This is a genomic window from Streptomyces sp. NPDC048415, from assembly GCF_040651675.1.
Classification (GTDB): domain Bacteria; phylum Actinomycetota; class Actinomycetes; order Streptomycetales; family Streptomycetaceae; genus Streptomyces.
Window position 1 is genome coordinate 1 of record NZ_JBEZKJ010000038.1, and the last position, 56786, is coordinate 56786.

General features: G+C 69.9%; 47 protein-coding genes and 4 pseudogenes (1 of these 51 running past the window's edge). 21 read left to right on the plus strand and 30 right to left on the minus strand.

Going from position 1 to position 56786, the window contains the following annotated elements:
* From AB0D27_RS23915 to AB0D27_RS23930, 4 genes are all read left to right on the plus strand, one after another.
* Positions 1 to 870, plus strand: an 870-nt coding sequence (locus AB0D27_RS23915; RefSeq protein ID WP_362512198.1) for a CoA transferase, incomplete at its 5' end; no start/stop codon positions are given.
* A 4-nt stretch (positions 871 to 874) separates the two neighbouring features.
* Positions 875 to 3019, plus strand: coding sequence for an acetate--CoA ligase family protein (locus AB0D27_RS23920; RefSeq protein WP_362512366.1), 2145 nt, complete (start codon positions 875 to 877; stop codon positions 3017 to 3019).
* Between the two features lie 123 nt (positions 3020 to 3142).
* Positions 3143 to 4531, plus strand: coding sequence for an OFA family MFS transporter (locus AB0D27_RS23925; protein ID WP_362512201.1), 1389 nt, complete (start codon positions 3143 to 3145; stop codon positions 4529 to 4531).
* Positions 4531 to 5928 (plus strand): OFA family MFS transporter, encoded by a 1398-nt coding sequence (locus tag AB0D27_RS23930; protein ID WP_362512203.1) that lies wholly within the window; start codon positions 4531 to 4533, stop codon positions 5926 to 5928. The genes AB0D27_RS23925 and AB0D27_RS23930 overlap by 1 nt, the downstream gene beginning before the upstream one ends.
* A gap of 71 nt (positions 5929 to 5999) precedes the next feature.
* Here the strand turns inward: AB0D27_RS23930 and AB0D27_RS23935 are convergent, their stop codons facing one another.
* The 16 genes from AB0D27_RS23935 to AB0D27_RS24010 all read right to left on the minus strand — a co-directional run bounded on the left by AB0D27_RS23935 (position 6000) and on the right by AB0D27_RS24010 (position 26299).
* On the minus strand, positions 6000 to 7160 hold the full coding sequence (locus AB0D27_RS23935) for a sugar phosphate isomerase/epimerase family protein (RefSeq protein ID WP_362512206.1): 1161 nt from the start codon (positions 7158 to 7160) through the stop codon (positions 6000 to 6002).
* Between the two features lie 156 nt (positions 7161 to 7316).
* Positions 7317 to 8744 carry a nucleotide pyrophosphatase/phosphodiesterase family protein gene (locus AB0D27_RS23940; protein ID WP_362512208.1) on the minus strand — a complete coding sequence of 476 codons (1428 nt, stop codon included), beginning with the start codon at positions 8742 to 8744 and terminating at the stop codon, positions 7317 to 7319.
* Positions 8741 to 9910 carry a metabolite traffic protein EboE gene (gene eboE / locus AB0D27_RS23945; protein WP_362512211.1) on the minus strand — a complete coding sequence of 390 codons (1170 nt, stop codon included), beginning with the start codon at positions 9908 to 9910 and terminating at the stop codon, positions 8741 to 8743. The genes AB0D27_RS23940 and eboE overlap by 4 nt, the downstream gene beginning before the upstream one ends.
* Before the next feature lie 3 nt (positions 9911 to 9913).
* On the minus strand, positions 9914 to 10762 hold the full coding sequence (locus tag AB0D27_RS23950; RefSeq protein ID WP_362512214.1) for a TatD family hydrolase: 849 nt from the start codon (positions 10760 to 10762) through the stop codon (positions 9914 to 9916).
* On the minus strand, positions 10762 to 11541 hold the full coding sequence (locus AB0D27_RS23955) for an EboA domain-containing protein (protein ID WP_362512369.1): 780 nt from the start codon (positions 11539 to 11541) through the stop codon (positions 10762 to 10764). Before AB0D27_RS23955 ends, AB0D27_RS23950 begins: the two co-directional genes overlap by 1 nt.
* Before the next feature lie 71 nt (positions 11542 to 11612).
* Complete coding sequence (locus AB0D27_RS23960; RefSeq protein ID WP_362512217.1) at positions 11613 to 12536, minus strand: sugar phosphate isomerase/epimerase family protein; 924 nt, start codon at positions 12534 to 12536, stop codon at positions 11613 to 11615.
* Positions 12533 to 13840, minus strand: coding sequence for an SCO3242 family prenyltransferase (locus AB0D27_RS23965; RefSeq protein WP_362512220.1), 1308 nt, complete (start codon positions 13838 to 13840; stop codon positions 12533 to 12535). The genes AB0D27_RS23960 and AB0D27_RS23965 overlap by 4 nt, the downstream gene beginning before the upstream one ends.
* 62 nt (positions 13841 to 13902) lie before the next feature.
* On the minus strand, positions 13903 to 15036 hold the full coding sequence (locus AB0D27_RS23970) for an inositol-3-phosphate synthase (RefSeq protein ID WP_362512223.1): 1134 nt from the start codon (positions 15034 to 15036) through the stop codon (positions 13903 to 13905).
* A gap of 85 nt (positions 15037 to 15121) precedes the next feature.
* Positions 15122 to 16489 carry a ThuA domain-containing protein gene (locus AB0D27_RS23975; RefSeq protein ID WP_362512226.1) on the minus strand — a complete coding sequence of 456 codons (1368 nt, stop codon included), beginning with the start codon at positions 16487 to 16489 and terminating at the stop codon, positions 15122 to 15124.
* 17 nt (positions 16490 to 16506) lie between these two features.
* Positions 16507 to 18942 carry a PQQ-dependent sugar dehydrogenase gene (locus AB0D27_RS23980; RefSeq protein WP_362512229.1) on the minus strand — a complete coding sequence of 812 codons (2436 nt, stop codon included), beginning with the start codon at positions 18940 to 18942 and terminating at the stop codon, positions 16507 to 16509.
* Positions 18943 to 19077: 135 nt separating this feature from the next.
* On the minus strand, positions 19078 to 20076 hold the full coding sequence (locus tag AB0D27_RS23985) for a sugar phosphate isomerase/epimerase family protein (protein ID WP_362512232.1): 999 nt from the start codon (positions 20074 to 20076) through the stop codon (positions 19078 to 19080).
* 12 nt (positions 20077 to 20088) lie between these two features.
* Positions 20089 to 21318 carry a Gfo/Idh/MocA family oxidoreductase gene (locus tag AB0D27_RS23990; protein WP_362512235.1) on the minus strand — a complete coding sequence of 410 codons (1230 nt, stop codon included), beginning with the start codon at positions 21316 to 21318 and terminating at the stop codon, positions 20089 to 20091.
* A gap of 79 nt (positions 21319 to 21397) precedes the next feature.
* Positions 21398 to 22447 carry a substrate-binding domain-containing protein gene (locus AB0D27_RS23995; RefSeq protein ID WP_362512238.1) on the minus strand — a complete coding sequence of 350 codons (1050 nt, stop codon included), beginning with the start codon at positions 22445 to 22447 and terminating at the stop codon, positions 21398 to 21400.
* A 29-nt stretch (positions 22448 to 22476) separates the two neighbouring features.
* Positions 22477 to 23496 carry an ABC transporter permease gene (locus tag AB0D27_RS24000; protein ID WP_362512241.1) on the minus strand — a complete coding sequence of 340 codons (1020 nt, stop codon included), beginning with the start codon at positions 23494 to 23496 and terminating at the stop codon, positions 22477 to 22479.
* A complete protein-coding gene (locus AB0D27_RS24005; RefSeq protein ID WP_362512244.1) occupies positions 23493 to 25004 on the minus strand; it encodes a sugar ABC transporter ATP-binding protein in 1512 nt (503 codons plus the stop codon). The genes AB0D27_RS24000 and AB0D27_RS24005 overlap by 4 nt, the downstream gene beginning before the upstream one ends.
* Before the next feature lie 113 nt (positions 25005 to 25117).
* Positions 25118 to 26299 (minus strand): ROK family transcriptional regulator, encoded by a 1182-nt coding sequence (locus AB0D27_RS24010; RefSeq protein WP_362512246.1) that lies wholly within the window; start codon positions 26297 to 26299, stop codon positions 25118 to 25120.
* A 224-nt stretch (positions 26300 to 26523) separates the two neighbouring features.
* On the opposite strand from AB0D27_RS24010, the pseudogene AB0D27_RS24015 reads away from it, so the two are divergent.
* Together AB0D27_RS24015 and AB0D27_RS24020 are read left to right on the plus strand one after the other, a co-directional pair.
* A pseudogene (locus tag AB0D27_RS24015) lies at positions 26524 to 26859 on the plus strand (low temperature requirement protein A); the annotation flags it as partial.
* Between the two features lie 37 nt (positions 26860 to 26896).
* Positions 26897 to 27070, plus strand: a complete 174-nt coding sequence (locus tag AB0D27_RS24020; RefSeq protein WP_362512375.1) for a hypothetical protein — start codon at positions 26897 to 26899, stop codon at positions 27068 to 27070.
* Positions 27071 to 27074: 4 nt separating this feature from the next.
* Here AB0D27_RS24020 and AB0D27_RS24025 read toward each other — a convergent pair whose 3' ends face one another.
* From AB0D27_RS24025 to AB0D27_RS24040, 4 genes are all read right to left on the minus strand, one after another.
* Positions 27075 to 27749 carry a GntR family transcriptional regulator gene (locus AB0D27_RS24025; RefSeq protein ID WP_362512249.1) on the minus strand — a complete coding sequence of 225 codons (675 nt, stop codon included), beginning with the start codon at positions 27747 to 27749 and terminating at the stop codon, positions 27075 to 27077.
* Between the two features lie 146 nt (positions 27750 to 27895).
* Positions 27896 to 28834 carry a beta-ketoacyl-ACP synthase III gene (locus tag AB0D27_RS24030; protein ID WP_362512252.1) on the minus strand — a complete coding sequence of 313 codons (939 nt, stop codon included), beginning with the start codon at positions 28832 to 28834 and terminating at the stop codon, positions 27896 to 27898.
* 141 nt (positions 28835 to 28975) lie between these two features.
* The gene (locus tag AB0D27_RS24035) at positions 28976 to 29104 is read right to left on the minus strand and encodes a hypothetical protein (RefSeq protein WP_362512255.1); all 129 of its coding nucleotides are present in this window, start codon (positions 29102 to 29104) and stop codon (positions 28976 to 28978) included.
* Positions 29076 to 30404, minus strand: a complete 1329-nt coding sequence (locus tag AB0D27_RS24040) for an OFA family MFS transporter (RefSeq protein WP_362512258.1) — start codon at positions 30402 to 30404, stop codon at positions 29076 to 29078. Before AB0D27_RS24040 ends, AB0D27_RS24035 begins: the two co-directional genes overlap by 29 nt.
* 254 nt (positions 30405 to 30658) lie before the next feature.
* Between AB0D27_RS24040 and AB0D27_RS24045 the strand changes: the two genes are divergently transcribed.
* The 5 genes and pseudogenes from AB0D27_RS24045 to fdhD all read left to right on the plus strand — a co-directional run bounded on the left by AB0D27_RS24045 (position 30659) and on the right by fdhD (position 35148).
* Positions 30659 to 31630 (plus strand): 2-dehydropantoate 2-reductase, encoded by a 972-nt coding sequence (locus AB0D27_RS24045; RefSeq protein ID WP_362512260.1) that lies wholly within the window; start codon positions 30659 to 30661, stop codon positions 31628 to 31630.
* Complete coding sequence (locus tag AB0D27_RS24050) at positions 31627 to 33546, plus strand: molybdopterin-dependent oxidoreductase (protein WP_362512263.1); 1920 nt, start codon at positions 31627 to 31629, stop codon at positions 33544 to 33546. Before AB0D27_RS24045 ends, AB0D27_RS24050 begins: the two co-directional genes overlap by 4 nt.
* A gap of 61 nt (positions 33547 to 33607) precedes the next feature.
* Positions 33608 to 33751: pseudogene (locus tag AB0D27_RS24055) on the plus strand (NADH-ubiquinone oxidoreductase-F iron-sulfur binding region domain-containing protein); the annotation flags it as partial.
* 7 nt (positions 33752 to 33758) lie between these two features.
* Positions 33759 to 34292 carry a 2Fe-2S iron-sulfur cluster-binding protein gene (locus AB0D27_RS24060; protein ID WP_362512266.1) on the plus strand — a complete coding sequence of 178 codons (534 nt, stop codon included), beginning with the start codon at positions 33759 to 33761 and terminating at the stop codon, positions 34290 to 34292.
* A 7-nt stretch (positions 34293 to 34299) separates the two neighbouring features.
* A complete protein-coding gene (fdhD, locus tag AB0D27_RS24065; protein ID WP_362512268.1) occupies positions 34300 to 35148 on the plus strand; it encodes a formate dehydrogenase accessory sulfurtransferase FdhD in 849 nt (282 codons plus the stop codon).
* A 128-nt stretch (positions 35149 to 35276) separates the two neighbouring features.
* Here the strand turns inward: fdhD and AB0D27_RS24070 are convergent, their stop codons facing one another.
* Complete coding sequence (locus AB0D27_RS24070) at positions 35277 to 35819, minus strand: isochorismatase family protein (RefSeq protein ID WP_362512271.1); 543 nt, start codon at positions 35817 to 35819, stop codon at positions 35277 to 35279.
* Between the two features lie 19 nt (positions 35820 to 35838).
* Complete coding sequence (locus AB0D27_RS24075) at positions 35839 to 36273, minus strand: MarR family transcriptional regulator (protein ID WP_362512274.1); 435 nt, start codon at positions 36271 to 36273, stop codon at positions 35839 to 35841.
* A gap of 108 nt (positions 36274 to 36381) precedes the next feature.
* On the opposite strand from AB0D27_RS24075, the gene AB0D27_RS24080 reads away from it, so the two are divergent.
* From AB0D27_RS24080 to AB0D27_RS24090, 3 genes are all read left to right on the plus strand, one after another.
* Positions 36382 to 37320, plus strand: coding sequence for a zinc-binding dehydrogenase (locus tag AB0D27_RS24080; RefSeq protein ID WP_362512276.1), 939 nt, complete (start codon positions 36382 to 36384; stop codon positions 37318 to 37320).
* 124 nt (positions 37321 to 37444) lie between these two features.
* A complete protein-coding gene (locus AB0D27_RS24085) occupies positions 37445 to 39364 on the plus strand; it encodes a sialidase family protein (RefSeq protein ID WP_362512279.1) in 1920 nt (639 codons plus the stop codon).
* A gap of 10 nt (positions 39365 to 39374) precedes the next feature.
* Entirely contained in the window at positions 39375 to 40613 is a 1239-nt protein-coding gene (locus AB0D27_RS24090; RefSeq protein ID WP_362512282.1) for a DUF5005 domain-containing protein, read from the plus strand.
* Here AB0D27_RS24090 and AB0D27_RS24095 read toward each other — a convergent pair.
* Entirely contained in the window at positions 40546 to 41595 is a 1050-nt protein-coding gene (locus AB0D27_RS24095) for a bile acid:sodium symporter family protein (RefSeq protein ID WP_362512285.1), read from the minus strand. The genes AB0D27_RS24090 and AB0D27_RS24095 overlap by 68 nt on opposite strands.
* 136 nt (positions 41596 to 41731) lie before the next feature.
* Between AB0D27_RS24095 and AB0D27_RS24100 the strand changes: the two genes are divergently transcribed.
* The gene (locus AB0D27_RS24100) at positions 41732 to 42595 is read left to right on the plus strand and encodes a LysR substrate-binding domain-containing protein (RefSeq protein ID WP_362512288.1); all 864 of its coding nucleotides are present in this window, start codon (positions 41732 to 41734) and stop codon (positions 42593 to 42595) included.
* Here the strand turns inward: AB0D27_RS24100 and AB0D27_RS24105 are convergent.
* A pseudogene (locus AB0D27_RS24105) lies at positions 42596 to 43052 on the minus strand (Lrp/AsnC ligand binding domain-containing protein); the annotation flags it as partial. It abuts the gene before it with no gap.
* On the opposite strand from AB0D27_RS24105, the gene AB0D27_RS24110 reads away from it, so the two are divergent.
* The gene (locus AB0D27_RS24110) at positions 43039 to 43290 is read left to right on the plus strand and encodes a hypothetical protein (RefSeq protein ID WP_362512378.1); all 252 of its coding nucleotides are present in this window, start codon (positions 43039 to 43041) and stop codon (positions 43288 to 43290) included. The pseudogene AB0D27_RS24105 and the gene AB0D27_RS24110 overlap by 14 nt on opposite strands.
* A gap of 331 nt (positions 43291 to 43621) precedes the next feature.
* Positions 43622 to 45448 carry an AMP-binding protein gene (locus AB0D27_RS24115; RefSeq protein ID WP_362512291.1) on the plus strand — a complete coding sequence of 609 codons (1827 nt, stop codon included), beginning with the start codon at positions 43622 to 43624 and terminating at the stop codon, positions 45446 to 45448.
* 77 nt (positions 45449 to 45525) lie between these two features.
* Here the strand turns inward: AB0D27_RS24115 and AB0D27_RS24120 are convergent, their stop codons facing one another.
* Positions 45526 to 45684: a hypothetical protein gene (locus AB0D27_RS24120; RefSeq protein WP_362512294.1), complete on the minus strand. Its 159-nt coding sequence runs from the start codon at positions 45682 to 45684 to the stop codon at positions 45526 to 45528.
* A 322-nt stretch (positions 45685 to 46006) separates the two neighbouring features.
* On the opposite strand from AB0D27_RS24120, the gene AB0D27_RS24125 reads away from it, so the two are divergent.
* The gene (locus AB0D27_RS24125) at positions 46007 to 46798 is read left to right on the plus strand and encodes an aldo/keto reductase (RefSeq protein WP_362512372.1); all 792 of its coding nucleotides are present in this window, start codon (positions 46007 to 46009) and stop codon (positions 46796 to 46798) included.
* On the opposite strand, the gene AB0D27_RS24130 is transcribed toward AB0D27_RS24125, so the two are convergent.
* Positions 46737 to 47753 (minus strand): DMT family transporter, encoded by a 1017-nt coding sequence (locus AB0D27_RS24130; RefSeq protein ID WP_362512296.1) that lies wholly within the window; start codon positions 47751 to 47753, stop codon positions 46737 to 46739. The two genes, AB0D27_RS24125 and AB0D27_RS24130, sit on opposite strands and share 62 nt — an antisense overlap.
* Before the next feature lie 167 nt (positions 47754 to 47920).
* Between AB0D27_RS24130 and AB0D27_RS24135 the strand changes: the two genes are divergently transcribed.
* Positions 47921 to 48616 carry a glycoside hydrolase family 75 protein gene (locus AB0D27_RS24135; protein ID WP_362512299.1) on the plus strand — a complete coding sequence of 232 codons (696 nt, stop codon included), beginning with the start codon at positions 47921 to 47923 and terminating at the stop codon, positions 48614 to 48616.
* Positions 48617 to 48624: 8 nt separating this feature from the next.
* Here AB0D27_RS24135 and AB0D27_RS24140 read toward each other — a convergent pair.
* Both AB0D27_RS24140 and AB0D27_RS24145 read right to left on the minus strand, forming a co-directional pair.
* A pseudogene (locus AB0D27_RS24140) lies at positions 48625 to 49209 on the minus strand (SDR family NAD(P)-dependent oxidoreductase).
* Positions 49210 to 49275: 66 nt separating this feature from the next.
* Positions 49276 to 50145 carry a class I SAM-dependent methyltransferase gene (locus AB0D27_RS24145; protein ID WP_362512302.1) on the minus strand — a complete coding sequence of 290 codons (870 nt, stop codon included), beginning with the start codon at positions 50143 to 50145 and terminating at the stop codon, positions 49276 to 49278.
* Between the two features lie 156 nt (positions 50146 to 50301).
* Here AB0D27_RS24145 and AB0D27_RS24150 point away from each other — a divergent pair, with 156 nt between their 5' ends.
* A complete protein-coding gene (locus AB0D27_RS24150) occupies positions 50302 to 51072 on the plus strand; it encodes a phytanoyl-CoA dioxygenase family protein (protein ID WP_362512305.1) in 771 nt (256 codons plus the stop codon).
* A gap of 27 nt (positions 51073 to 51099) precedes the next feature.
* Here AB0D27_RS24150 and AB0D27_RS24155 read toward each other — a convergent pair whose 3' ends face one another.
* Together AB0D27_RS24155 and AB0D27_RS24160 are read right to left on the minus strand one after the other, a co-directional pair.
* The gene (locus AB0D27_RS24155; RefSeq protein ID WP_362512307.1) at positions 51100 to 52812 is read right to left on the minus strand and encodes a glycoside hydrolase family 6 protein; all 1713 of its coding nucleotides are present in this window, start codon (positions 52810 to 52812) and stop codon (positions 51100 to 51102) included.
* Between the two features lie 11 nt (positions 52813 to 52823).
* Positions 52824 to 54299: a cellulase family glycosylhydrolase gene (locus AB0D27_RS24160; RefSeq protein WP_362512310.1), complete on the minus strand. Its 1476-nt coding sequence runs from the start codon at positions 54297 to 54299 to the stop codon at positions 52824 to 52826.
* 253 nt (positions 54300 to 54552) lie between these two features.
* Between AB0D27_RS24160 and AB0D27_RS24165 the strand changes: the two genes are divergently transcribed.
* Positions 54553 to 56786, plus strand: the 5' portion of a protein-coding gene (locus AB0D27_RS24165) for a glycoside hydrolase family 48 protein (RefSeq protein ID WP_362512313.1). 691 nt of this gene lie beyond the right edge of the window; the window shows 2234 of its 2925 coding nt (coding positions 1-2234); it begins with the start codon at positions 54553 to 54555; its stop codon lies beyond the right edge, outside the window.

The following is a 56786-nucleotide window of genomic DNA, read 5'->3' on the forward strand; positions in this document are numbered from 1 at the left end:
GCCTCCATCAAGGGGTTCGGGGATGGCCCGTACACCAACTTCAAGGCGTACGAGGTCGTCGCGCAGGCCATGGGCGGGTCCATGTCGACCACCGGTTTCCAGGACGGGCCACCGCTGGCCACCGGGGCGCAGATCGGCGACTCGGGCACCGGCATCCACGCCGTGGCGGGGATACTCGCGGCGCTGTTCCAGCGCGAGAACACCGGCCGCGGCCAGCGGGTCAACGTGGCCATGCAGCATGCCGTGCTCAACCTCTGCCGGGTGAAGTTGCGCGATCAGCAGCGACTGGCCCGTGGTCCGCTCGCCGAATATCCCAACGAGGACTTCGGCGACGAGGTTCCCCGCTCCGGCAATGCCTCCGGCGGCGGGCAGCCCGGCTGGGCCGTGCGCTGCGCGCCCGGCGGTCCGAACGACTACGTCTACGTGATCGTGCAGCCCGTCGGCTGGAAACCGATCAGCGAGCTCATCGGCCGGCCCGAGCTCGCCGACGACCCGGACTGGGCCACCCCCGAAGCCCGCCTCCCCAAGCTGACCAAGATGTTCCAGCTCATCGAGGAATGGACGTCCACCCTCCCCAAGTGGCAGGTGCTGGAGAAGCTCAACGCCCACAACATCCCCTGCGGGCCCATCCTCTCCACCAAGGAGATCATCGAGGACACCTCCCTCGCCGCCAACGAGATCGTCGTCGAGGTCGAGCACCCCGAACGCGGCAGGTACGTCACCGTCGGCAACCCCCTCAAACTCTCCGACTCCCCCGCCGACATCACCAGCTCACCCCTCCTCGGCGAACACAACGAGGAGATCTACATCGGCGAACTCGGCCTCGGGGACGAGGAACTGCGCCTGCTCAAGTCGAGCGGGGTGATCTGAGGTGGTGACCGAGGACCGGGCACTGCGGGTGAGGGAGCTCCTCGACGCCGTGCGAGCCGAGGGACGGACCGCGCTGACGGCGCCCGAGGGCAAGGTGATCGCCGACGCGTACGGGATCGCGGTTCCCGGCGAAGAGCTGGCGAGGGACGCGGACGAGGCGGTGGCCTGCGCGGCACGCCTCGGCGGATCTGTGGTGATGAAGATCGTCTCCGCGGACATCCTGCACAAGACCGACGCGGGCGGCGTGATCGTCGGCGTCGAGGGAGCGGCGGACGTACGGGCCGCCTTCCGCGAGATCGTCGAGAACGCGCGGGCGTACGACATACGGGCCCGCATCGAGGGCGTACAGATCCAGGAACTGCTGCCGCGGGGGCAGGAGGTCATCGTCGGGGCGGTGACCGACCCGACGTTCGGGAAGGTCGTGGCCTTCGGGCTCGGCGGTGTGCTCGTCGAGGTCCTCAAGGACGTCACGTTCCGGCTCGCGCCCGTGGACCCCGACGAGGCGCTGTCGATGCTGGACTCGATCCGCGCGGCGGAGATTCTGCGCGGGGTGCGCGGCGCGCCGCCGGTGGACCGGGGGGCGATCGCCGAGCAGATCCGTCGGGTCTCCGAACTCGTCGCGGACTTCCCGGAGATCGCCGAGGTGGACCTCAACCCGGTGATCGCCACCCCGAAGGGCGCGGTCGCGGCGGACATCCGTGTGATCCTCGCCGAGAGCGATCCCACCCAACGCCGCACCTACACCCGCGCGGAGATCCTGACCTCCATGCGCCGGCTGATGGAGCCCTCGTCGGTCGCGGTGATCGGCGCCTCCAACGAGCCCGGCAAGATCGGCAACGCGGTGCTGCGCAACCTCATCGACGGCGGCTTCTCCGGCGAGATCCATCCGGTGAACCCCAAGGCCGACGACATTCTGGGCCGCAAGGCCTACAGGAGTGTCACCGACATTCCCGGTGAGGTGGACGTGGCGGTCTTCGCCGTGCCCGCCCCGGCCGTGGCCGCCGCGCTGGAGGAAGTGGGCCGCAAGCACATACCCAACGCCGTCCTGATCCCCTCCGGGTTCGCGGAGACCGGCGAACACGCGCTCCAGGACGAGCTCGTGGCCATCGGCGAGCGGTACGGCATCCGGCTCCTCGGCCCGAACATCTACGGCTACTACTCGACGTGGCAGGACCTGTGCGCCACGTTCTGCACGCCGTACGACGTGAAGGGCGGCGTCGCTCTCACCTCGCAATCCGGTGGCATAGGGATGGCCATTCTGGGTTTCGCGCGTACTACGAAGACCGGTGTTTCGGCGATCGTCGGGCTCGGCAACAAGTCGGACCTGGACGAGGACGACCTGCTCACCTGGTTCGGCGAGGACCCGCGCACGCAGTGCATCGCGATGCACCTGGAGGACCTGAAGGACGGCCGCGCCTTCGTGGAGGCGGCACGGACCACGGTCCCGAAGAAACCGGTCGTGGTCCTGAAGGCCGGTCGTACGGCCGCCGGGGCGAGGGCCGCCGGTTCGCACACGGGCGCACTCGCGGGCGACGACGCCGTGTACGACGACATCCTGAAGCAGGCCGGTGTCATCAGGGCCCCCGGGCTGAACGACATGCTGGAGTACGCGCGCGCGTTGCCGGTGCTTCCCACCCCCCAGGGCGACAACATCGTGATCATCACCGGCGCGGGCGGCAGCGGCGTACTGCTGTCCGACGCGGTGACCGACAACGGTCTGTCCCTGATGGAGATCCCGCCGGACCTGGACGCGTCCTTCAGGGAGTTCATTCCGCCCTTCGGGGCCGCGGGCAACCCGGTGGACATCACGGGCGGGGAGCCGCCGTCCACGTACGAGGCCACGATCCGGCTGGGCCTTTCGGACCCGCGCATTCACGCGCTCGTCCTCGGCTACTGGCACACCATCGTGACCCCTCCCATGGTCTTCGCCGAGCTCACCGCGCGCGTGGTGGCCGAATTCCGTGAGCGCGGTGTCGCGAAGCCCGTGGTGGCCTCGCTCGCCGGCGACGTCGAGGTCGAAGAGGCCTGCCAGTACCTCTACGAGCGAGGGGTCGTGGCCTACCCGTACACAACCGAGAAGCCGGTCGCCGTGCTCGGCGCGAAGTATCGCTGGGCGCGTGCGGCGGGGCTGTTGGGGGGCGGGTCATGACGTGAGTGTGCGCGGGGGCGGCCGACGGTGCGCGTCGGCCGCCCCCGGGACCCGTGAGCGCACGAAAGGCATTTGGCAGGGGGCGCTGTCCAGATCTTTCGACGCAAGGGGTGTTTGAGTTCGATGGCAACCACCGATTTCTCGACGTCCGTCCCCTATCAAGAGGTGACGGACCGCAATGGCCGCGTATACCGCGTCGGCGAGTCCGACGTCGACATCATGGGCCGTAAACGTAAATGGATGGTCTTCCTGCCCTGGGCGGGCATGCTGGGGATCAGCTCTGCCGAGTACGCGTTCACGTCAGCCGAGGACACGCTCCACGATGCTCATCTGTGGAGCAGCGGACACATCTTCTGGCTGATGGGCGTCTGGGTGTTCTTCCAGGCGGCCGTGGCCTTCCCGGCCGGGCAACTGCGGGAGAGCGGCCGCCTCCCCGCCCGTACGGCGATGCTGCTGGGCGCGCTGGGCACCCTGCTGGGCTATCTGTCACTGGCGTTCGCGCCGCATGTGCTGGTCGCCTATCTCGGCTTCGGCATGTGCAGCGGTATCGGCGCCGGTCTCGTCTACGCGACCTGCGTGAACATGGTCGGCAAGTGGTATCCGGAGCGCAAGGGCGGCAAGACGGGCTTCGTCAACGGCGGTTTCGCCTATGGGTCCGTGCCCTTCGTCTTCCTGTTCACCTCGTACATGGAGCTGGGCAACTACAAGGGCGTCCTGGTGGGCGTCGGTCTGCTCTGCTGCGCGATGGTCGCGGTCGCCGGCTGGTTCTTCAAGGACCCGCCGAAGGGCTGGTGGCCCGCGAACGTGGACCCGCTGAAGGTGTCGGACGACCCGAGGATCAGGCGGGCGCTGGAGAAGAACCCGCCGGCCGTGAAGCAGTACACCCCAAAGGAGGCCGCTCGTACGCCCGTTCTCTGGATGATGTGGTTCTGTCTGCTGTGCACGGCCGGGATCAACATCTTCGGCATCGCCTTCCAGGTGCCGTTCGGCAAGGACATGGGCTTCGCGGGCGGGATCGTTGCCACGGCGATGTCGCTGAAGGCCATCGTCAACGGCACGGGACGCGGCGTCATCGGCTGGATATCCGACCGCGCCGGCCGGCGCCACACACTGATCATCGTGTGTCTGGTGCTGGGCACCGCCCAGTTCGGTGTCCTGATCTCCGGCCAGATGGGCAGCATGCCGTTCTTCCTGTTCTGCTCCATGGTCTCCGGCTTCGGCGGTGGGGCGATCTTCCCGCTGTTCGCGGCCATGACGGCGGACTACTTCGGTGAGAACAACAACGCCTCCAACTACGGAATGGTCTACAGCTCGAAGCTGATCTCGGGCCTGGTGGGCTCCGGCATGGGCGCGATCGTCGTCGACACGTGGGACTACCACGGCGCCTTCGTGCTCGCCGGATCCATCGGCCTGGCGTCCGCCGTGCTGGCGCTGTTCCTGAAATCACCGGGCCGGCCACAGGCCCGGAGCATAGTTCCCAACCCGCACCCGCTCGGCGAGGAGATGGCTTGATGACGGCGGAACCTATCGCCACGAAAAACGCGTCGGAGGACTCCGGCGCCTCGTACCGCGAAGTCACCGATTCCCGGGGCCGTGTCTACCGGATCGGCGAGACGGACCGGGACATCCTGGGCCACTCACGCAAGTTCATGGTGTACCTGCCATGGATAGCCATGATGGCCATCAGTGTCTTCGAGTACGCGTACGGCTCGGCCGAGGACACCTTGTCCCACGCGCACGGCTGGACGCAGAGCAACACCTTCTGGATCCTGAGTGTCTGGGTCTTCTTCCAGGCCGGCATAGCCTTCCCCGCGGGCTGGCTGCGGGAGAAGGGCATCCTGACCGCCCGCAAGGCCATGTACGTCGGCTCGGGCATGTGCCTGATCGGCTTCCTCGCCCTCTCTCACCTGAGCAACGTCCTCCTGGCGATCCTGGGTTTCGGCGTCATCGGTGGCATCGGATCCGGCCTGGTGTACGCGACCTGCATCAACATGGTCGGCAAGTGGTTCCCCGAGCGGCGCGGCGCCAAGACCGGGTTCGTCAACGGCGGATTCGCGTACGGCTCGCTGCCGTTCATCTTCATCTTCAACTACGCCTTCGACACGGCCAACTACCACCGCGTACTGGACCTCATCGGCTGCTACGTGATGATCGTGGTCTTCTCGACCGCCTTCTTCTTCAAGGACCCGCCGAAGGACTGGTGGCCGGCGGACATCGACCCGCTGACGTACGGCGGTACCGAGAAGGGCGCAGCCAGCCTCGCCAAGAACCCTCCCGCGGTGAAGCAGTTCACGCCCAAGGAGGCCATCAGGACCGGCATGCTCCCGCTCATGTGGATCGCCCTCGTCATGACCGCGGGCGTGTCGATCTTCGGGATCTCCTTCCAGGTCGACTTCGCCAAGGAGGTGGGCTTCGGCCCGCTGGTGGCGGCGTCGTCAATGGGCGTCATGGCCGTCATCAACGGCATCGGCCGGGGTGTGGTGGGCTGGCTGTCCGACAGCTGGGGCCGTAAGCAGACCCTGGTATTCGTGATCGTCGTCCTGGGGCTCGCGCAGTTCGGCGTGATCTGGGCCGGCGACATCCACAGCGAAGCCCTGTTCCTGTTCTTCGCCTTCCTCTCCGGGTTCGGCGGCGGGGCCTTCTATCCGATGTTCGCGGCCCTGACGCCGGACTACTTCGGCGAGAACTACAACGCCACCAACTACGGGCTGGTGTACAGCGGCAAGCTGATCAGCGGCCTGTTCGGCGGCGGGCTCGGCTCGATGGTGGTCGCCGCCTGGGGCTACAACGGCGCCTACGCGCTGGCCGGCGGCGTCTCCATGGTGGCGGCGGCGATCGCGCTGCTGCTGAAGCAGCCGGGGCGGACTCGAGCGGACACGTCGGCGCCGCGGCCGCAACCGGTGGGCTGAGCAAGGGAGTCCGGACAACGGGCGGCCCTTCCCGCGACGAGCGTCGCGGGAAGGGCCGCCCGATCCGTTTGCTAGTGGCGCTTCTTGCGCAGGGCCGCGAGATTGTCGTAACCGATCTTCGCGTGCTTCAGCGACTGCCCGAGGTCGGTGGAGCTCGGGGCGTTGTCCTGCTCGACCATCGGGTTGTGGTAGTTCCTGGCGCCGACACGGGAGAAGAAGGTGGTGTAGTCGATGACGCCGGTGCCGAACGGCACCATGTCGTAGCCCATGCCGTTCGTGGTGTTGACGGTGCCGTCCTTGGCGTGGAAGAGCGGGTAGCGCTTGTTGTTGCGGGCGACGAGCCCCGCCGGATCGAAGACGTTCTCCTGTGTGGAGCCGTCGTGGGCCGTGTACGTGTGGAACTTGTACTGGGCCACGTGCGCCCAGAAGATGTCCATCTCCAGCCAGACCACCTTCGGGTCGGTGATCTGCAGGAAGTACTCCAGCTTGCGGATGCCGGAACTGCGGGTCGGGCGGCCCTGGGCGTCGAGCGGGCCCCCGTCGATCACGAAGCCATAGGCCGCGTCGTGGTTGTGGGTGTACAGCTTGATGCCTTCACGGCGGGCGATCTCGCCGAGCGCGTTCCACTTGTCGGCGGCCACGTCCCAGTCGGCGCGGTAGGCGCTGCCAGTGGGATCGCCGCCGGTGCCCATGTGCGCCATGCCCAGGATGTTGGCGATCTCCAGGTGCTTCTTGAAGGTGTCCAGGTCGGACGTGGTGAAGGGCCAGGACGGCGGTATGAAGCCGTGGTTGCCCTGCGCCCGCAGCCCGTACTCGTCGAGCCAGGAACGCAGCAGCTTGGCGCCCTCCACGGACTCCAGGTTCGCACCGCCCGCGGCGTTGGCGTGCTGGCCGTAACCAGCGAACTCCACTTGCTTGTAGCCGAATCGCGAGAGCTGCTGGAAGACCTCGCGGAAACCGGAGGGCAGATCGGTGGCGAGGGGATCGCGGCCCGTCGCATCACGGAGCGTGTAGAGGATGATGCCGCGCCTGGCCGGAGGGACGAGGACGTCGCCGCCGTGGTCCTGGTCTCTGGCCCGGTCCTCGGCCAGGGCGGGCGAGGCGCCGAAGACGGGTGCGGCGATCGCCGCGGTCGCGGCGGCGGTGCAGGTGCTGAGGAAGCGGCGGCGGCTGACGCCGAGGGTGCGACGCAGGGCGTCGCCGGTTCCGGATTCGTCGTTGAACGCGGTCACGGTCTCTCTCTTTCGGATCGGTGTTCAGCGGTGGCGGGTGCCGGACGGTCTGCTGCTCGTGCGCAGGTCGGACGCCTGCCGGACGCTCGCCGAACGCGTTGTCAGTGGCGCGTGTTTCACTTTCTGTAGTCGCTCGTCACGGCTCGTCAGGCCTCGTCATTCGAGGCCGGCCAGGTCGAGCAGCAGGGATTTCACTTCGGTGGCCGCGATGCGGCCGGTGACTGCGCGGGGGGTGGAGCAGATGATGAGCGGACCTTCGTCGTCGCTCAGGGGAAGGCGGCCGTGGCTGCCGCGAATAGGTGAGGGGTCCAGGGGCACGACCGCCATGCGGTAGCGCAGGCCGAGCTTCTTGCGGGCCAGCGCGGTGGCCGCCTTCACCTTGACGTAGGGGTCGAGGGGATCCATGAAGAGTTCGACCGGGTCGTAGCCGGGTTTGCGGTGGATCTCGACGAGCTGCGCGAAGTCGGGCGCGCGGGCGTCGTCGAGCCAGTAGTAGTACGTGAACCAGGCGTCCGGCTCCGCGACGGCAACGAGTTCGCCGGAGCGCGGATGGTCGAGGTGATGGGCCTTCTTGCCCTCGTCGTCGAGGAGTCGCTCGATGCCGGGTAGGTCGGCGAGGGCTGCCTTCGTGGCCTCCAGGTCCTCTGGACGTCGCACGTAGACATGGGCGATCTGGTGGTCGGCGACCGCGAAGGCACGGGACGCCATCGGGTCGAGGTACTCCATGCCGTCCTGCGTGTGCACCTCCAGGAGTCCGGCGCGGCGCAGGGCGCGGTTGATGTCGACGGGGCGGTCCGCGCGGGTGATGCCGTACTCGGAGAGCGCGACGACGGTGCGGCCTTCCGCCTTGGCGTCGTCGAGGAGGGGAGCCATGGCCGCGTCGAGGTCCGCGGCCGCTTGCAGGGAGCGCGGGTCGTCGGGGCCGAAGCGCTGCAGGTCGTAGTCGAGGTGAGGGAGGTAGCAGAGGGTCAGGTCCGGCCGGCGGGTGCGGTTGATGTGGCGGGTCGCGTCGATGATCCAGCGGCTGGAGACGAGGTCGGCGCCGGGACCCCAGAAGTGGAACAGGGGGAACGTGCCGAGTTTCTCGGTGAGTTCGTCGTGCAGGGCCGGGGGCCGGGTGTAGCAGTCGGGTTCCTTGCGGCCGTCGGCGTAGTAGACGGGACGGGGAGTGACGGTGATGTCGGTGTCGGCGCCCATGGCGTACCACCAGCAGATATTGGCGACCGTGTAGCCGGGGTGCGCGCGCCGGGCGGCATCCCACAACTTGTCGCCGGAAACCAGGCCGTTGTGCTGCCGCCACAGGAGTACGTCGCCGAGCTCGCGGAAGTACCAGCCGTTGCCGACGATGCCGTGCTCGCAGGGGTGGGTGCCGGTGAGGAAGGTGGACTGTGCGGCGCAGGTGACGGCGGGCAGGACGGTGCCGAGCGGCGCGCGAGAGCCGGACTGGCCGAGAGCTTTGAGGTGGGGCATGTGGTCGAGGAGACGAGGAGTGAGGCCGACTACGTCCAGGACGAGGAGAGGGGTGGGACGTGGGAGCTCGCTGGGGTGCTCCCGCAGGGGTGTCGGTGCCGGCTGCTGGGTCACGGCAGCTCCTTGAGGCCGAGGTCCGTCAACAGGTCTCGGACCAGGGTGAGTTCTGCGGCGATGCCGTCGGCGAGCTGGGCGCGGGCGCGGGGGCGCAGCTCGGACGGGAGGGCCTGCCAGGTGTAGGTCTCGACCTCCAGATGGCGGGTGAGCGGGTGCGGGCCACCGGCGAGATGGGCCAGCGCGGCCCGCAGTACGGGGAGTGTGGAGGTGAGGGGCGCGGCGGGGGCCGCGTGCAGCGGGACATGGAAGTGGGCGCGCCACGGGGAGGCGTCGGGCAGGGCGTCTCCGGCGAGGGCGTCGCCGAGGTCGTCGGTGCCGCGCAGGCCGGCGGATGTCCGGGTGCGGGTCTGGTGCAGGAAGCGGGGTTCGTCGAAGGCGGCGAGGGCCGTGCGGACTTCGGGGAGATGGGGGTGTTCGGCGTGCAGGGCGGCTGAGAGCTGCGACTTGACGACAGGGACACGGGCTTGTGTGAGCGCGTCCAAGGCGGTGTGCGGGTCTTCGAAGGAGGTGGCGAGGTGGCAGGTGTCGACGCAGATGCCGATGCGGTCGTGGCCGATCGAGGTGAGCGGGGCGATGGCGTCGCGCGTGGTCTCGACGGCGCAGCCGGGTTCCGGTTCCAGGCCGATACGGATGGAGCGGCCGGTGAGTTCGTGGAGGGCGTCGAGGCGTTCGGCGAGCGTGGTCAGCGCTGCGTGGGCCGTTGCCGCCCGCTGGTCGTCGTACGCGGTGCGCCAGGCGAGGGGCAGCGTGGAGATGGTGCCTTCGGTGACGTCGTCCGGCAGGAGCTGGGCGAGGACGCGGGCCAGGGCGGTGGTGTGGGCGAGGCGTTCCGGGTCGGCCCAGTCCGGCTGGTAGACGCGGTACTTGACCTCCTCGGCGCCGAAGCCCTCGTACGGGAAGCCGTTGAGGGTGACGACTTCGAGGCCGCGGCGGTCGAGCTCGGTGCGCAGACCACGCAGGGCGGACGGGTCGGTCACCAGGGTGCGGGCGGCGTCCTTGGCGAGCCACAGACCGATCCCGAGGCGGTCGCGGCCGAGGCGACGGCGCACGGGTTCGCAGTGGTCGCGGAGCTGGGCGAGGACGCCGTCGAGGGTCTCGGCCGGGTGGACGTTGGTGCAGTAGGCGAGGTGGACGGTGGAGCCGTCGGGGTGGCGGAAGCGCATCGCTCACTCCCCGCCGCGGAGAACGGAGTTGCCTTCGTGGGTGACTTCCTTGGTCGTGCTCTGGAGATTCAGCCGCCCGCTGAGTCCGTAGAAGGCGACGGGGTTGCGCCACAGCACCTGGTCGACGTCGTCGTCGGTGAATCCGGCCGCCAGCAGGGCGTCCCCGACTCGGCGGGTCTTGAGAGGGTCGCTTCTCCCCCAGTCGGCGGCCGAGTTGACGAGCACCTTCTCAGACCCGTAATCCCGCAGGATCGCGACCATCCGCTCCTCGTCCATCTTGGTGTCGGGATAGACGGAGAAGCCCAGCCAGCAGCCGCTGTCCTTCGCCTCTTTGACGGTGTTCTCGTTGAGGTGGTCGACCAGGACCCGCTCCGGGGACAGGGCGGATGCGCGGACGGCGTCCAGGGTGCGGCGCAGGCCGGCCAGCTTGTCGCGGTGCGGGGTGTGGACGAGCGCGGGCAGCTCGTGGTCGGCGGCGAGTTGAAGCTGGGCAGCGAGCGCGGCGTCCTCGGCGGGGGTCATCGAGTCGTAGCCGATCTCGCCCACGGCCACCACCTGGTCCTTGACGAGATACCGGGGCAGTTCGTCGAGGACGGGGACGCAGCGGGGGTCGTTCGCCTCCTTGGGGTTGAGGGCGAGCGTGCAGTGGTGGGCGATGCCGTACTGGGCGGCGCGGAAGGGTTCCCAGCCGAGGAGCGAGTCGAAGTAGTCGAGTAAGGAGGCGGGTGAGGTGCGGGGCTGGCCCAACCAGAAGGAGGGCTCGACGACGGCGCGGACGCCCGCGGCGTGCATGGCCTCGTAGTCGTCGGTGGTCCGTGACGTCATATGGATGTGGGGGTCGAAGATGCGCATCAGGACTCCTTGCCGGAGGTGCCGGAGCTTCCGGGCGTGCCGGAGGTGCCGGAGGTGCCGGGCGTGCCGGAGCTTCCGGGCGTGCCGGAGGTGCCGGAGGTGCCGGGCGTGCCGGAGGTGCCGGAGGTGCCGGGCGTGCCGGAGCTTCCGGGCGTGCCGGAGGTGCCGGAGCTTCCGGGCGTGCCGGTGGGGGTGGCCGTGGGCTCGGTCAGGGCCAGGACGCGATACAGGTCCTCGGGTACGGGACGGCCCGCGGCGGCGCGTTCGTCGGCGTAGTCGCCGAGCATGCGGGCGAGTTCGGCGTCGGCGCGGGCGCGCCGGGGCAGCTCGGCCACCTCGTCGACGGGGACGCCGGTGAACAGGCACTTCAGGACGGCGTGGCGCCAGCTGTGGGGGTCCAGGTGCCGGGCGGCGTACGGGCCGACGGCGGCCGCGACGAGCCGGGTGTCGTTGGTGCGCAGGGCGTCCTCGACCAGGGACAGCGCGCCGGGCCCTGGCACGAGGTGGGGCAGGGCGTGCAGGACGGCTCGGCGTTCGGCGGCCGTGCCTTGGCGGTAGACGCGGGCGAGTGCGTCCGGGTCGGCGCGGGCGGCGTGCAGGAGGAGTACGCGGGCTGCGTCGGCGTACTCGGGCCCGCACCGGCGCCCGGCCTCGGCTATCCGCAACTCCCAGACGGAGATGGGGCCGTGGACGCCGGGGTGGGCGGCCGCCTCGTCGAGTGCCTGGTCGAGCCAGGCGCGGGCGGCTCCGCCGAGGTGGGTGTTCAGGCGGGCGTGCAGGGCGGCGAGGGCGGGCCGGCCGGTGTGGCCCGCCTGGCTGCTCCGGCTGCCCTGGGTTCGGTTCGGGTGGTTCACGGGGTTCTCCCTTCGGGGCCCTTGGGGATCGCCCGGGCCGCGCGGTGGAGGAACGGGAGGGACTCTTCGGCGAAGTGGGGACCGGCGTGGGAGTGACGGGGCAGTTCGACGACGGTCAGGGCCTGATAGCCGGTGTCGGCAAGGGCTTCGAGTACGGGCGGGAAGTCGATCTCCCCGTCCCCGAACGGGAGGTGTTCATGGATGCCGCGGCGCATGTCCTCGATCTGGACGTGACGCAGCCACGGGGCGGCGGCGCGTACGCAGTCGGCGGGCGGCAGGGGTTCGAGGCACTGGCAGTGGCCGATGTCGAGGGTGAGCCCGAGGGCGGCCGGGTCGCCGAGTGCGCGGCGGAGGCGGTGGAAGTCCGCGAGGGAGGCGAGCAGGTGGCCCGGTTCGGGTTCGACGGCGAGGGGGACGCCGGCGAGAGTCGCGGCGTCCAGTACGGGGGTGAGCGCCTCGGCCAGGCGTTTCCAGGCGGTGTCCTCGTCCGTGTCCGCCGGGGTGACTCCGCTGAAGCAGTGCACGGCGTGGGCGCCGAGGTCGGCGGCGACCCGCACGGCCCGTATCAGCAGGTCCATCCGGCGCACGCGGTCGTCCGGGTCCCGGTCGAGGAGCGATGGGCCGTGTTTGCGCCGTGGGTCGAGGACATAGCGGGCGCCGGTCTCCACGGTGACGCCCAGTCCCAACGCCGCCAGCCTGTGGCCCACCTTCCGCGTGCGGGCGGCCAGGTCTGGGGCGAGCGGGTCCAGGTGCATGTGGTCGAGGGTCAGGCCCACGCCCTCGTAGCCGAGGTCGGCGAGGAGAGAGAGGACGTCGTCGAGACGGAGGTCGGTGAGGCCGTTGGTGCCGTAGCCGAAGCGGAGGGGATGGGGGTCCGGGGCGGGGCCCGCGTCGGAGGCCGGGCGGGGGCTCGGGGTCATGTGACGCTCACCTTCCTCGCGAACTTCCGGGCCGCTGGGGCGAGTGCGGCCATCAGGAAGGCGGTGACGGGAGAGCCCGCGCGGGCGGCGAGGGTGGCCTGGAGGGGGATCATGGCGCGGATTCCGCCGCCGACGGCTCGTTGGGTGAGCTGGGGTGAGGGGTTCAGGGCGGCGTGGAAGAGCGGGTGGGCGGCGGTCGCCGCGTAGGCCAGGGTGAGGGCTCCGCGCAGGGTGTCTGCCATGGGGTTCGGGGAAGAGCCGGGAGATGGAGCCGCACCGGAGGCTCGGCCGGGTCTCGCCCTCGGGGCGCCGACGCGTGCTGAGTGCGGAGCTGTCGGGGCATCGTCGGCAGGCCGTCCCGCGCCTGGCCGACCGTACGAGAGTCTCCAGGCAAGCGCACCGGTCGTGGCCAGCGCGGCCAGCGGTGCCACCGGCGAACCGCCCTGCGTCTCGCCCCGCGACACCGTGGTCACCGCGAGGGTGTGGGCGGCCAGGGTGAGGGCAGCGGGGAGGGCGTGGCGGGCGGTGCGACAGGCGGCGGTCACACCGTGGAGCACGTCCTGGCCGCGCGCCGCACGTCCGGTGCTCGCCGTGCCGAAGAGCCGATCCGGGCTGCGAGCCGTGCCGGCGGTGGCCGCGGCGCCGAGGAGTACGTCCAGGCCGCGCGCGGTTGCCATCGCCGCGGCTCCGGCGGGGGTTCGTTTGAGCGTGAGGTCGTACGCCCAGACGGTGGCCGCCAGCGGTGCGGCGACCGCGAGAGAGGGGCGTCCCGCGCGGGCTGCCAGGGCGAGGCCCGCCACCGTCAGGGCTCCGGCCGCCGCGAGTGCCGCGGCCGGGTGTACGCGGCCGGAGGGCAGCGGGCGGTGCGGGCGGTCCACGGCGTCCTCGGCTCGGTCGGCCCAGTCGTTCAGGGCCATGCCCGCCTCGTACAGGCAGAGGGAGGAACCGATGGCGAGCAGAGTGCGGGAGTTCGGGCGAGTGCCGACGGCGGCGGCCCCCGCGACGGCGTCTCCTGGCACGGTGAACAGGGCGGGCAGGCGCAGCAGTTCGACCCAGGCCCAGGCTTTCTCCCGCACCCCCGGGCCCAACCCGACCGACACCCGCGCCCCCAGGCCCAACCCGACCGACGCCCGCGCCCCCGGGCCCAACCCGACCGAGGCGCTCGCACCGGCCAACCCGGCCGACTCGCTCGCCTCAGCCAACCCGACCGACACTCGCGCCCCCGGGCCCGACTCAACCGAGGCGCTCGCACTGGCCAGTCCGACCGACTCGCTCGCCTCAGCCAACCCGGCCGACTCGCTCATGCCAGTCGGCTTCCCCTTTCCAAGAAACGCGCCCGACCCGAGCGCCCCAACCCCGCGCGACTTCACCGGCCCTCCCCCGTAAGCCCCCGCAGCCGCCCCGAGAACCCCGCCAGTGCCGCGTACTGCTCACCCAGTGCCGAGAGCCCCTCCCCCATCGGATCCTTGAAGTAGAAGCCGAGTTCGCTCAGGGGGCCGGTGACGCCTGCCTCGTGGGCGCGTGCTGTCAGCCGGGCGAGGTCGAGGACCAGGGGAGCGGCGAGCGCCGAGTCGCAGCCCTGCCAGGTGGTCTGGAGGATCATGCGGGTGCCGAGGAAGCCGTCGAAGGCGATGTGGTCCCAGGCGGTCTTCCAGTCGCCGAGGGCGGGAACGTCGTCGATATGGGTCTCGCCCTCCGGAGCCGCACCCAGGGTGTCCGCCAGCACGCGCTCCTTGCCGGCGTTCTTGGCCGCGGCGGCGGCCGGGTCGGCGAGGGCGGCTCCGTCCCCGCCGCCCAGGAGGTTGGTGCCGGACCAGGCGCGGACCGTCAGCGCGCGCTGGGCGAACATCGGGCCGAGTACGGACCGGAGCAGTGTCTGGCCGGTCTTGCCGTCGCGGCCCGCGTAGGGCAGCCCGCTGGACTCGGCCAAGGACGCGAGCGCCGGGTGGTGCAGGCCCGTCGAGGGCGTGAAGTTCACGTAGGGACAGCCGGCCCGCAACGCTGCCGCCGCGTACAGCGAGCTCGGGGGCAGCGCGGTCCCGGCGTGAGCGGGTTCCGTGGACGCCACGTTCACCACCACCGCCCGCACCAGGCCGCACCGGCGTACGAAGTCCCGTATGTCCGCGGCGAACGTGTCCACCAGCTCGGACGGATCACGGGTGTCGCCGGGGACGGGGCCGCCCGGGCGGATCTCACGGTCGGCGGCCTCCAGTTCGGCCGCGATTGCCGAGGGCAGACCCTGCGGGAGTACGCCACCCGCGGCCAGGGCCTCCGCCCGCTTCGGCAGAGGGCAGTCGACGGTGTCGTGACCGCCGAAGACGAGGGACGGCAGGGTGGGCAGGCCGCAGTCGGCGAAGAGGTCGGTTTCGGTGACCATGCCCGTCGGGGCGTGCAGCCCGGCGGTGACGGCCGCGCAACCCGCGATGACGGTGGTGGCGACGGAGCCGCGTGCTCCGATCAGCCACACCCCCACCCGGGGATCAGCAGGGGACACGGACATGGGCAGCCTCCTTGTCGTAAGTCAGCCAGGAGAAGCGGGGGGCGAGACGGCGGGCGGGAGTACGGCGTCTCCCGCCCGCCGCCGCTCAGTCGCCCGGCGAAGCCTCGAAAGCCCCGCGCGCCGAGGGCTTCGTGGGCAGTTCCTTGATCCGGATGTCACGGAAGGACACCTGGTCGTCGGCTCCGTGGTTCTGGATGCCGACGTGTCCGTCGCGCAGGCTCCGTGCCGGATCGGTGTTCGTGAAATCGTTGATCTTCACGCCGTTGAGCCAGACGCGGAGCCGTTCGCCCTCCACGCGGATCTCGTACGTGTTCCACTCCCCCGGCGGGTTCAGCGCGCGGTCGCGCTTGTCGATGTCGGCGGACTGGAAGCTGTACACGGCCCCGGTGGTGCGGTCGGGGGCGTCGGTCGCGTCGATCTGGATCTCATAGCCGTTGTTCACGGCCGACCAGGGGTCGTCGGAGGCCGGGAAGCCCACGAAGACACCGGAGTTGTCGTCCCCGGCCGCCTTCCAGTCCAGCTTCAGCGAGTACGCCCCGAAGGCGGCGCCCGCGTACCAGAGCATCCCCAGCCCGCCGTTCGACGTCAGGGTGCCGTCGTCCGAGCGGGAGAAGGAGCCCGGCCCGGCCTGTTTCCACGCCGAGAGCGACTCGGCCGTGCCGTCGAAGAGCGGGCGGTAGCCGTTCTCCGGGCGGCAGTCGGCCCGCGCGTCGCCGATGGCGTACCGGATACCGCCCAACAGGTGCTGCCGGAAGGCGGGTTCGGCGAACGACTCCTTGGTGTGACCGCCCCCGGTGTAGAAGGCGCGGCCGCCCCGGTACTCCTGACACCAGGCGATCGGATGGTCGCCGGTCATCGTGCCGCCGGTGTACGACGACTCGTCGAGGGAGGCCAGGACGTGGGCCCGGTCACGCGGATTGGAGCGGTAGTTGTACCACTCGTCCGTGCGCTCCCACGCCTTCGGGAGTTGCGAGGTCGCCGGGTGTGCCCGGTCCTCGACGTCGACTGTCGCGGGCTGGATCGCGGGGTGCGACTGGAAGTAGGCGCCCGCGAGGCCGCCGTAGAAGGCCCAGTCGTACTCGGTGTCGGCGGCCGCGTGGATGCCCACATAGCCGCCGCCCCGATTGATGTACCGCTCGAAGGCGGTCTGTTGGGTGTCGTCGAGGACGTCACCCGTGGTGGACAGGAAGACCACGGCGTCGTAGCGGGCTAGGTTCTTCGAGGTGAAGGCGCCCGCGTCCTCCGTGGCATCGACCGCGAAGCCGTTCGCAGCACCGAGTTCCCGCACGGCTGCGATCCCGTCGGGAATCGAGTCGTGCCGGAAGCCGGCGGTCTTGGAGAAGACCAGGACCCGGCCGCCGTCGGCGTCCTTCGACGCGGCCGGTCCCGACACACAGCCGATGAGCAGGGCTGCGGCAGCACTCACGGTCAGTATTCGTGTCGATGCGCGCATGAGCGTCATCCCTCCCATCAGCTCGTCGTGAAGGTGAAGTCGTCCACGTCGTAGAGCGCGCCCGTCCCGCTCCCCTTGAAGACGAGGTAGAGCGTGGTGGTGCCGCGCGGCGCTCGCGAGAGATCCGCGCTCACGTCCTGGAAGGTGTCCCAGCCGCCGGTCACCGGCACACTCGCGGTGCCCAGAAGCCGGCCGGCCGGGGAGCCCGCGCGGACCTCGAGCGTGCCGCCCGATCCCGCGGACGAGATACGCGCCGTGATCTTCGTGGCGTTGCTCAGCACGTACGGCGTGAACGAGATCCAGTCGCCGTTGTCGATGTCGCCCACCGTCTTGCCGCCGTGTGCGGTGGCCTTCGACTGGACGGTGATCCCCGAGGCTTTGCCGAAGTGCTCGGCCTGGCGGTGCCTGGGCTGGGTGACATTCTGGTCGTGGCTGGTCAGCGGGGCCTGTCCGCCGCCCCCGCCGTCGGTGTACTGGGCGTCGAAGACCCCGAAGATGTTCGCGTCGTCGTCATGGCCGTTGCCCGCGCCGGTCTCGATGGTGCCCGTGCAGCCGTTGGCGGAGGTCAGCAGGTGGCCGTGACTGTCGTGGCCGAGGATGAAGTTGACCTTCACCTTGGAGCAGTCGATGGTGGTGTCCTCCGGGTCGGTCACCTTCACCCTGAAGGGCACGGCGTCGCCGAAGCTGAACAGCTGTCCGTCCTTGGGCAATTCGAGCGTCACCTTGGGCGCGGTGTTGCCGACGACGACCTGCACACTCGCGCTTCCGGTGCGGCCCGAGGCGTCCTTGGCGGTCACCGTCGCCGTGTACGTGCCGTTCTTCTTGTACGTGTACGTCGGGTCGGCCGCTGTCGACTTGCCGCCGTCGCCGAAGTCCCAGCTGTAGGTGAGGGCGTCGCCGTCGGCGTCGGACGAACCGGCGGAGGAGAAGTGGACCTTGAGCGGGGCGTGTCCCGAGGTGCGGTCGGCCGCGGCCTGGGCGACGGGCGAGTGGCCGTCGGTGGCGTTCTCGATCCGGTACAGGCCCGAGTTCTCGTCGCCGCCGAACCAGGCGGTGCCGTAGTCGAGCACGTACAGCGCGCCGTCGGGTCCGAAGGCCATGTCCATCACCTGGGTGCCCGTCCACGGGAAGGCGTTGATGGACTGCACGGCGCCGCTGCCGTCGGAGACGATCCGCTTGATCCAGCGGCGGCCGAACTCTCCGGCGAAGAAGTTCCCGTCGTACGCCTGGGGGAACTTCACCGGCGAGTCGAGCGAGGCGTCGTAGTGGTAGACCGGGCCGCCCATCGGGGATTCGGAGCCGCTGCCGAACTCCGGGACGGACGCGCCGTCGTACGGGATCCAGGCGGGCTGGGCAGGGGGCAGGTCGGTCAACCCGGTGTTGTGGGGCGAGTTGTTCTTCGGCGCGTCGCAGTCGAAGGCCGCGCCGGACGTCTTCGTCGCGAAGTCGTAGTCCACGTAGGCGTCGTTCTTGCCCGTGCAGTACGGCCAGCCGAAGTTGCCGGGGCCGGTCACTCGCGCGAACTCGACCTGGCCTCCGGGGCCACGCGCGGGGTCGGCGGCGCCCGCGTCAGGGCCGTAGTCACCGACGTACACGATGCCCGTCGCCTTGTCGACGCTGAAGCGGAACGGGTTGCGGAAGCCCATGGCGTAGATCTCGGGGCGCGTCTTGTCCGTGCCGGGCGGGAAGAGGTTGCCGTCGGGGATGGAGTACGAGCCGTCGGCGTTCACCTTGATGCGCAGGATCTTGCCGCGCAGGTCGTTGGTGTTGCCGGCCGAACGCTGCGCGTCGAATGCCGGGTTGCGGTCGGCGCGCTCGTCGATGGGGGTGAAGCCGTCGGACTGGAAGGGGTTCGAGTCGTCGCCGGTGGAGAGGTAGAGGTTCCCGGCCGCGTCGAAGTCGATGTCGCCGCCGACGTGGCAGCAGATGCCCCGGGATGTCTGGATGTCGAGGATCTTCTTCTCGCTCGCCGTGTCGAGCGTCCCGTCGCTCTTCAGGACGAAGCGGGAGAGGCGGTTGACGCCGTCGAAGGGCGCGAAGTCGGCGGCGCTGCCCGTTTCCGGGGCGTCACCGGCCGGGGTGTTCAGGGGCGGCGCGTAGTACAGGTAGATGAAGCGGTTGGCCGTGAAATCGGGGTCGATGCCGACGCCCTGCAGGCCTTCCTCGTCGTGCGAGTAGACGTCGAGCTTGCCCGCGAGCCTCGTGTTGCCCGCGCTGTCGGTGAGGCGGAGTTCGCCGTCGCGCGAGGTGTGCAGCACCGAGCGGTCCGGGAGCACGGCGAGCGACATGGGCTCGCCGACCTCGGGTTCGCCCTTGGCCAGGGTGACCTGCTGGAAGTCCTCGGCCGCCGAGGCCTTGGGGCCGGCGACGGCTGCGCCGGCCTGGGGTGGGGTGAGGGTGAGGGAAGCGGCCGCGAGCAGCGCGCCGCTCAGCAGGGCGAGTGCCCCGCGCATTCTGGGACGTCTCGAGTGGCTTTTGTTCTTCCTGTTTGGGGCGTACGGGTGCACGAAATGCCTCCATGAAGGGGCTGGTCGTACGGGCGGATGCGTGACGCCGGGGTGCGCCGTCACCCCGGAGAGCGGAAGAGGTCAGTGACCGAACGCCGCGTCGAAGGAGGCCGACGGCGGCTCGAAGTCGTAGGCCTTGAGGCGGGTCAGGGCCTCGGGTGCGCCCTGCAGCCGGTCCATGCCGGCGTCCTCCCACTCGACGGAGATGGGGCCCGCGTAGTCGATGGAACGCAGCATGCGGAAGACGTCCTCCCAGGGGACGTCGCCGTGGCCGGCGGAGACGAAGTCCCAGCCGCGGCGCGGGTCGCCCCAGGGCAGGTGCGAGCCGAGGCGGCCGTTGCGCCCGTCGAGCCGTTTGCGGGCTTCCTTGCAGTCGACGTGGTAGATCCGGTCGCGGAAATCGTGGAGGAAACCGACAGGGTCGAGGTCCTGCCACACGAAGTGCGAGGGGTCGAAGTTGAGGCCGAAGGCAGGACGGTGGTCAACTGCGTCCAGCGCCCTGTGCGTTGTCCAGTAGTCGTATGCGATCTCGCTCGGGTGGACCTCGTGGGCGAACCGCACGCCCTGCGCGTCGAAGACGTCCAGGATGGGGTTCCAGCGCTCGGCGAAGTCCTCGTAACCGCGTTCGATCATCGACTCGGGCGCGGGCGGGAACATCGCGACCAGGTGCCAGATCGCCGACCCGGTGAAGCCGATCACGGTGTCCACGCCGAAGGCGGCCGCCGCGCGTGCGGTGTCGGCGATCTCGGCGGCCGCCCGCTGCCGTACGCCCTCGGGTTGGCCGTCGCCCCAGATGCGGGCGGGCAGGATCGCCTGGTGACGTTCGTCGATGATGGCGTCGCAGACGGCCTGGCCGACCAGGTGGTTGGAGATCGCCCAGCACTTCAGGCCGTACTTGTCGAGGAGTGCGTGCCGGGAGTCGACGTACGCCGGGTCGGCGAGCGCCTCGTCGACCTCGAAGTGGTCGCCCCAGCAGGCGAGTTCGAGTCCGTCGTAGCCGAAGTCGCGGGCCAGGCGGCAGACCTCTTCGAGCGGCAGGTCGGCCCACTGGCCGGTGAAGAGCGTGAAGTTGCGCGGCATTTCCAGGCCTCCTCAGACCGCTATGGGTGTGTAGACGGAGTTCTTCTCGGCGCTCTCCTCCACCGCCGCGAGTACGCGCTGCACTTGCAGCCCGTCGGCGAAGGACGGCACGGGTGGCCGGCCGTCCGCGATGGCCCGCACCAGGTCACGGGCCTGGTGCACGAAGGTGTGCTCGTATCCGAGGCCGTGGCCCGGTGGCCACCAGGCGTCCAGATAGGGGTGGTCGGGCTCGGTGACGAGGATGCGGCGGAAGCCCGCGTGCGCGCCGGGCTCGGTGTGGTCGTGGTAGGAGAGTTCGTTGAGCCGTTCCAGGTCGAAGGCCAACGAGCCGCGCTCGCCGTTGAGTTCGATGCGCAGGGAGTTCTTGCGGCCGCTCGCGAAGCGGGAGGCCTCGAAGGAGGCGAGGGCGCCGGAGGCGAAGCGGGCGGTGAACAGGGCGGCGTCGTCGACGGTGACCGTGCCGAGACCGCCTGTCCCCGGGCCCGCGGACAGCCCGCCGTCCGAAACGGCGGACAGCCCGCTCGACGCCCCGCCGGGCAGCGGCCGTTCCCGTACGAACGTCTCGGTGAGCGCGGAGACTCCGACGAGCGGCTCCCCCGCCAGATACTGCGCGAGGTCGACGATGTGCGCTCCCAGGTCCCCGAGCGCTCCCGATCCGGCCGCCTCCTTGCGCAACCGCCAGGTGAGCGGGAACCTCCTGTCCACCAGCCAGTCCTGAAGGTACGTCACCCGAAGGTGACGCAGGGTGCCGAGGCGGCCCTCGGCGATCATGTTCCGGGCCAGGGAAGTGGCCGGTAGTCGGCGGTAGTTGAAGCCGACCATGGACATCTGCCCCCGGGCGAGAGCCGCTTCGGCGGCTGCCGCCATCACCTCGGCCTCCTCGACCGTGTTCGCGAGGGGCTTCTCGCACAGCACGTGCTTGCCCGCGGCCAGGGCGGCAACGGCGATTTCGGCATGGCTGTCGCCGGGGGTGCAGATGTCGACGAGGTCGACGTCGTCCCGGGCGATCAGGGAGCGCCAGTCGGTCTCGGCCGCCGCCCAGCCGTGCCGCTCGGCCATCGCCCGTACGGCCTGTCCGTCACGGCCGCAGACGGCGGCGAGGACCGGGCGGCGCGGCAGGTCGAAGACACGGCCGACGGTGCGCCAGCCCTGGGAGTGGGCGGCGCCCATGAAGGCGTAGCCGACCATGCCCACGCCCAGTGCGGGCTTCTCGACCTCGTCGCCCCGGTGCGGCTGTCCCATGCGGATGTCCTCCTCGTCGTCGTGGCACGGTGGGGGGTGGGGCCCTGGTCCGCCGGACAGGCCCGGAAGGCAGGGCATCTCATTTGAAGCCGGTGGCCATGTACTGCTGGACGTTGTCCTTGTCGACGACGGCCGAGTAGAGCGTGAGCGACGCGGGGATCTCGAACTCGGCGAGCCCGCCGATGCCCTTGCCCTGGCCGAGCGCGCGGGCCAGGTCGATCGCGGACGCGGCCATGGTCGGCGGATACAGGACGGTGGCCTTCAGGACGCTGTTGTCGGCGTCGATGGCCTGGAAGGCGGAGAGGGCGCCCGCCCCGCCGACCATCAGGAAGTTGTCACGGCCGGCCTGCTTGACGGCGCGCAGCGCGCCGACGCCCTGGTCGTCGTCGTGGTTCCACAGTGCGTCGAACTTCGGCTGCGCCTGAAGGAGTTGGGCCATTTTGGCCTGGCCGGACTCGACGGTGAACTCGGCGGCCTGCCGGGCGACCTTCTTGATGTTCGGGTAGTTTCTCAGGGCCGCGTCGAAGCCCTGCGTGCGCTGCTTGGTGAGCTCGAGGTTGTCGAGCCCGGCGAGTTCGATGACGCGAGCGTCCTTCTTGTCCTTGAGCTTCTCGCCGATGTACTGGCCGGCGCTCAGGCCCATGCCGTAGTTGTCGCCGCCGATCCAACAGCGGTATGCCTGCGGAGAGTTGAAGATCCGGTCGAGGTTGACGACGGGGATGCCCGCGCGCATGGCCTTGAGGCCGACCTGGGTGAGCGCCTTGCCGTCGGCGGGCAGCACGACCAGGACGTCGACCTTCTTGTTGATCAGTGTCTCGATCTGGCCGATCTGCGCGGCCGTGTCGTTGGAGCCCTCGGTGATCTCCAGCGTCACGTCCTGGTACTTCTTCGCGCGGCTCTTGGCGTTGTCGTTGATGGCGTTGAGCCAGCCGTGGTCGGCCTGCGGGCCCGCGAAACCGATCGTGACGTGCTTGCCTGGCTTGTCGTCGGCGGCCGGCTGGTCGTTCGCGGTCGGCTTCTCGTCCTTGGTGTCGTTGCTGGTGCAGCCGACGAGGAGGGCACCGGCCGAGACGGCGGCGGTCCCGAAGAGCAGTCCTCTGCGGCTCGTGGGGCTCGTGGGTTGTGGCATGGCGGTGGACCCTTCCCGTATGGGGCGGCTCAAGAGGTGCTGGCGGTACGGCGCTGGACGAGCACGGCGGCCACGATGATCGCGCCCTTGGCGATCTGCTGGACGTCGCTCTGGAGGTTGTTGAGCGCGAAGATGTTCGTGATCGTCGTGAAGATCAGGACGCCGAGGACGGAGCCGGTGATGGTGCCGCGGCCTCCGCTGAGCAGCGTGCCGCCGATGATCGCGGCCGCGATGGCGTCGAGTTCGTACAGGTTGCCGTTGGTGTTCTGACCCGAGCCGGACAGGATGATCAGCAGGAAGGCGGCGATGCCGCAGCACAGCCCGGAGAGCAGGTACAGATACAGCCGCTGCCGTCGTACGTCGATGCCGGCGAGGCGTGCCGCCTCCGCGTTGCCGCCGACGGCGACCGTGCGCCGCCCGAAGGTGGTGCGGTTGAGGATCAGCCAGCCGATGACCGTGACGACGGCGAAGACGAGGACCAGCGGAGGAATGCCGAGCACGTACGCGTCGCGCTCGCCGAGCTTCAGAAGGCCGTCCACGGTGACGATCTGGGTCTTGCCGTCGGTGATCTGGAGGGCGAGGCCCCGGGCGGAGGCGAGCATGGCGAGCGTCGCGATGAACGGGACCATCCCGCCGTACGCGATGAGCAGGCCGTTGACCAGACCGCAGCCCACGCCGACGAGCACCGCGGTGAAGAGGATGCCCGCGAAGCCGTACTCCTGGGTGGCGACCGTCGTCGCCCATACCGAGGAGAGGGCGACGATCGCGCCGACCGACAGGTCGATGCCGCCGGAGGTGATGACGAAGGTCATGCCGACGGTGACCACACCGATCACGGAGGCCTGGGTGAGGACGAGTTGGAGGTTGCGGGTGTCGAGGAACTCGTCGGGCTTGGTGATGCCGCCGATGACGATCAGGGCGGTGAGGACACCGAGGAGCGAGAGGGTGCGGACGTCGGCGCGGGTCGCGAGCGTCCGCCACGGGGCGTGTTCCTTGACCGGCGACACCTTGGGGGTGTCGTCCCTGGGCGGGGAGACGGGCTGCGTCATGATGTCCCTTCCATGACCAGGTCGAGTACGCGGTGTTCGTCGAGCTCCCGGGCGGGCGCCGTGTGGACGACATGTCCCTCGCGGAGCACCAGGACGCGGTCGGCCAGTCCCAGCACCTCGGGCACTTCGCTGGAGACCAGAAGCACGGCGAGGCCCTCGTCGGCCAGTCGGCGGATGACCGCGTACAGCTCGGCGCGGGCACCGACGTCGACCCCGCGGGTGGGTTCGTCGAGGAGCAGTACGCGGCAGCCGCGCAGCAGCCAGCGCGCGAGGACGGCCTTTTGCTGGTTGCCGCCGGACAGCGTCCGGATGGGGACCGAGGGGTTGTCGGGGCGCAGCGACAGCTCGCGTGTCGCCGCCCTCGCGGCCCCGCGCTCGGCACGCCGGTCGATCCAACCCCCGTGTGAGAAGCGGGACATGGAGGACACTGACACATTGCGGGTGACCGACTCCAGCATCAGCAGGGCCTGAGCCTTGCGCTCCTCGGGGGCGAGACCGAGTCCGGCGCGGACGGCGGCGCGTACGCTTCCCGGGCGCAGGGGCCGCCCGTCCACACTGACCTGACCGGCCGTCGGTTTCCTGGCCCCGTAGATGGTCTCCAGGATCTCGGAGCGCCCCGAGCCGACCAGCCCGGCCAGTCCGACGATCTCGCCGGGCCGCAGATCCAGGTCGAGCGGTGCGAACTCTCCGGTTCGGGCGAGGCCTTGGACCGTGAGGACGGGTTCGGCCGGCGGCCGTGAGTGGGGCCGGTCCGGGAACAGGTACTCGACATTGCGCCCCGTCATCAGTGCCACGACCTCACGCGTCGGCGTGGACTTGGCGGGCAGTCCGCCCGCCACCGCGCGCCCGTCCTTCAGCACGGTCACCCGGTCGCCGATGCGGCGGATCTCCTCCAGACGGTGCGAGATGTAGACGACGGCGACGCCGGCCCCGGTGAGATCGCCGACGATGCGGAAGAGGTTGTCGACCTCGTCGGGGTCGAGGGCGGCGGAGGGCTCGTCCATGACGATGAGGCGTACGTCGTGGGAGAGCGCCCGTGCCATGGAGACGATCTGCTGCTGGGCCGCCGACAGCTCGCCCACGTGCCGCGCCGGATCGATCTCCGGATGCCCAAGTCGCTTTAGCAAAGCGATCGTTGATGCCCGCGCCGCCTTTCCTCGTACGACGAATCCGGCGGCCGTGGGTTCATGTCCGAGGTGGACGTTCTCGGCCACCGACAGGCCCTCCACCAGGTCGAGTTCCTGGTAGATGGTGGCGATGCCGAGGCGCATGGCGGCGATCGGCGACTTGAGGGTGACGTGCGTGCCACGCCAGCCGATGGTGCCCTCGTCAGGCTGGTGGGCGCCGGCCAGGACCTTGATGAGCGTGGACTTTCCGGCGCCGTTCTGGCCGAGCAGGCAGTGCACTTCGCCGGCCTGCACGTCGAGGTCGACGCCGTCGAGGGCCCGGACTCCGGGGAACGACTTGGTGATGCCGGACATGGTGAGCAGCGGTGGTTCTGGTGCCATGACGGTTCCCCTTGGCGGGCGTGCGGGCCGGTTTCAGGGCAGGGCGCTTACGGGGCAAGCGGTTTCAGGGCGTGGCAGAGCAGGGCGCTGTACTGGGTGATCTACGGGGGTGCTTACGCGGGTGAGAACAGGTGGTCGCTGATGAGGCGAGCCGCGCCGATGACTCCGGCGCTGGGGCCCAGCTCGCCCAGCACAATGGGAAGGTTGCCGGTCGCGAGCGGCAGTGACTGTCGGTAGACCTGGGTGCGGATCGCGGCGAGCAGCGTATGACCGAGGCCCGTGACGCCGCCGCCGATCACCACCAGGCCAGGGTTGAAGAAGGAGACCAGACCGGCGATGACCTGACCCGTGCGGTTGCCGCCCTCCCGGATCAGGTCGAGCGCGGTGGCGTCGCCCGCGGCGGCCGCGGCGGCGACATCGACCGCGGTGAGCGCGCCTGCCGCCTCAAGCCGGGAAGCGAGCTCCTCGGAAAGCCCTTGCTGGGCGGCGTCCGTCGCGTCTCGCGCGAGCGCCGCGCCGCTGAAGTGGGCCTCCAGGCACCCCCGGTTGCCGCAGGCGCACGGACGTCCGTCGGGCACGGCCTGGATGTGCCCGATGTCGCCCGCACTGCCCGTCGTTCCGCGGTAGACCTCACCGCCGACGACGATGCCGCAGCCGATGCCCGTACCGATCTTGACGCAGAGGAAGTCGCCCACGGAGCGTGCGACGCCCGCGTGCTGCTCCCCCATGGCCATCAGGTTCACGTCGTTGTCGACCATGACCGGGCAGCCGAGGTCCTGGCTGAGCGCCTCACGCACCGGGAAGCCGTCCCAGCCGGGCATGATCGGCGGGGCGACCGGGACGCCCTCGGGGAAACGGACGGGTCCCGGCACGCCGATCCCGGCGCCGTCGAACCCTTCCGCGAGCCCCGATGCCCTCAACTTTGCCGCCATGGACAGGACCTGCTCGAAGACCGCGACCGGGCCCTCGCGGACGTCCATGGGCTGGTTGATGTGCCCCAGGACTTCCAGCTCCGCGTTGGTGACGGCCACGTCGATCGAGGTGGCGCCGATGTCCACGCCCAGGAAGCGCAGCGCGGGCGCGAGCCGGATGTTGTGGGAGCGGCGCCCGCCGCGTGAGGCGGCGAGTCCGTCGGCCACCACGAGCCCGGTCTCCAGCAGCCGGTCCACCTCGACGGCCAGCTTCGACCGGGAGAGGTCGATCTGATCGCCGAGCTGAGCACGGGAGTTGGGGCCGCCGTCACGCAACAGCCGCAGCAGCCGAGCCTGGTGCGCGTTCGCGGGTCGTGCCGTCATACGTCTCACGAGCCCCTCCCCGCCTCAATCGGCCTGCGTCGCCGTCGGGTTCCGGCCAGGTCGCCGGTCTTGCTTTCGAGGGGAACGTAGCAGCGGCTGCCGGGGGTGGGAAGAAGTCGCGCAGGAATTGCCCCCAACTTTCTCCACTCACAGGACAAAGAGAGGCCGGCCGACGGGACGCGAGGCCGCATACGATCTGCGCATCGATCGGTTCCGGGGAACGCATGAACACGGCAACGGACCAGCCGGGGCGCAGAGTCAGCACCCTGGAGCTCTTCTTCGACCTGGTCTTCGTCTTCACACTCACCCAGCTCACCGTGCTGCTCTCCGCCGACCTGTCGTTCGCTACGGCGGCCCGTGTCGCGCTCATCTTCGTGGTGCTGTTCTGGATGTACGGCGCCTACGCGTATCTCACCAACCAGGTGCCCCCCGACCGGCCTTCGCGGCGGATCCTCCTGATGCTGGGCATGGGCGCGTTCCTGGTCTGCGCCCTCGCCATCCCGCGCGCCTTCGACGGCGGCGGAGTCGTCTTCGGCCTCGGCTTCCTGGCCGTCGTCCTCGTCGCGGCTGTTCCCGGTCACCTTCCGCGCGGCCGCGGTGCCCGTCACCCTGGCCACCGCGCTGCTCGGCATCCGCCTGTCGGCAGTCACCGAACTCCTGGCGCTGGTAGGCGTGTTGGTGGTGATGCTGGGGGCGGAGGCGCGGTGGTCACCGTGCCGGGCCGGCGCGGAGGCTCCGAAGAGCCCCGGTTCCCCGGCGGCCGTGGCCTGATCCGCTATTTCTCGCGCTCGTGGTACATCTTGCGGGTGTGTTCCGTGTGGGCGCGCATGACCGCCGTGGCACGTTGCTCGTCGCGGTCCGTGATCGCCGCGATCAGCTCACGGTGCTCGATCCAGGACTGGTGGCCGCGCTGCCGGGCGACCGGCGTGTAGTACCAGCGGACGCGCCGGTCGACCTGCGCGGCCAACTCGGCGAGGACCGTGTTGCCCGCGAGTTCCATGACCTTCGCGTGCAGCCGGGCGTTCATCGCGACCGCGCCGTCCACGTCGTCGTCGGCGACCGCACGCTCGCCCTGGGCGCACAGCTCCTCCAGCGCGCTGATGGCCTCGGTACCCGCGTTGGCCGCGGCGAGCCGGGCGGCCTCGGCCTCCAGGAGCGTACGGACCGTGAGGAGCTGGTCCGCCTCCTCCTCGGTCGGTTCGTGCACGAACGCGCCCTGGGCGGGCCGCAGGTCGACCCAGCCCTCGGTGCTGAGGCGCTGCAGCGCCTCGCGCACGGGCTGCCGGGACACCCCGAGGTGCCCGGCGAGTTCGCTCTCGACCAAGTGCTGGCCCGGCTGGAGGGCGCGGGTGGTGATGAGTTCGAGCAGCGCCTCGTAGACGCGGTCGCGCAGCGGGCCGGGCCGTTCGAGCTTGGGCACCGCTCCCTGCGGCAGTCCTGTCGACAACATCACGGTCCCTCCTGGGCAGCGTCGTCGCTGCGTGGTGAAAGCCAATTATGAATTGCCTTTCGCCTACAGTCTACGGCGCACAAACGCCAGAAAATACGGGACTTGGGCTCGTCACACCGAGGCAGAGAAGAGTACTTACGAGCAGCTCACGGACAGCGGACGACCTGTCCCGCGTACGACAGATTCCCGCCGAAACCGAAGAGCAGGACGGGGTCGCCCGTGGAGATCTCCCCGCGCTCCACGAGCTTGGAGAGGGCGAGCGGAATGCTCGCGGCGGACGTGTTCCCGGAGTCCGTGACGTCCCGCGCGACGACGGCGTTGACCGCGCCGATCTTCACGGCGAGGGGCTCGATGATGCGCAGGTTCGCCTGGTGCAGGACGACCGCGGCGAGGTCCTCGGGAGCGAGTCCCGCGCGCTCGCAGGCCTTGCGGGCGATGGGCGGAAGCCGGGTGGTGGCCCAGCGGTAGACGCTCTGCCCCTCCTGGGCGAACCGTGCGGGCGTGCCCTCGATCCGGACGGCGTGCCCCATCTCGGGCACCGAGCCCCACAACACCGGCCCGATCCCCGGATCGTCGGACGCTTCGACCACGGCGGCCCCCGCCCCGTCGCCGACGAGCACACAGGTCGTACGGTCGCTCCAGTCGGTCACGTCGGACATCTTGTCGGCGCCGATGACCAGCGCCCGGGTCGCGGCACCGGCGCGCACAGCGTGGTCCGCGGTGGCCAGGGCGTGGGTGAAGCCCGCGCAGACGACATTGACGTCCATGGCGGCCGGTGAGGGGATGCCGAGGCGGGCGGCGACCCGGGCGGCCATGTTCGGGGAGCGGTCGACGGCCGTGGAGGTGGCGACCAGGACCAGGTCGATGTCGCTCGGGGCGAGGCCGGCCGCCGCGAGCGCCTTGGCGGCGGCGTGCGCCGCCAGCTCGTCGACCGGCTCGTCGGGCCCGGCGATGTGGCGCGTACGGATACCCACCCGGCTCCTGATCCACTCGTCGCTGGTGTCGACCAGGCCCGCCAGGTCCTCATTGGTGAGTACCTTGGCGGGCTGGTAATGGCCGACGGCGGCGATCCGTGAGCCGTTCATGAGTGGTCCCCCTTGGTGCCTTGCTTGGGTAGCGGGACACACCAGTCTGATCAGTGACTCACGGGTACGGCGGCAGGTGATGCCACAGGAATGGGGCGCCAGGCTTGTCGGCTTCTGTCAGACCCTCGGACGCCCGAACATCTACCCCGTGAACAGCTGTGTCGCCTTCTGCACGAGTTCGTAGAGCCCGTAACACAGGGGTGCGCCCACCCACAGCCAGGCGAAGGCGATCAGTACCCGCCTACTGGGCGGACTGCTCTCGCTGGACATCGACGGCCTCCCTCGGTGCGGGAATGTGGTGGCGGACGTGGACGGGTCGTACCAGCTCGTTGGCGACGAAGCCGACGGCGAGCAGGCCGATCATGATCAGGAACGAGAGGCCGTAGAGGGACGAGCCGTGCTTGCCCGCCGCCTCCTGGTGGTCCGCGATCCAGTTGACGATCAGCGGGCCGAGGACGCCCGCCGTGGACCAGGCGGTGAGCAGCCGGCCGTGGATCGCACCGACCTGATAGCTGCCGAAGAGGTCCTTCAGGTATGCGGGGATCGTCGCGAAGCCGCCGCCGTAGAACGACAGGATCACCAGCGCGCAGATGATGAAGAGCGGCTTCGACGAGTCCCCGAACCAGGCGATGAGCGCGTACATCAGCGCGCCCACCCCCAGATAGACCCGGTAGATGTTCTTGCGGCCGATCAGGTCGGACGTCGACGACCAGCCGATACGGCCCGCCATGTTGGCGGCCGACAGCAGCGCGACGAATCCGGCGGCCGCGGAGACGGACACCGGCGTGGACGTGTCCGCGAAGAAGTCCGTGATCATCGGGGCGGCCTTCTCCAGGATGCCGATGCCCGCGGTCACATTCATGCACAGCACGACCCACAGGCACCAGAACTGCGGGGTGCGCACGGCGTTCCGGGCGGAGACCTGTACGCCGTCGAGCGAGCTCGGCGCGGACGCGACCGGCTTCTCGCTGCGCGGCACCCGCACCAGCAGTACGCCGAGCGACATGAAGACGGCGTAGGTCAGCCCGTGCACGAGGAAGGCGAGCGCGATTCCGGAGGAGTCGGAGCCGAACGACTTCAGCATCTGCGTGGACCACGGGGAGGCAATCAGCGCGCCGCCGCCGAAGCCCATGATCGCGATGCCGGTGGCCATGCCGGGCCTGTCCGGGAACCACTTGATCAGGGTCGATACGGGTGAGATGTAGCCGATGCCGAGGCCGATGCCGCCGACGAAGCCGTAGCCGAGGACGATCAGCCAGTACTGCTCGGTGGCGGCGCCGAGCGACGCGATCAGAAGGCCGGAGGAGAAGCAGACCAGGGCGACGGTCATCGCCCAGCGCGGCCCGTTGCGCTCGACGAGCGTGCCGCCGAAGGCGGCCGACAGACCGAGCATGACGATGCCGAGCTGGAAGGGCAGCGCGCTCTGGGTTCCGCTGAGGCCGAGCGCGGATTCGAGCGGCGGTTTGAAGACGCTCCAGGCGTAGGCCTGGCCGATGGAGAGGTGGACCGACAGAGCGGCCGGCGGGACGAGCCAGCGGCTCCAGCCGGGCGGTGCGACAGGGGGACTCATGATCCCGAACGATAGGAAGCGGTTGTCCGATGGGGAACCCGCACGACGGAAACCGGTCGACCGTATGCGATGAGCGGTACCGCTGACGCGACGAACGGTCGGCGGGACCGGGCGAACGGCCCCCGAACGTCGCACGAAAGTCCGTTCGAGTGTCGCCCCAGCTCTTGCTGACGCCAGTTCCATCCTGTAGACAATATTTCGTCGACACAGTTCGGCAGTTCCTCGGTACCCTCGACCGAACGGAGCGCCACACAGTGAAAGTCGCAGTTCTCGGCGCCGGTGCGATCGGCGCCTACGTCGGCGCCGCGCTGCACCGCGCAGGCGCCGATGTGCACCTCGTCGCCCGTGGACCGCATCTGGCGGCCATGAGGCAGCACGGAGTCAGAGTCCTGAGCCCGCGCGGCGATTTCACCGCGCGCGCCCACGCCACCGACGACCCGGCCGAGATCGGTCCGGTCGACTATGTCTTCCTGGGCCTGAAGGCCAACTCGTACGCGGCGTGCGGGCCGCTGATCGAGCCATTGCTGCACGACACGACGGCGGTGATCGCCGCCCAGAACGGCATCCCCTGGTGGTACTTCCACGAGCACGGCGGCCCGCACGACGGCCACCGCATCGAGAGCGTGGATCCGGGCGGCACGGTCAGTGCGGTGCTCGCGCCCGAACGGGCCATCGGATGTGTGGTCTATGCCGCGACCGAGCTGGAAGGACCGGGAGTCGTACGCCATCTCGAAGGCACCCGGTTCTCCATCGGCGAGCCCGACCGCTCCCTCTCCGCGCGCTGTCAGGCGTTCCGCGAGGCCATGCAGGCGGGCGGACTCAAGTGTCCGGTCGAGCAGGACCTGCGCAACGACATCTGGCTCAAGCTGCTCGGCAACATCTCGTTCAACCCCATCAGCGCACTGGCCCGCGCGACGATGCGGCAGATGTGCCTGCACGGCGGCACCCGCAAGGTCATCGAGATCATGATGACCGAGACGCTCGCCGTCGCGGAGGCCCTCGGCTGCAAGGTGGGCGTCTCCATCGAGCGACGCCTTGCCGGTGCCGAGCGTGTCGGCGACCACCGCACCTCCACGCTCCAGGACCTGGAACGCGGCAAACCGCTCGAACTCGACGTGCTGCTCGCGGCCGTCGTGGAGCTGGCGGAGATCACCGACGTTCCGGTGCCGACGCTCCGTACCGTCCACGCCATCTCGGATCTGCTCGCGCTGCGGACCGCGGCATGAGGAAACGCAACCCGAAGACCTACGCCCGGCTCACGCACCCACTGATCCGGGACTCGCGCGACGAGCCCTTCCGACCGGCCGACTGGGACGAGGCGCTGACCCGCGTCGCCGAGGGGCTGAGCCGGGCCCGCGGCGCCTTCGGGATGTTCTCCGGTGCCCGCGCGACCAATGAAATGCACTATGTGGCGCAGAAGTTCGCGCGTGTCGTCATGGGCACGAACAATGTGGACTCCTGCAACCGCACCTGTCACGCACCGAGCGTCGCCGGCCTGTCGGCGGCGTTCGGCTCGGGCGGCGGAACCTCGTCGTACGAGGAGGCCGAGCAGACCGATCTCATCGTGATGTGGGGCTCCAACGCCCGCTTCGCGCATCCGGTCTTCTTCCAGCACGTGCTGAAGGGGATCAGGAACGGCGCCCGGATGTACGCCGTCGACCCGCGCCGCACGTCGACGGCCGAGTGGGCGGAGGGCTGGCTCGGGCTGAACGTCGGCACCGACATACCGATGGCCCACGCGATCGGCCGGGAGATCATCCGGGCGGGCCTCGCCCACCACACCTTCATCGAACGGGCGACGACCGGATTCGAGGAGTACAGACAGCTCGTCGAGCCCTGGACCCTGTCGCTCGCCGAGAAGGTGACGGGCGTACCGGCCGCCGCCATAAGGGGGTTGGCGCACGCGTACGCCCGCGCCGAGCGCGCCCAGCTGTGCTGGACGCTGGGCATCACGGAGCACCCCAACGACACGGACCACGTACGCGCGCTGATCAATCTGTCCCTGCTGACCGGGCACGTGGGCCGCTACGGCTCCGGGCTCCAGCCCCTGCTCGGGCAGAACAACGTGCAGGGCGGCAAAGACATGGGCGCCGTCCCGAACCGCCTCCCCGGCTTCCAGGACATCCTCGACCCCCAGGCGCGGCTGAAGTTCGAGTCCGCCTGGGACACCGTCATCGAACCGCACTACGGGCTGAACCTGACCGAGATGTTCCAGGCGATGGAGGAGGGCACGCTCAAGGCCGTCTACTGCGTCGGGGAGAACCCGGCGCAGTCGGAGGCCGAAAGCGAGCAGGCGATGCGGCGGCTGCGCGCGCTCGACTTCCTCGTCGTGCAGGACATCTTCCTGACGAAGACGGCGGAACTGGCGCACGTCGTGCTGCCCCCGACCGCCGGGTGGACCGAGACCGACGGCACAACCACCAACGGTGAGCGGCGAGTTCAGCGGATGTGCACGGCGGTCACCCCGCCGGGCGAGGCCCGCGACGACATCGACATCCTCTGCGACCTCGCCACGCGCCTCGGTCACGACTGGAAGTACGCGGACGCCGAGGCGGTCTGGAACGAGCTGCGGTCGGTGTCGCCGGACCACTACGGGATGACGTACGAGCGGCTGGAGGCACACCAGGGCATCCAGTGGCCGTGCCCGGACATGAACCGGCTCGAACCGTCGTACCTCCACGGCCGGTTGTGGGAGACGGACCCGGCCGAGCGGGGCCTGCGCGCGCCCTTCGGGCTCGTCCAGCACGACCCGCCGGTCGACCTGACGGACGAGCGCTACCCGATCCGGCTCACCACGGGGCGCCGCCTCGACTCGTACAACTCCGTTGTGCAGCACGGCAGTTTCGCGTCGCCGCTGCGGCGCGGCGAGTGCATCGAGCTGTGCCCGGAGGACGCGGAGCACTACGGCGTGGTGGTCGGTGAGGAGGTCCAGGTCTCCTCACGGCGTGGCGCAGTCGTGGCGCCGGTGTGGGTGGACCCGGCGCTGCGGCCCGGGCTGGCGTTCATGACCATGCATTTTCCGGACGAGGTGGACACCAACCAGCTGACGGTCCAGGCCACTTGTCCGATCGCGGGGACGGCGGAGTTCAAGGCGTCGGCGATCCGGATCGAAAAGCTGCCGGTCGCGGCCGTGAGGGGTTGAGCCCGGACATGGACCTGTACTTCGGTGACAGCGAGCCGACGGACGAGGAGCGGGCGGCGGTCACCGGATCGCCGAACGCACGGCGGCGGCCGCCGATGACATCGCGCTGCTCAGGGAGGTCAGCCGCGCCATGCGGGACGCCTCGATCTGCGGTCTCGGGCAGAGCGCGTGGAACGCCGTGGAATCCGCCATCGACCGCTTGGGGTGTACACATGACCGTGACATCGCCGGCGATCCCTCGCCGTCTGCTGGAATTCACGCTCGACGGCGAACCGGTGCGCGTTCCAGAGGGCTCGACGATCCTCGATGCCGGCCGGGCCGCCGACAAGGACGTCCCCACCGTCTGCCAGGGCGACACGCTCACCCTCAAGGTCGACAACGACCTGTATGTCCGCGACTACGACAAGTGCATCCTCTGGTACAAGTGCGTGGACGCCTGTGGCGCCCCGGTGACCGACTCGGTGCGCGTGTACTGCGGCAACTGCATCGAGGTGTGCCCGACGGGCACGCTGTCGTTCAAGTCGGAGTTCGACGTGCGCGCCGCGGGTACGTGGGACGAGCCGGCGCAGACCCAGACCGAGACGACCACGGTGTGCGCCTACTGCGGAGTGGGCTGCAAGCTCACCCTGCACGTGCAGGACAATGAGATCGTGGAGGTCACCTCTCCGCACGACAATCCGGTGGCCCACGGCAATCTCTGCATCAAGGGCCGCTTCGGCTACCAGCACGTACAGAACCGGGACTGATCAGGACATGGGACGAGTCACGGAACGACGCAAGGTGATCCGCATCCGGGACGGGGCCGTGAGCACCCGCCCGGACACGCTCGTCGCCGAGGAACCACTGGAGATCCGCCTCAACGGCAAACCACTCGCGATCACCATGCGCACCCCGGGCGACGACTTCGCGCTGGCGGCGGGCTTCCTGGTCAGCGAGGGGGTGCTGGGCAAGGCGGACGAGCTGCAGAACATCGTGTACTGCGCCGGCGCGACGGTGGACGGCTCGAACACGTACAACATCGTCGACGTGCGGACCGCGCCCGGCGTCGTCATCCCCGACATCACCCTCGAACGCAATGTGTACACGACGTCGTCCTGCGGTCTGTGCGGCAAGGCCAGCCTGGACGCGGTCCGTACGACGGCCCGCTGGACGATCCACGACACTCCCCCGGTGCGGCTGGAACCCGAGCTGCTCGCCCGCCTCCCCGACCGGCTGCGGGCGGCCCAGCGGGTCTTCGACCGGACCGGGGGCCTGCACGCGGCGGCGCTCTTCACGGAGGAGGGCGAGCTGGTCGACGTACGGGAGGACGTGGGCCGGCACAACGCGGTCGACAAGCTGGTCGGCCGCGCCCTGCAGAACGGCACCCTCCCGCTGTCGCGTACAGTCCTGCTGGTCTCCGGACGGGCCTCCTTCGAGCTGGCGCAGAAGGCGGTGATGGCGGGCATCCCGGTGCTCGCGGCGGTCTCCGCCCCGTCGTCCCTGGCGGTCGACCTGGCCGCGGAGACGGGCCTGACCCTGGTCGGCTTCCTGCGCGGCGCCTCCATGAACGTGTACGCGGGCGAGCACCGCATCGCCCTGCGGGCCGCGGCCACCCAGGGCTGACCGGCTCCCCGCGACACGGCGGCGGGGCCCCGAACGGCGGGGAGCGCCCCCTGCGCCGAAGGGGCCCCGTCTCAGCCCGCCCTCCTCAGCCGGTCCTTCCTCAGCCCGTCCTCCTCAGCCCATGCCCCTCAGTTCCCGCTGAAGCGCACCTCGGCCGCGGTCACGACGGTCCCGAGCCGTGGGAAGTCGAGGCGGACCGAAGCGTCGTGCTCGGCGGCGGTGAACGCGGCCATGGCGTCCTCGGCGAAGACGAGGTCGTAGCCGAGGTCACCGGCGGCGCGGGCGGTCGACTCGACGCCGAGGTTGGTGGCGATACCACCGAACACGAGGGTGGAGACGCCGTGCGCGCGCAGCCGCTCATCCAGTCCGGTGCCCTGGAACCCGCCGATGGTCCGCTTCACGATCTCGATGTCGCCCTCCACCGCGAGCCCGGCGACCAGGCCGCTGCCGGGCGGCTGCTCGGGAACCCCCGGCCGCTCGACCCGGATGAGCACGACGAGCGCGCCTGCCTTCCGGAAGGAGGCCGCCAACTCCTCGGCAGCGGCGAGGACTTCGGTGCCCTTACGGGGCTCCAGGGGCAGCGCCACGATACGGTCCATCAGATCGACGAGCACAAGGGCACTGCGCGTCGGGTCGAGGGCCAGGCGGGGTTCGGCTTCGGGTGCGGTCATGACGGAACGTTAGCCCGCGTCACGCATCCGTACCGGAAATCCGGGCCAACAGGCTCATGAACTGATCCCGTTCGGCCGCCGAGAGCGGCTCCAGAAGGGTGTCGTTCGCCTCGCGAGCCGCCGTTTCGCAGCGCTCCAGCAGACGGCCGCCTTCCTCGGTGAGGGACACGGCGTTCTTACGGCGGTCCTTCGGATCCGGTTCGCGGACGACCAGTGCGGCGGACTGGAGATCGTTGAGGACGCCGACCAGGTCCTTCGGGTCGAGCTGGATCGAGCGGCCGAGTTCGGCCTGGGCGACGGGCCCGAGGTCGCGGACGGCGGAGAGCACGACGTGGTGCCACATCTTGACGCCCTCGGCGGCCAGCGCCTCGGCGACGAGGGCGCGGCCACGGGCGGCGGCCCGGCCGAGAAGCCAGCTGGGGAGGGCGCGGATCGTGGGCAGAGGGGCGGACATGCCGCAAGAGTAGCGAAGAACCGTTGGACAGCCCAACGAATCTCCGGATACCGTTGGAGCTCCCAACGACTTGGGCCGAGCGTGTCGGCCCGGATCCCTGGAGGTGCGATGCGTCGCGTCCGCTACGAGCACACCGGTGGCCCGTTGTTCCTGGAGGACGTTCCCGTGCCCGCCACCGGGACCGGCGAGCTGCTCGTCCGCACCGAGGCGATCGGCGTGACCCTTCCCGTCGTACGCAAGGTGACGGAGGCGGCGGAGCCCGTGCCGCTCGGCGGAGAGATCGCCGGGGAAGTGGTCGCCGTCGGCCGGGGCGTCACCCGCTTCACTGCCGGCGACCGCGTCACCGGGCTCTGCTTCGGCCACGGGTACGCCGACTACGCACTCCTGCACGAGACCATGGCCACACCCATACCCGGGGGCGCGAGCGCCGTCGACGCCGTGGCCCTCGTCCGCAGCGGCCTGGTCGCGCTCGGCGCCCTGGAGGCGGCGCGCCCCGTACCCGGCGAGTCGGCACTCGTCACCGCGGCGGCCAGTGGCGTCGGTCATCTCGCCGTCCAGCTCGCCCGGCTGCGGGGAGCGTCGCGTGTCGTCGCCGGCGTGTCCGATCCCGGTAAGGCGGTGTTCCTGCTCGGGCTCGGCGCCGACGCGGTGATCACGTACGACGCCGACGACTGGGGCGCCCCCGTCGACTACGTCCTCGACGCGGTCGGCGGCGAACTGCTCACCCCCGCCATCGCCGCGCTCGCCCCGGGCGGGCGGCTCGTCGCGTACAGCTCGGGCGGCGGGACCGTCCAGGCGTACGACCTGCTGGTGGGCGCCAAGTCGGTGATCGGCTTCCAGATGGCGCGGATCGCCCGCGGGCAGCCGGAGGTGTACGAGCGGTGGCGGAAGGAGCTGTGGGGGCTGTTCACGGACGGCGCGCTGAAGCCGGTGGTGCACGGCACGTTCGCGCTCGAGGACGCCGCGAAGGCGCACGAGGTGATCGAGTCGCGGGGCAACCTCGGCAAGGTGGTGCTTCTCCCCCGGCCGGCGCGAGATCTGGCGTGAACACGACCGGTGCACGCTCCTTGTGGGGTGCCTGAGGGCCCAAGTAGCGTCTGTGGCCCGAACGTTGGACGTGGGATGTCCAACGTATCCGGATTGCCCAGACACATGAAGGGCAGGTCGCACCATGCCGTCAAGTCTCCGCGCCCGTCCGAGATCCCCTCTCCGCGCACGTCCGAGACCCACTCTCCTCGCGCGTCTGAGACCCGTCCTGACAGCGGTTCTCACCGCCGCCGCGCTGCTCGTCCTGCCGAGCACCGCCGGTGCCGAACAGTCCGCGCCACAGGGAGAGTTCGGGCAGCAGGTGCTCTTCAAGGCCTCCCAGGACCCTGGCTATGCCTGCTTCCGCATTCCGGCCGTCGTGAAGACCACCGAGGGCACGCTGCTGGCGTTCGCCGAGGGCCGCGTCCTCAACTGCGGTGACGCGGCCGACATCGACATCGTGGTCAAGCGCTCCACCGACGGCGGGCGCACCTGGGGGCCTCTCCAGGTCGTCAACGACGGCGGCGGGGACACCCACGGCAACCCGGCGCCCGTCGTGGACCGCGAGACCGGCCGCATCCTCCTGGCCGAGACCTACAACACGGGGCGTACCGACAGCGCGAGTTGCTCCATCCCCTGCGACCGCACCCCGCACCTGCAGTACAGCGACGACGACGGCCTCACCTGGTCCCAGCCGCGTGACCTGAGCGACGAGATCCTCCCGCCGAACTGGAACTCCTGGTACGCCACCGGGCCGGTGCACGGCATCCAGCTGACCCGGGGCAAGCACGCGGGGCGGCTCGTGTTCGGCGTCAACACCGAGACGTGGAACGGGACTCGGGTCACCGCCAACAACGCCGCCCTCATCACCAGTGACGACGGCGGGGAGCACTGGGACATCGGCGCCACCGACTCGTGGCCCATCGCGGACGACGGCACCTTCCGTCAGAAGCCGTCCGAGATGACGCTCGCCGAACGCACGGACGGGTCGGTCCTCGTCAGCGGGCGCGAGCAGGACGGCACCGACCTCGGCCACCGCACCCAGGCCGTCAGCCGCGACGGCGGCGACAGCTTCGTGGCCCCCTTCCAGGACCTCCCGGACCTCTACGCACCCCAGGTCCAGGGCTCCACCCTGCGCCTGGGCGACCGGATCCTGCTGTCCTGCCCCGGCGACCCGGACCGCCGCCGGACCATGATGATCCGCTCCTCGTACGACGGCGGACGCACCTGGGACAGCCTGGACCGCGGCACGGTGGTCACCACCGACTGGTCCGGCTACTCGGACATGGTGCGTGTCGACGGCTACACCGTGGGCCTGATGTACGAGGGCGGCGCGGTCGACGCGCGTGACGAGATCCGCTTCGCCCGCTTCACCGAGGACTGGCTGAAGCCACGCCGGGGCCCGGACCCGACGACGGCCGACCTCGCTGCGCACACCAAGCGGGCGGCGGTCCTCGGCGGTGCCCAGGAGACGGACGGCGTGCTCGGCGGCGCGCTCTCGTTCGACGGCGCCGACGACGCCGTACGACTGCCGTATCAGGACCAACTCCCGCTCGGGGCGAGGGACTTCACGGCGTCCCTGTGGTTCCGCTACACCGCGACGAGCGGAGAGCAGCCGCTGCTGTGGATGGGCGGGACAGGGACGACACAGCCACAGGTGTGGCTGCGCGGCGAGCCCGCGTCCCACCGGATCACGGGACTGATCACCACCAGGAACGGCGCGGCTGCTGCGACTTCGGCGTCCGTGCGCACCACGGGCGCGTACAACGACGGGCAGTGGCACAATCTGGCGCTGCGCCGGGGCGGGGGCCGGCTGACGCTGTTCATCGACGGTACGACGGTCAGTACGGCGGACGTGTCCGGATCGGTCAGCCGTAACTCGCCGTTCGGGGTGCACATCGGCCAACGGATGGACAGCAGGGCGTACTTCACCGGCTCGATCGACGATGTCCGGGTGTACGAACGGGCGTTGAGCGACGAGGAGCTGTCCGCGGCGCCGTCGCGGAATGTGACCCGGGACACCGTCCTGTGGCTCCCCATGGACCATGTGAGCGGGGACCACTAACGTCCCGTCCGTGCCTGACGACGCACGAGCGCGATGGCAGAACGGTACCGGGCTCGGCATCCTGCTGGCCCTGGTCTGCACGGCCGTGCTGCTCACCGCCCTCCCGGACCACCACCGGGAGGGCGGCGGCGGGTGCGCGGCCCGTACGCTCAGGTCCTGGAGCGCCGACGCCGGCCTGACGGGCGAGTTCGCCCGGTACGGGGACGATGCCACGCGCACCGACGACTGGACGGGCGGCGACGGCACCCACTCGGTGCGGCTGCCCGACGGGCGCGTGCTGTGGCTGTTCTCGGATACCTACTTCGGCCAGGTGCACGGGCCGCCGAACCCGGTCGGCGAGTCGTACGCGTGGCGTGACGCCGGCGCGCCCCTCGTGCGCAACTCGGCCGTCGTGATGTCCCGTGACGGCCAACTGCGGACCACACTGCCCGCGCCCCTGTTCCCGGACCCGGGGCCGCAGCAGTGGCGCTGGCCGGTCGCCGCCCGCGTCGAGCCCCGCTCCCCCGGCTCCGCGCAGCAGGTCGTACGCGTCCTGCTGTGGACCCGGACGACAGGCCAGGCCCCCTGGATCTACGGCGTGCCCACCTCCACCGAGGTCGCCACGCTCTCTCTCCCGGATCTGCGCCTCGAAGGCATCACCACGGTCCTGGACCAGCGTGCGGTCCCCGACGCCTCCCGGCGCGTGCTGTTCGGCACCTCGGCGGTCGACGTGGGCGAGTGGACGTACGTCTTCGGCGGCGACGACGGCCAGGCCGCCTCGCGCCCCGCCTCGAAGGCGTATGTCGCGCGGGTGCCGCGCGGCAGGCTCGGCGAGCCGGGGGCCTGGGAGTACTGGGACGGTTCGGGGTGGGCGGTGCGGGCGCGTCCGGCGGCGGTGCTCGGGGACGGGGAGCACACGGGCGTGGGCAGCGCGTTCACGGTGGTGCGCGACGGCGGCACGTACGTCCTGTTCACGATGGCCGCCGGCACCGCGGGCCTGACGACGATCACCTCGTACTGGGCGTGCTCGCCCACCGGTCCCTGGCACGGGCCCACCCGGAGCTTCAGCCCCTCGCTCCCGCAGGGCGAGGTGGCGGCGTACAACCCGCAGGCGCATCCGGAGCTGAGCGACGGCGACCGGATCGTGCTCAGCTACGACGTCAACTGGCTGGACGCGACGGGCGCCGCCGCGCAGTCGAACATCAGCCGGAACGTGTCCCTGTACCGACCGCGATTCGTGACTCTGCGACTGGCGGGACCGGGCTCGTAGGCGCGCCGGCCGCCTCGGGGTCGCGGGCGCGGCGCTTGGCGATCACCGCGCACACCATGAGCTGCATCTGGTGGAACAGCATCAGCGGCAGCACGGCCAGCGAGGCGTGCGCGCCGAACAGCACACTGGCCATGGGGAGCCCGGCGGCGAGGGACTTCTTCGACCCGGCGAACTGGATCGCGATCCGGTCCTCCCGGTCGAAGCGCAGGGCCTTCGCGCCGTACCAGGTGAGCGCGAGCATCACGGCGAGCAGCACGGCCTCGACGACCAGGAGTCCTGCCAGCCGGACGGGGCTCACCTGGTGCCATATGCCCTGCACCATGCCCTCGCTGAACGCGGTGTAGACGACGAGCAGGATCGCGCCGCGGTCGACGTATCCGAGGATCTTCTTGTGCCGCCCGATGAATTCTCCTGTCCAGCGGCGCAGCAGTTGCCCCGCCGCGAACGGCACCAGCAGTTGCAGCACGATCTTGACGAGCGAGTCCGCCGAGAACCCGCCGCCGCTGTTGCCGAGCAGCGCCGCCGCGAGCAGGGGGGTGATGACGATGCCCGCCAGCGAGGAGAAGGAGCCCGCGCAGATCGCGGCGGGCACATTGCCGCGCGCTATGGAGGTGAACGCGATCGAGGACTGGATGGTCGACGGGACGAGGGTGAGGAAGAGCAGGCCGGTGTAGAGGTTGTGCGTCAGGAAGACCGGTTCCAGGCCGCGCGCGGCGAGGCCGAGCAGCGGGAAGACCACGAAGGTGCAGGCCAGCACCGTGACGTGGAGCCGCCAGTGCTTGAGGCCCTCCACCGCTTCACGGGTGGACAGGCGCGCCCCGTAGAGGAAGAACAGGAAGGCGATCGCGGCCGTGGACGCGCCCGAGGCGACGTCGGCGCCCGTGCCCCGCGCCGGGAGGAGGGCCGCGAGGCCCACCGTCCCGAGCAACAGCAGGATGTACGGGTCGATCGGCATCCAACTCGGCCACTGCAGGCGTTTCACGGTGCTCCACTGCTCGGTTCTGGTCCGTCGTCGTGCTGGGGAAAATCGTGCCCTCTCCATCGTCCTCTTCCGGAGGGCAATCGGGAATCCGTCATACCGCTCTGACTGTCATCACGTTTCGCGATAACGTGGCGCTGTGTACGACCCTTCGCAGCTGCGTACGTTTCTGGCGGTGGCCCAGACCCTCAGCTTCACGCAGGCCGCCCGGCGCCTCGGGCTGCGACAATCCACGGTCAGCCAGCACGTGCGGCGCCTCGAGGACGCCACCGGACGGCAGCTGTTCTCACGCGACACGCACTCCGTGGAGCTCACGGAGGACGGTGAGGCGATGCTCGGCTTCGCGCGCCGGATCCTGGCGGTGCACGAGCAGGCGACCTCGTTCTTCACCGGGACGCGACTGCGCGGCCGGCTGCGCTTCGGCGCGTCCGAGGACTTCGTCCTCACCCGGCTCGCGGAGATCCTGGAGGCCTTCCGGTACGACCATCCCGAGGTGGACCTGGAGCTGACGGTCGAGCTGTCCGGCACGCTCCATGAACAGCTCGCCGCGGGAAAGCTCGACCTGGTGCTGGCGAAGCGGCGGCCGGAGGACCCGCGCGGCGAGCTCGTCCGGCACGACAGCCTGGTGTGGATCGGCGCGGAACGGCTCCGGCTGGATCCCGACCGTCCGGTGCCGCTCATCGTGTATCCCCCGCCGGGCATCACGCGGGCCCTCGCCCTGGAGGCACTGGAGCGGCAGGGGCGAGCCTGGCGCATCGCGTGCACCAGCGGCAGCCTCAACGGGCTGATCGCGGCGGCCCGGGCCGGGCTCGGCGTGATGGCGCACTCGCGCGGGCTCATCCCGCCGGGCCTGGTCCGGGTACCCGAGCGGTCCGGGCTGCCCGAGTTGGGCCAGGTCGACTTCGTCCTCGTGAACGGGCGGCGCCGGACCTCCGCACAGGGGGCGGCGGACGCGCTGGCGGCGGCGATCCTCGGGGGCGGGGACCGGCTGCACCGCCGCTAGTCAGCGCGACGGCCGCCGGTATGTGAGCTGTTTGACCCGGCGCAGGTATGGTGCCGCCTCCACGTGCTGTACGCCGTCCAGGCGGCCGAGGGGTCCGCTCAGCAGGCGTACAGGCCCGCGGTGTTCCTGACGACCACGGTCGCCATGATGGTGGAGGGGCCCGCGATCGCGGTGACGTGGGCGATCTCGTCGTGGGGGGCGAGCGTCTCGCCGACGGAGTGCAGGGCGGCAGGAGGAGTGCTGATCCACCGGGCGGCGGAGACGGGACAGCCGAGGATCTCCGGGTTGTATTCGACGTCGATGTAGATCGCCCCGGACGCCACCAGGGCGGCCAGACGCGCTTGACCGAGGACTCGGATCGGCCGGTGGCGCGCTGGAGTTCGGGGTAGCCGTCACGTCCGTCGCGTTCAAGGGCGGCGACCAGGAGATCGTCCTCCTGGTCGATGCGGGCCGGACCGCAGGTCGACGTCGCCGGTCTTCTCGCGGATCTCGCGCGCGAGGGCCGCGAACCGGTCGCGGACCCCGTCGAAGGTGCTGCCGCCTTCGGGTCGGGGCTCAACGCGGCCTCGGTGACGGCGGGTGTGACGGGAATGATCGCCGGTGCGCTGGTTCTGGTGTTGGTGCGGGCACCGCGTCCGGCGGCCGGCGGGGCCGAGGCTCCGGCCGAGACGGTGGTGGCGGCGCCTCGCGGATGACCGGTGGGAGCCGGTCCCGGCCACCGGGACCGGCTCGGTGCCTTCACCAGAGAGTCGCACAAAGGGCGCACCCAGAGCCCGGAAGCGGATACTCCATGTCCGGTATCCGGCCGCCCGCGTACCGTAATCGGGTCGTACAGATTCCGTGGAGATTACGGGCTTCAAACTTACGGAACCGTAAGGAATTCTGTCCGACCCTTCCCCTTGTGCGGGCATTTCCGCGGCTGACCAGTGCAGACGCCGGGGCCCTGGCCGCTTCGAGCCCCCTCCCGTCCGGCCGCGCGGTGGGGTAGCTTTCACGGCGCTGTGCGGAGCGCCACAAGGAGCGGGATTGCGCGAGTTCACCAACCCTCCGTTGGCGTCGGCGCCACCGGTGGGCGGCCTGGCCGACGTCGTCTTCGAGCATGCCCTGGAAGACCCGCTCCGAGTCGCTCTCGGCCGTAAGGACGAGCAGGGGCAGTGGCGCGATGTGACCGCCGCCGAGTTCCGCGACGAGGTCCTCGCGCTGGCGAAGGGTCTGCTCGCCCAGGGGGTCCGGTTCGGGGACCGGGTCGCGATCATGTGCCGTACCCGATACGAGTGGACCCTCTTCGACTTCGCGCTGTGGACGATCGGTGCCCAGGTCGTGCCCGTCTACCCCACCTCCTCCGCCGAGCAGGTCTTCTGGATGCTGCACGACGCGCAGGTGTCGGCCGTCATGGTGGAGCACGAGGACCACTCGATGACGATCGCCACGGTGGTCGACCGGCTGCCGCAGCTGCACAAGCTGTGGCAGCTCGACGTGGGCGCCGTGCAGGAGCTGTACGAGGCGGGCGCGCACATCGACGACGAGGTGGTTCACCGGCACCGGCGCGCGGTCACGCCCGAGTCGACGGCGACGATCATCTACACCTCCGGCACCACCGGGCGCCCCAAGGGCTGTGTCATCTCGCACGCGAACTTCATGTTCGAGGCGGACACGGTCATCGAGCGCTGGGAGCCCGTCTTCCACTCCAAGCGCGGCGACGAGGCGGCCACACTGCTGTTCCTGCCGCTCGCGCATGTCTTCGGGCGGATGGTGCAGGTCGCCGCGATCCGCGGGAAGGTCAAGTTCGGGCACCAGCCGCAGCTGAACGCGGCGGCCCTGCTGCCGGACCTGGCCGCCTTCCGGCCCACGTTCTTCCTGGCCGTGCCGTACATCTTCGAGAAGGTCTTCAACGCCGCCCGCCGCAAGGCCGAGAAGGAAGGCAAGGCGGGCCCCTTCGAGAAGGCCGTCGAAGTCGCCGTGCGCTACGCGGACGCCGTGGAGTCGAAGGCCTGGGGCATCGGACCCGGCCCCTCGGCGAGCCTGCGGATGCAGCACCAGCTCTTCGACAAGCTCGTCTACTCCAAGGTGCGCGCGGCGATGGGCGGCCGGGTCAAACACGCGATGTCGGGCGGCTCGGCGATGGACCGGCGGCTCGGACTCTTCTTCGCGGGCGCGGGCGTGTTCATCTACGAGGGGTACGGGCTCACCGAGTCCACGGCGGCCGCGACCGCCAACCCGCCCGAGCGCACCCGCTTCGGCACCGTCGGCCAGGCGATCCCCGGCACCACCGTGCACATCGCGGACGACGGCGAGATCTGGCTGCGCGGTGACAATGTGTTCCAGGGCTACCTGAACAACGACAAGGCCACCGACGCGACGCTGCACGACGGCTGGCTCGCCACCGGCGACCTGGGTTCCCTGGACGAGGACGGCTATCTCACCATCACCGGGCGCAAGAAGGAGATCCTGGTGACCTCCGGTGGCAAGAGCGTCTCGCCGGGGGTCCTGGAGGAGCGGGTGCGCGACCATCCGCTGGTGGCCCAGTGCATCGTGGTCGGCAACGACCGGCCGTACATCGCCGCCCTCGTCACCCTGGACTCCGAGGCGGTCGAGCACTGGCTCCAGATGCGCAGCAAATCAAAGATGTCCGCGGCGGAGCTGGTACGCGACCCCGATCTGGAGACCGAGGTGCGCCGCGCGGTGGTCGCCGCGAACACCCTGGTCTCCCAGGCCGAGTCGATCCGTACGTTCCGGATACTGGCCCACCAGTTCACCGAGGAGCACGGGCTGCTGACGCCGTCGCTGAAGCTGAAGCGCAAGGCGATCGAGAAGGCGTACGCGACGGAGGTCGAGGCGCTGTATCGGGGCTGAGCTCGTTCTGACGGGTCATCAGCTGTCCTGACGTCCCGCCACTTACTGACGCATCAGATATCGACGGCCCATCAGGTTCAAACGACCGGCCCATCAGGTTCAAAGACTCTTTCGGTCACCCAGCGGAGGGGGGCCGTGTCGACGACGAGATAGCCCGGCGTCTCCCAGACCCTTTCCTCCGACGTTTCGCGAATGGTCGGTTCCGGGTGGCGGGCGTCGTGAGTCATGTCGTTCATGTGCGTACCTGCCTTCCTGAGGGGTGGGGGGTGTGAAGCCCAGACAGGCGCGGGTGTTCATATGCGTACACAAGGTGCATCAGCACGTTCGGCGACGCGATACAGAGTTGCGGGATGACATGGTCCGGTCGATGGTCCGGACCGAGAAGGTCGGATCCGTTTCCGGCCAATCTCCGGCCCTCACCGACAATCCAGCGAGAATCCACCGGTCAGGAATGCATCACGGCCGGTGATCGTTGACGATGGGAGTACCACCCGACGACTGAAGGATCGAGAGCTCGTGAGCAAGGTCCCCCCGATCATCCTGAACAACGGCGTCGAGATGCCGCAGCTGGGCTTCGGCGTCTGGCAGGTGCCGGACGACGAGGCGGAGCGAGCGGTCGCCACCGCGCTGGAGGCCGGGTACCGCAGCATCGACACAGCGGCGATCTACGGCAACGAAGAGGGCACCGGCAAGGCCATCGCCGCCTCCGGCATCGCCCGCGAGGACGTCTTCGTCACCACCAAGCTCTGGAACAGCGACCAGGGTTACGACTCCACGCTGCGCGCCTTCGACACGTCCCTGGAGAAGCTCGGCCTGGAGTACATCGACCTGTATCTGATCCACTGGCCGCTGCCGTCCCGGGGCAAGTACATCGACACGTACAAGGCCTTCGAGAAGATCTACGCGGACGGCCGCGCCAAGGCCATCGGTGTCTCCAACTTCCTCCCGGAGCACCTGGAGAAGCTGATCGACGCGACGTCCGTCATCCCGGCCGTCAACCAGATCGAGCTGCACCCCCACCTCCAGCAGCGTGCGGCGCGTGAGTACCACGCGGAGCAGGGCATCGCGACCGAGGCATGGTCGCCGCTCGGCTCGGGCAAGGGCCTCCTGGAGGTCCCGGCGATCGTCGCCATCGCCCAGAAGCACGGCCGCACTCCGGCGCAGATCGTGCTCCGCTGGCACCTCCAGCTGGGCAACATCGTGATCCCGAAGTCCGTGACGCCGTCCCGGATCAAGGAGAACATCGAGGTGTTCGACTTCTCCCTGGACGCCGAGGACATCGCGGCGATCAGCGCCCTGAACGAGGACCGCCGGCTGGGCCCGGACCCCGCGACGTTCTCGATGGGCTGACCAAACCCGCCCGGCGCCCCGGCTCATGCCGGGGCGCCGACTCCTCGCCGTGCGGTCTGCCCACCGTGAAGTAGCCGCTGACCAGGATCAGCAGGCAGCCGATCGACTGCCCCGCCGTGGGCCGCTCTCCCAGGAACAGGGCCGCGAGCCCGATGGCGCCCACGGGGGTGAGCAGCAGCAGGACCGCGCCGACGTGGCTGGGCAGGCGCGGCGAGTACACCGCCACCAGCAGCCACCCGATCACCCCGCTGGTCAGGGCCGCCAAGGCGAGCCAGCCCAGGGCAGGCCAGGGCGGTGCGAGATCCAGGCCGCCCCAGAACGCGCCGATCAGCGCGGAGCAGAGGGCCGAGGAGAAGATCACCACGGTGTACGTCGTCCGCACGTGCCCGTGGAAGCCGCCGCGGCGCAGCAGGAAGAGGAAGCCCGAATAGCACAGGGCCGCGAGGATCGCGTGGACCGTGCCCGCGGTGGGATCGCGGCCGCCCACGCCGCTCTCCAGCAGCCCGCCGGTGAGGACGACGCCCACGACGGTCACGGGCAGCCAGACCAGAAAGCGGCGGGTCACCCGCTCCCGGTCGACGGCCCAGGCGAGCAGCGGCACCAGGACCACCTGCACATTGACCAGCACCGTGGACAGGCCCGCGCCGACCTCGGTGATCGCCTTCGTCCACAGCACCATGTCCCCGGCGAAGAGCGCTCCGGCGGCCAGGCCGTAGCCCACCTGCCGACGCGGCGGGAGTCCCTCGCGGCGCCACTCGGGGACGGTGAGGACGAGCAGGAGGGGCAGCGCCAGCAGGCAGCGGTACGCCGAGGCCGTGCCCGCCCCCGTACCGGACAGTTCGAGGCAGATCGGCGACACGGAGAGCGACAGTGCACCGGCCGCCTGCCCCCACCGCGAGCCGGTCGGCCGTCGCAGGCTGACGCGGCCGGCGGGCGCGGTGTCCGGGCGTGTCACGGCGCGGCCTCCTCACCAAGGCTCGGGCGGAGATCCCCGTGAGTACCCGTGCACCGGCCACCCATGCGCGGCAACACGGCTGAGGGGCTTGACGCGGTCATGCAAGCGGGTCCACCTTGTACGGCAACCTGGTAAGGAAAGTTTCCTAACAGAAGGGTTCCCCCACAGTGCGCACTCGAACACTGACCCTCGCCGCCGCCGCGGGCGCCGCACTCCTCGCCACCGCCGCACTCCCCGCCAACGCCTCCGGCACCGCCGTCCCTCGTTCGACGCAGGAGGGTTCGGTCAGCGCGGCCGACCTGCTCGCCAAGGTGACATCCTGTTCGCAGATTTCGAACGGCAAGTACAGGACCGATGAGGAGACCTCGGCCACCGTCCCCGTCTGCGGCAAGAACGGCGCGGTGTTCTGGAAGGCCGACATGGACGTCGACTGCGACGGCCAGGTCACCAGCAAGTGCAACGGCGACACCGACCCCTGGTTCCAGGACGACACCGCCTTCCACCAGTCCGACGGCAAGCCGCTGCGCGCTGACTCCCTGCCGTACGTCGTCGTGCCCAGCACCAGCAGCATCTGGAAGTACACGAGTTACGGGATCAAGGGCGGCGGCGTGGTCGCGGTCATCTACAACGGCAAGGTCGAGTACGCGGTCGTCGGTGACACCGGACCCACGGAGATCATCGGCGAGGCGTCGTACGCCACCGCCCAGGCCCTCGGCATCGACCCGAACCCCGAGACCGGCGGCGCGGACTCCGGTGTCACCTACATCCTGTTCAAGAACTCGCAGGTGTCGCCCATCCAGAGCCACAGCGCGGCCGTGTCGCTCGGCGACTCGCTGGCGAAGCAGTTCCTGCAGAACAACTGAGGACCGGGTCAGACGGGCTGGCCGATCGGGCGTACGACCCGGTGTTAACATCGACGCCGCTCGGCTGCCCGATCGCCCAGACGATTGCCTCGGCGAGCTGGTCCGCGCTCAGCGGATGGCCCGGCGGGGCTGCCGTAGCTGTCCCGGAACGGGGTCTCCACGCGGCCGGGCGAGATCAGGGTCACGCCGACGCCGTACTCGGTCCCGCCGGGTCGCCCTCCGTCACGGTGTCATGGGTGGACCCGGCGTTGGGTCGCCCCCCGCGACGGTGTCGTGGGGGGCGGACCCGGCGTTGGCGACGACGGTGTCGAGCAGCCCGAACTCCTGGAGCGTCGCCTCGACCGCCGCCTGGACGTGGTCGTACTCTGCCGCGTTGCCCGCAACCGTCAACAGCCCTTCGGGGCAACCGAGTTGTTCGGCGAATCCGCGCAGTCGCTGCTCGCCCTGCCGGTGACGGTCACCCGGTGCCCGGCGTCGAGCAGCCGCCGGGCGACCGAGGCGCCGAAACCGCTTCCGCCTCCGGTGATGAGTGCGGCTGGAGAGTCGGTCGTTCTGCCCCCGTAAGTGTGCGGTGAACATGGGGAGTTCGGCACTTGGAGCGCTGTCGAAGTCAAGGGCGGCGTAGGGGGGCGTGCGGCATGCACGCCAGACCCCCGCCCCTACGCGCCCGCGGGCTTGGTCGCCGTGAAGACCGTCTGCGCCGACAGCAGGAAGACATCCGGGCGGTGGTGCAGGCCCGCCTTGTCGTCCGGGTCGAGGAGTCGGTCGAGGGTCGAGAGGTCGGTCGCGTCGAGGACGTCCGCGACGGACTCGCGGCGGCGCTGGAACAGGGCGATGACGTAGGCGCGGGCCTCGTCCGACAGCGGCGCGGGGAGGTCGAGCAGGAAGGTGCGGGTGCCGGTGTGCCGCAGGCCCGCCGCGGCGAGCAGACCGGGCCAGTCCTCGGTCTCCGCGACGGAACCGGGCAGCGCGGCCCGCATCTCGGTGAACCATTCCTCATGGGCCGCGTCCAGTCGGGACTGCAGGCCGGGGCGGCCGATGCCGAGGTCGCGCGGGAGGTACCTGGTGGGAAGGCCGCCCTCCAGGAGGGCGAGGGTGCCGCCGGGTGCCAGGCCCCGCGCGAAGCCGTCGAGCGCGGCGCGCTGATCGCCGACGTGGTGCAGCGACTTGCTGGCCCACAGCAGGTCGGCGGGGAACTCCAAGTCGCCAAGGCCGTCGGCGAGTTCGGCCTCCAGCGTGCTGAAGCGATCACCGAAGCCGAGCCGGCCGGCGCGGGCGCGCGCCTCCTGGAGGAGAGGTTCCGCGCCGTCCACGGCGACCACCCGCGCCGCCGGGAACGTATCGGCGAGGAGGCAGGAGATGACGCCGGGGCCGCTGCCCGCGTCCACGATCAGCCCGGGTTCCGGCTGTCCCTTGTGCAGCCAGGCCGCCGCCTGGCGGTACATCGGGGTGAACAGCTCGGCCTCCTGCTCCAGCAGAGGGAGCATCTCGGTGAAGTCGATCTGTGTGTGATCGTGGCGGTGTGCCATGGTGACAAGCCTCTCCTTCGGGATGAGGACAGCGTGCGCCGTCACTCCCGGAAACGGCCAGTCAAGTTGCGCAAACAGCAAACCGGGCGCGTCCTACGGCTCGGTAGGAGGAAAAACCGGATGCGCCCGCGCGGACGCCTCCCCGAGCATGGCCCCATGGACGACGTCATGGTGGAGCGCTTCCTCGAGGACGGTTTCGTGAGGATCGAGGGCGCCTTCCCGCCGCGGGTCGGCCAGGACTGCGCCCGGCTGCTCTGGCAGGAGACGGGGTACGACCCGGCCGACCCCGGCACCTGGGCGGAGCCCGTGGTGCGGATTCCCGGGATGGCTCAGGGCCCGTTCGCCGCGGCGGCCAACTCCCCCGTTCTGCATGAGGCGTTCGACCTGCTGGTCGGCGAGGGCCGCTGGGAGCCCCGCTACTCGCTGGGCACCCTTCCGCTGCGCTTCCCGCACGAGGAGGAGCCGGACGACGCGGGCTGGCACATCGAGGGGAGCTATCTGCCGGACGGCGCCACCTGGTACTACACGAATCTGCGGTCGAAGGGCCGCGCGCTGCTGATGCTCTTCCTCTTCAGCGAGGTCGGCGAACAGGACGCCCCGACCCGCATCCGGGTGGGCTCCCACCTGGACGTGCCGCCGATCCTGGAGCCGTACGGCGAGGAGGGCGTGTCGGGCCTGGACATCGCCCCGCGGCTGGTCGAGGCGTCCGCGCACCGCCCCGGCGCGTATGCCACCGGCCGCCCCGGCGACGTATACCTGTGTCATCCCTTCCTGGTGCACGCGGCACAGCCGCACCACGGGAGCAGACCGCGCTTCATGGCGCAGCCGCCGCTGTACGGGACGGTGCCCTACGAACTGGAGCGGGCCGACGGGAACTACTCGGCGGTGGAGTTCGCGATCCGCCGGGGCCTGGCGCAAGGTGCCTGACCCCGGCGGATCATCCGGTCGCCCGGTTTACAGCGCCGGGTACGCGTTCTTCATGAGCTCCTGGAACTGCGCCGAGAACCAGTGCCCCGACAGTGGGGCGTTGGGCAGGGCACCCGACAGGTTGTTCCCATTGCGGGCGTTGCCGGTGTACGTCGGGTCGCACATCCGGTCGAAGCCCTTGCCCTCGTCGTTGGCGATCGCCGAGCTGGAGCCGTCGGACTCACCCGGAGGCTTCATCCACACATAGGCGTCGATGCCGGTCGCCGGTGCGGCCTGCGGGCGCTCGCCGAGACCGGCGCCGGACTGGTTGCACCAGTTGCCGACGTGGATACGGCGGTCGTAGCGGCCGCCGTCGACATAGGTGTCGACGTTGGTCGTCGCGCCGGGGCCGGTGGGCCGTGCGGCGCCGCCCCAGCCGTTCCTGGAGGTGTCGATCAGCATGCCGATACCGGAGTTGAAGCCGACCGAGACGAGCTGGGTACGGAAGGCCTGGGCGAAGGACAACTCGTCGACGTAACGGTTCCAGTCGACCCACTTGGACTGGCGCACGGAGGTGCCGTTCACGGTGTCGTTGATGGTGAAGTTGTTCTCCTTGAGCGCACTGTAGTTCGCCGTGTTGGTGATGAAGCCCTGCACGTCGTCGACCGTCGCGCCCTCGGCCGTGGCCGCCTGCTTGAACACATTGGCGGCGGGGGCGAAGTTGTCGTCCCAGCCGAGCCAGCCGTGGTGGCCGGCGTCGAGGTAGTTGTAGACGTTCGGGATCGCGCCGAGCTTGGCCAGGGCGTAGCCGACGCCCTTCACGTAGTTGCCGTTGGCGAGCATCGTGTCGCACGCGGGCGTGGCGGTGGCGCGGCTGCCGGTGTTGGTGACGAGGTTCGGCAGCGAGTCGATCTCGATGGTCGTGACGATCCGCAGCGCGGCGTACTTGGAGTCGGCGAGGATCGCGGCGATCGGATCGATGAACTGAGTCTTGTACTTGTCGATCTCGGTCGCGCCCAGTTCACCGTTGGACGCCAGGGCCGCGCAGTCACGTCCGGGCAGGTCGTATACGACGAGCTGGACGACCTCTTCGCCGCTGCCCTTCTGGGCGAGCGCCGCGTCGAGGTGGGCGCGCAGACCCATGCTGCCACTCGCGCCGCTGATCGCGGCGATCCGGTCGAGCCAGACACCGGTGGGCTGGCTGGAGATCCGGCTGCCCCCGGTCTCAGCGGCGGCCTTCGCGGACCACTCGGGGTTCACGTACACCTTGGCGCCGGCGTACGGGTTGTCGACCTTGCCGGACGGATCGGTGCCGCCGCCTCCCCCGCCTCCGCCACTGCTTCCGTCGTCGACGTTGCAGGTCACGCCGTCGAGCGTGAACGTGGTCGGAAGAGCGTTGGTGCCGCTGTAGGAGGCGTTGAAGCCGAAGCTGACGGAACCTCCGGTCGCGAGCGTGCCGTTGTAGCTCTCATTGGCGGCGGTGACGGCCGCGCCGCTCTGGCTGATCTTGGCGTTCCAACCGCTGGTCACCTTCTGGTTTCCTGCGTACGACCACTTCACCGCCCAGGAGGACTTGGCGGCACTGTTGTTGGTGACCGTGACAGCGGCGGTGAAGCCGGTGTCCCACTGGTTTTGCACCTTGTAGTCGACGGTGCAGGGGATGGCGGCGAGTCCGACGTCGGCGGGGACGGCCGCGGCGGTGCCCGAACCGGCGGCGATCAGGGCGAGCGCCGCGAGCAGTGCTGTTCTGATACGGCTCATGTGCGGGTGTCCTATCCGTTGAGGGCGCGCAGGTGGTCGCGCAGCCCGATGCCGTACGACGTGGGAGTTCCGTCGTAGTCGGAGATCAGGGACGGGCCTGAGGAACAGTCCCAGGTGTTCCAGGTCCATCCGAGGTAGGAGAGCCCCCGGTCGTCGAACCACTTCATGACGGTGTCGACGAAGGAGTGGGAGCAGGTGTTCTCGCCGATCTCCCCCGCCACGAGCGGGACTTGGGCGGCCACCGGGGCGAGCGTCGAGTTCCAGCAGCTCTCACTGGCGCAGGTGTTGAAGTTGTAGACGTGGTACGCGGCGACGAGATTGCCCGTGGGGTCACTGGGCTTGTACGTCAGCCACTGGCTGAGGTCGTTGGAGTACGCGAGCCCGCCGGCCAGGATCAGGTTCTTGGCGCCGGTGCCGCGTACCGCGTCGACCAGGTCCTGCATTCCGGCGACCTCGTAGGAGATGCCGGGGCAGGTGCCGCCGTCCCGCCAGCACTGCCACGCCTGGGTGGTCGTGGAGGTGGCGCGGTCCGGATAGGGCTCGTTGAACAGGTCGAACGCCACGGCCGGGTCGTCCTTGAAGGTGCTGGCGACCGAGGACCAGAAGGACGGGGTGTACTGGGCGTCCGGCATCGGCTTCTGGCAGGTGGCGTGCACATCGGAGCAGCCCGCGGAGTTGCCGGTGTACTGGCCGTACGTCCAGTGCAGTTCGACCAGCGGCGTCATGCCGTGCGCCTCGACCTTGGCGACCAAGTCCTTGACCGCCGCGATGTAGTGGGCGCCGGCGTACTCGGGCTTGATGTTGGACAGGCCCAGCCAGCACTCCTCGTTCAGCGGAATGCGGACCGTGTTGGCCTTCCAGTCGGCGATCGCCTTGACGGCGGCGTCGTCGACCGGACCGTCGAAGACGCCGTAGCCCTGGACGCACATGAACTCGCCGCCGGAGCGGTTGACTCCGAGCATCCTGCGGGTGGCTCCGGTGGAGTCCACCAGCTTGTTTCCCGAGACGTGCAGCTTCGGTGCCTCACCGGTCGCCGGCGGCTCGGTCGGGGTGGGCGTGGGCGTCGGATCGCCGTCCACGTTGCACGCCGTGCCATTGAGCTTGAAGGCCGTCGGCGCCGTGTTGCTCCCCGACCACGAGGCGAGGAACCCGGCGCCGGCGCTCGCGCCGGTGCCCAGCGAGCCGTTCCAGCTCTCGTTGGACGCGGTCACCGTCTTGCCGGACTGGGACCACTTGGCGTTCCAGCCCTGGTTGACCTTCTGGCTGCCGGCGAAGTCGAAGGTGAGACTCCAACTGCTCACGGCAGCCATGTTGTTGGTGATTTTCACAGCACCCTGGAAGCCGGTGTCCCACTGGCTGGTGACCGAGTACTCCACCGTGCACGCGGGGGTTGCTCCCGAGGCCGTGACGACCGGCGCGATCGCGGTGCCCACGAGGGCGACCGCGGCGCCGACCACTAAAAGGCGTAAACGCGGGGGGTGTCGCATGAGCGACTCCTTGCAGCTCGGGCGCGTCGTGACGGACGCGTCGACTGATGGAATCGCTCCCACTGGTGCGGAAGAAGTTAGCGCCAAGTGTCAGCAATGGACAGAGATGTTACACAGTTGATCAATCGAATCATTTCGACTCTTCAAGCACCTTGACCCCTCACAGCCTCCTCTCCACTATGGGAGCGCTCCCACTGGTTCAAGGCTTGTTGCTCCTCCCCCCATTCTCCGAGCCGCAAGGAGGAACCAGCACATGCATCCCAGCTCCGGATGGAGACGCCGCCGCACCACGCGGCGGCTGTGGACCGCTGTCGTGGCGGCCCTCGCACTCCCGCTCACGACCTTGGCGACAGGCACAACTGCCGCCCACGCGGCCGCAGTTCAGTGCAGTGTGGACTACAAGACCAACGACTGGGGCTCCGGCTTCACCGCGGACCTGACGATCACCAACCGGGGAACGGACGCCATCAACGGCTGGACCCTGACGTACGACTACACCGGCAACCAGACCCTCACCAACGGCTGGAACGGCACCTGGTCCCAGTCCGGCAAGACGGTCACCTCGAAGAACGCGTCCTGGAACGGAACGATCGCCGCAGGGGCCGCCGTCACCGCCGGCGCGCAGTTCACCTACAGCGGCACCAACACGGCCCCCGCGTCCTTCGCCGTCAACGGCACTACCTGCGCCGGCGCGCACCAGCCGCCGATCACCGTGCTGACCAGCCCCGCCGCGGGCGCCGTCTACACCCAGGGCGACGCGGTCCCGCTGGCCGCGACCGCGGCGGCCGCCGACAGCGCGACCATCAGCAAGGTCGAGTTCTACGACGACACCACGCTACTGGGCACCGACACGAGCTCCCCCTACACGCTGTCCGCCTCCGGTTTGACGGTGGGCAGTCATTCGCTGCTCGCCAAGGCATACGACAGCCTGGGCGCGTCGGCGGAGTCCACACCTGTCGGCATCACGATCGCCTCGGGTCCCGCCGTGGTCGCCTCGCCGACCCAACTCGGCGTCCAGCAGGGCAAGACGGGCATCTTCGGCGTGAAGCTGTCGACACAGCCCTCGGCGAATGTGGCGGTGAGCATCGCCCGCACGGACGGCAACACGGGCCTGTCCGTCACCGGCGGTTCGAGTCTCACCTTCACGCCGTCGAACTGGAACACGGCGCAGACGGTGACCGTCACCGCCGATGACTCGGGGACGGGAGCCGCCACCTTCACGGCATCCGCGAGCGGCCACGCCAAGGCCACGGTCACCGTGACGGAGCTGGCCGCGTCCAAGGCGTACGACGCCCGTTTCCTGGACCTCTACGGCAAGATCACCAACCCCGCGAACGGCTACTTCTCTCCCGAGGGCATCCCCTACCACTCGGTGGAGACCCTGATCGTCGAGGCGCCGGACCAGGGTCATGAGACGACGTCGGAGGCGTACAGCTATCTGATCTGGCTGCAGGCCATGTACGGGAAGGTCACCGGCGACTGGTCCAAGTTCAACGCCGCGTGGACGACCATGGAGACGTACATGATCCCCACCCATGCCGACCAGCCGACGAACTCCTTCTACAACGCCTCGAAGCCGGCCACCTACGCGCCCGAGCTGGACACGCCGAACGAGTACCCGGCGAAGCTCGACACCTCCGTCCCGGTCGGCTCGGACCCGATCGCGAGTGAGCTGAAGAGCGCGTACGGCACGGACGACGTGTACGGCATGCACTGGCTGCAGGACGTGGACAACACCTACGGCTACGGCAATGAGCCGGGCAAGTGCGAGGCGGGGCCGACCGCCACCGGCCCGTCGTACATCAACACCTTCCAGCGCGGCGCGCAGGAGTCGGTGTGGGAGACGGTGCCGCAGCCGACCTGCGACGCCTTCAAGTACGGCGGCACGAACGGCTACTTGGACCTCTTCACCGGAGACTCCTCGTACGCCAAGCAGTGGAAGTACACCGACGCGCCCGACGCCGACGCGCGGGCTGTGCAGGCCGCGTACTGGGCCGACATCTGGGCCAAGGCGCAGGGCAAGAGCGGTGACGTGTCGACGACCGTCGGCAAGGCGGCGAAGATGGGCGACTATCTGCGCTACGCCATGTACGACAAGTACTTCAAGAAAATAGGCAACTGTGTCGGCCCGTCGACCTGCGCGGCCGGCACCGGCAAGGACGCCTCCAGCTATCTGCTGTCCTGGTACTACGCCTGGGGCGGCGCCAACGACACCTCGGCGGGCTGGGCCTGGCGCATCGGCTCCAGCCACGTCCACGGCGGCTACCAGAACCCGCTGGCGGCGTACGCGCTCAGCTCGACCGCCGACCTGAAGCCCAAGTCGGCGACGGGAGCGACGGATTGGGGCACCTCCCTCACCCGGCAGCTGGAGTTCTACCGCTGGCTGCAGTCGAACGAGGGCGCCATCGCGGGCGGTGCGACCAACAGCTGGGCGGGCCGTTACGCGACGCCGCCCACCGGTACGCCGACCTTCTACGGCATGTACTA

What these genes read in the sequence shown, in the direction of transcription:
- AB0D27_RS23925 (WP_362512201.1), top strand. Translation starts at nt 3,143, where the DNA reads ATGGCAACCACCGATTTCTCGACGTCCGTCCCCTATCAAGAGGTGACG.
- AB0D27_RS23930 (WP_362512203.1), top strand. Translation starts at nt 4,531, where the DNA reads ATGACGGCGGAACCTATCGCCACGAAAAACGCGTCGGAGGACTCCGGC.
- eboE (WP_362512211.1), bottom strand. Translation starts at nt 9,910, where the DNA reads ATGCGCTTCCGCCACCCCGACGGCTCCACCGTCCACCTCGCCTACTGC.
- AB0D27_RS23950 (WP_362512214.1), bottom strand. Translation starts at nt 10,762, where the DNA reads ATGCGCATCTTCGACCCCCACATCCATATGACGTCACGGACCACCGAC.
- AB0D27_RS23960 (WP_362512217.1), bottom strand. Translation starts at nt 12,536, where the DNA reads ATGACCCCGAGCCCCCGCCCGGCCTCCGACGCGGGCCCCGCCCCGGAC.
- AB0D27_RS23965 (WP_362512220.1), bottom strand. Translation starts at nt 13,840, where the DNA reads ATGAGCGAGTCGGCCGGGTTGGCTGAGGCGAGCGAGTCGGTCGGACTG.
- AB0D27_RS23970 (WP_362512223.1), bottom strand. Translation starts at nt 15,036, where the DNA reads ATGTCCGTGTCCCCTGCTGATCCCCGGGTGGGGGTGTGGCTGATCGGA.
- AB0D27_RS23975 (WP_362512226.1), bottom strand. Translation starts at nt 16,489, where the DNA reads ATGCGCGCATCGACACGAATACTGACCGTGAGTGCTGCCGCAGCCCTG.
- AB0D27_RS23980 (WP_362512229.1), bottom strand. Translation starts at nt 18,942, where the DNA reads ATGCGCGGGGCACTCGCCCTGCTGAGCGGCGCGCTGCTCGCGGCCGCT.
- AB0D27_RS23985 (WP_362512232.1), bottom strand. Translation starts at nt 20,076, where the DNA reads ATGCCGCGCAACTTCACGCTCTTCACCGGCCAGTGGGCCGACCTGCCG.
- AB0D27_RS23990 (WP_362512235.1), bottom strand. Translation starts at nt 21,318, where the DNA reads ATGGGACAGCCGCACCGGGGCGACGAGGTCGAGAAGCCCGCACTGGGC.
- AB0D27_RS23995 (WP_362512238.1), bottom strand. Translation starts at nt 22,447, where the DNA reads ATGCCACAACCCACGAGCCCCACGAGCCGCAGAGGACTGCTCTTCGGG.
- AB0D27_RS24000 (WP_362512241.1), bottom strand. Translation starts at nt 23,496, where the DNA reads ATGACGCAGCCCGTCTCCCCGCCCAGGGACGACACCCCCAAGGTGTCG.
- AB0D27_RS24005 (WP_362512244.1), bottom strand. Translation starts at nt 25,004, where the DNA reads ATGGCACCAGAACCACCGCTGCTCACCATGTCCGGCATCACCAAGTCG.
- AB0D27_RS24010 (WP_362512246.1), bottom strand. Translation starts at nt 26,299, where the DNA reads ATGACGGCACGACCCGCGAACGCGCACCAGGCTCGGCTGCTGCGGCTG.
- AB0D27_RS24025 (WP_362512249.1), bottom strand. Translation starts at nt 27,749, where the DNA reads ATGTTGTCGACAGGACTGCCGCAGGGAGCGGTGCCCAAGCTCGAACGG.
- AB0D27_RS24030 (WP_362512252.1), bottom strand. Translation starts at nt 28,834, where the DNA reads ATGAACGGCTCACGGATCGCCGCCGTCGGCCATTACCAGCCCGCCAAG.
- AB0D27_RS24035 (WP_362512255.1), bottom strand. Translation starts at nt 29,104, where the DNA reads ATGTCCAGCGAGAGCAGTCCGCCCAGTAGGCGGGTACTGATCGCCTTC.
- AB0D27_RS24040 (WP_362512258.1), bottom strand. Translation starts at nt 30,404, where the DNA reads ATGAGTCCCCCTGTCGCACCGCCCGGCTGGAGCCGCTGGCTCGTCCCG.
- AB0D27_RS24050 (WP_362512263.1), top strand. Translation starts at nt 31,627, where the DNA reads ATGAGGAAACGCAACCCGAAGACCTACGCCCGGCTCACGCACCCACTG.
- AB0D27_RS24060 (WP_362512266.1), top strand. Translation starts at nt 33,759, where the DNA reads ATGACCGTGACATCGCCGGCGATCCCTCGCCGTCTGCTGGAATTCACG.
- fdhD (WP_362512268.1), top strand. Translation starts at nt 34,300, where the DNA reads ATGGGACGAGTCACGGAACGACGCAAGGTGATCCGCATCCGGGACGGG.
- AB0D27_RS24070 (WP_362512271.1), bottom strand. Translation starts at nt 35,819, where the DNA reads ATGACCGCACCCGAAGCCGAACCCCGCCTGGCCCTCGACCCGACGCGC.
- AB0D27_RS24075 (WP_362512274.1), bottom strand. Translation starts at nt 36,273, where the DNA reads ATGTCCGCCCCTCTGCCCACGATCCGCGCCCTCCCCAGCTGGCTTCTC.
- AB0D27_RS24080 (WP_362512276.1), top strand. Translation starts at nt 36,382, where the DNA reads ATGCGTCGCGTCCGCTACGAGCACACCGGTGGCCCGTTGTTCCTGGAG.
- AB0D27_RS24085 (WP_362512279.1), top strand. Translation starts at nt 37,445, where the DNA reads ATGCCGTCAAGTCTCCGCGCCCGTCCGAGATCCCCTCTCCGCGCACGT.
- AB0D27_RS24110 (WP_362512378.1), top strand. Translation starts at nt 43,039, where the DNA reads ATGCGGGCCGGACCGCAGGTCGACGTCGCCGGTCTTCTCGCGGATCTC.
- AB0D27_RS24120 (WP_362512294.1), bottom strand. Translation starts at nt 45,684, where the DNA reads ATGAACGACATGACTCACGACGCCCGCCACCCGGAACCGACCATTCGC.
- AB0D27_RS24125 (WP_362512372.1), top strand. Translation starts at nt 46,007, where the DNA reads ATGCCGCAGCTGGGCTTCGGCGTCTGGCAGGTGCCGGACGACGAGGCG.
- AB0D27_RS24145 (WP_362512302.1), bottom strand. Translation starts at nt 50,145, where the DNA reads ATGGCACACCGCCACGATCACACACAGATCGACTTCACCGAGATGCTC.
- AB0D27_RS24150 (WP_362512305.1), top strand. Translation starts at nt 50,302, where the DNA reads ATGGACGACGTCATGGTGGAGCGCTTCCTCGAGGACGGTTTCGTGAGG.
- AB0D27_RS24155 (WP_362512307.1), bottom strand. Translation starts at nt 52,812, where the DNA reads ATGAGCCGTATCAGAACAGCACTGCTCGCGGCGCTCGCCCTGATCGCC.
- AB0D27_RS24160 (WP_362512310.1), bottom strand. Translation starts at nt 54,299, where the DNA reads ATGCGACACCCCCCGCGTTTACGCCTTTTAGTGGTCGGCGCCGCGGTC.